Below are 46948 nucleotides of genomic sequence, written 5' to 3'. Positions count from 1 at the left end.
TTATAGATAAAGTAACACTAAGGTAATTAGGCTTGAAACAAGAGCGACTGACCACATAAAGCCATCAACTTTCCATTCACTCCAGCGTTCACCGTTTCCTGATAAACCACCTAGCTCAAGATGATGATGGAAAGGGGTCATTCGGAAAATACGACGGCCTTCCCCGTACTTTTTCTTAGTGAATTTAAAGTATGAAACCTGTAACATCACAGAAGCGGTCTCAATAACGTAGACAAGGCCGATAAGAAGGAGCGTCCACTCTTGACGAAGGGCAATCGAAATAGCTGCTAACATCGCTCCCAGTGCTAGTGAGCCAACGTCTCCCATAAAGACCTTAGCAGGCTTTTTATTAAAGATAAAAAAGCCTAAAAGGGCACCAATCATTGACGTAATAATGAGCAAAATATCAAATTGTTTTTGAAGAAAAGCAATGACCCCATAGGCCGTTAAGCTAATCACAACTGAAATAGAAGCTAATCCATCGATACCGTCTGTAAGATTAACAGCATTTGAAAAACCAACAACCCAGAAAATGACAAAAGCAACGTAGAAAACACCTAAAGGAAGTTCCCAACCTAAAATCGTTAAACTGGTGATACCACTTGGACGCACATGGGCAAAATAGAAAAGCAAGCCGGCTATCATCTGAAGCGCCATTTTTTGCCAAGGGGTCAAGCCTTCATTGATTTGCTTAAAGATTTTCAAAAAATCATCCAAGAATCCAATAATACCATAAATTAGCACAACAGATAAAATGCCGATGGTAGCCCCAATAGGTGCTCCTTGATTGATTTGAGTCATAAGTCCAAAAACAAGACTGATAAGAAGACTTACTGTTAGAAAAACAGTTCCTCCCATAGTTGGTGTTCCAGCTTTTGCCAGATGTTGTTTAACATCCTCGTGCATTTGCTGTCCACCAATTTTTTTCATCTGATAATAGCGAATAAAGAAGGGCATAGCGTTAATCGTGAAAACAAAGCTCACAATACCAACTATTAAACTGACTAACATGTTAATCTCCCAATGTAATTTTGATATTTTTCTTTTTTCTAAACGGTGTACCGACATCCGTATTTTGTTTGACAACTCTTCCTGAACCTTTGATGGTAATGCTCAAGTCATTCCATTTGGCAAACGCCTGGACATTTCGTTTACTCCAGCCATACATATCTGGCATTTCATCGACTTTACCAGCTTGCACCAGGATTTGTTGATTAGCCTTTAGTTTTGTACCTTTTGTGACAGATATTTTACTCACTTTAGCACCATCACCTACTAAGATAGGATGAACCAGGTTTTTACGTAGGGTTTCCACAGCTGTTGCACTAGATTCTCCGATAAAATCTGGCATTTTATAAGTTGTCTCACTGCGTTCTTCCTTGTCAGCAACTGATGTGAGCAACTGATCTTGCATGGTCATAGCTTCTTGAAGGACTGGGTTAAAAATCGTTCGCCACTCCAAATCTTTCCAACTGCCAGGCTGTTGAACCGTAACATACATCGTAAAAATAGGTTTTTCAGCAGGAACCATGGCTACAACAGAATAGATGTAATCACGCTCTCCAGTCAGATAACCTGAACCATCTTCTTTGGCAATCTCAGCTGTCCCTGATTTTACAGCGATAGATTCATTGCCAACCTGGATAATAGGTTCACCCAGCCAATTTGCATAAAGTGTCCCGTAATAAGGAGTCGTTCCAACTGCAACCATGTGCTCACGCGTTTCTTCAGCTGCTTTTTTACTAACTGGTTTTCCCACAATCTCAGGTTTAGCCACTCGACTGGTACTATCATTATGATCTACTACTTGGCTAATAAATTGTGGCTCTAACATCTCACCGTCATTAGAAACCCCACTAAAGGCTCGCAACATTTGAGACTGTGTCACTGAAATCCCCTGACCAAAGGCACTGGTTGAGGTATTAACACTATTATTAGAAATGACACCAGCTGATTCAGCTCCCATTCCAAAATAAGTTGGTTCTCCAAACCTAAATTTTGTCAAATAGTCACGCCACTTGGCATTTCCCATTTTTTGCTCCAAGAGTGTCATACCGACGTTACTAGAATAAGCAAATCCTTGAGCAAAGGTCATGGTCTGGATTCTGGCTGTACCATTATTGACAGACCAGTCATTAACGATAATACCTGATAAATCAAGTCCTGAGTTGGTGAAATATTCATTAGCTTTGAATTTTTTATCATCAATAGCTGAAGCTAGGGTCATGACTTTCATCGTTGATCCTGGCTCATAATTGGTCTGATAAAGCATGTTTTGCCAAGAGAAATTTTTCTCCTCAAGCCCTTCAAGGGTATCAGAATTAAAACTTGGTCTCTGAGTTGTCGCTAAAATTTCACCAGTTTGTGAATTGACAATTGTTGCACTTGCAAACTTACCTTTAACTTCTGCTTGGAAGGCATCCATCTGCGTTTCAAGATAGGTTTGAAGTGGGGCTGATAAGGTCGTGTAGACATCACGGCCATCAACTGCTTTTTTGACTACGCTTTGAGTTCCTAAGAGAATATTACCATTGCGATCTTTTTCGTACTCAACCAGACCATCTTTCCCCGAAAGAACATCATTTAAAGATGCCTCTACCCCAGTCACACCTGATAGGAGTGTAGAACCATCCTCTTCTGTATGACGTTGCGCCAGGCCGATGAATTGAGAAGCAAAAACACCGTTGGGATACATCCGACTAGTACTAGTATCGAAAGAAATCCCCTTAATTTTCGCTTTTTCAACAGCCTCCTTGAGGGCACTCATCTTGCTATAGCTAAGATTAGAGCCTTTCGTCCCAAAGGATACTTGCGTAAGCTTCTTTTGCTTCAGCTGGCTAATGACGTATTTTTTCTCCATCCCCAGCAATTCACTAAAAATATCAGCAACTTTGTCAAATTGAGAAGCTTGTACATATAATTTCTCTTGATCAGTATTAACATAGGTCTTATCAATAATGGCATAGACGCTATAAGTTGTCGAATTCTCAGCAATGACGTTACCATTACGATCAAAAATACTGCCCCGTCTTGCTTGAAGTGTTGTTCTAGTGTTATAGACAGCTTTGGCACCTTCTGATAAGTTTACGCCAAATTTACGATCTGAACCAACAATGACGGCAAAATTAATGACAAAGACAAAAAAGATGAACACCGTAAGGATCATCAGATTTTGACCAGCATAACGCCTATTCTCTTCTGGGTATTCTTTTCTAATCTTGACCACATAATCAAGAAAGAGTTTTCGAAGTTTACTCATTTCTACTCCACATTTTGAATATTGTCATTTTGAATGCTTAATCCAGCTTTTTTGGCAATTTCAGAAATACGATCATAACGGCTCAGTTCATTGACCTCTTGCTTAGCGTCATTGAGATCCGTTTGAGCACCGTTTATTTCGACATTCCAATGATTGATTTCTTGTTGCACCTGCATATTACGACTTTGCAGATAAATAATGCTAATTGCCATGACAATTGCTGTTATCACAATGGCACCATAAAAAGCCTTTTCAATACGGGTAAAGGTACGGATCCTTTTTTGAAGAGCTTCTGTGAGCGCTTCGCGTTTGGTTTCGTTCGACATCGTTATTTCCTAACTTTCTTTGCCACTCGTAACTTGGCTGAGTGAGCACGATTATTAGCTTCTAATTCTTCTTGACTTGGTAAAATCGGTTTCCGATTAACCAGCTCCATCTTAGGTTGTAAGTCATCTGGAATAAATGGCAAGCCTTTTGGAACTTCTACCGTTGAAGCCTCTTTGAAGAGTTGTTTGGTTAAGCGATCCTCCAAAGAATGGAAGGTAATCACAGAAATGCGTCCATCGACAGCTAATAACTCCATAGCTGCTTGGATAGAATCATCTGCTGCACCTAATTCATCATTGACCTCAATCCTAATGGCTTGGAAAATCTGTTTTGCTGGGTGTCCTTTTTTCTTGAGTTCTTTAGCAGGTTTAGCTGATTTAATAAGCTCTGCTAATTCGGTTGTTGTCTCAATCGGCTTGACTTGACGGGCTTGCTCAATCTTACGGGCAATCTGTTTAGAGAATTTATCCTCACCATACTTAAAGAAAATACGGACCAGGTCATGGTAATCGTAAATATTGATAACATCGTAAGCTGTTAGCTCAGCTTGACGATTCATACGCATGTCAAGAGGAGCATCCTGCTTATAGGAAAAGCCGCGGTCGCGCTCATCTAGTTGCGGGCTAGAGACGCCCAAATCATACAAAATCCCATCAATCTCAGTCACACCTAGTTGTTCTAGATTCGACTTCAAATGACGGAAATTATCTTTGATGAAGGTCACCATTCCCTTGTCAATATAATCTTTTAGTTTTAATTGAGCATTATCAATAGCTGTCTGATCCTGATCAAAACAGTAGAGGTGCCCCTTTTCGGATAGTTGGGATAATAAATAAGACGAATGGCCTGCGCCACCAAGGGTCGCATCCACGTATATTCCGTCTGGCTTAATGTCAAGCATATCAACGGTTTCGTGCAAAAGCACCGTTACATGATGAAAGTCGTTAGTCATAACTTTTATTATATCATAAATGATTCTTGCTTGCCTTAAATGTGCAAAAGACAAGAGTAGCTTACCTCTTGGAGCAAGCAGTCCAGGTAAAAACTGGCTTTTCTTAAACTAGGCTATCTAGCAAGTCTCGAGCCTTTTCTTTTAGCTGTGTCACCTGCTCAGAAATCGTCTCTATCTCCTCACAAACCCGCCAATCTTTGACGATATTATCAGCCCAAATATCCCATAATCGATCATACTTTGTGTTTGAGACATAAGGAATTAAGCTAAATGGACTATCTTCCATAACATCGTGACTAATGTTGATCAACTGATTTAAGGCTTCTAGTTTCTGATTGAGCTTAGTGATTTTATCCCTTTTGACACTACTCATAAAAAAGTTGCCACCAAACAAATCAACTAAACTCCAATCTTTGAGGCTATCAATATCTCGTTGGCACTCTCCGATGGCGGTCAACAGAGTATCTAAAGCTTTCTTTACTTCGGTGTTTTGATCATTCATAAAAATACCTCGGAAGTGATTATTCTCTGATTTGCCCTTGACCATTAATATAAAATTTGGTTGAGGTTAAGGCTTCCAAGCCCATTGGACCACGCGCATGCATTTTCTGCGTTGAAATACCGATTTCAGCACCCAGTCCAAAGACATAACCGTCTGTAAATCGAGTTGAAGCGTTAACATAGACGGCTGCTGCGTCGATGCTGTCTTGGAATGTTTCCGCTCTACTAATATTCTGGGTCACAATCGCCTCTGAGTGATGAGTAGTGTAACTGTTTATCCAATCTAGAGCTTCTTCAAAATGATCAACTACCTTGACCGACATGATATAATCCAGAAACTCGGTCGCAAAGTCTTCATCTGTCGCTTCAATAGAATTTGCCAAATAAGGCATCGCAGCTTTATCAGCACGGAATTCAACCGACTGTTTACCAGAAAGTTCAGCTTCTAACTTAGGTAAGAAATCTGCTGCGACCTCGCTGTGAACCACGAGATTTTCTGCAGCATTACAGACACTTGGTCTGGAGGTTTTAGCATTGATAACAATGTTAGTTGCCATGTCTAAATCCGCAAACTTATCCACGTAAATATGAACATTGCCAACACCAGTTTCAATAACTGGCACCTTAGCTTTTTCTTTAACCGTTTGAATCAAGCTGGCACCGCCACGTGGGATTAAGATATCAACATAAGCAGTCGCTGCCATCAATTCTTCTGCTACGGCATGGGAGGTATCTTCGACTAACTGAACAACATCTGGATTGTAACCCGCATGCTCAATAATTTGACGAGCCACCTTTATAAGAGCAGTGTTGGAGTGAATAGCATCCTTTCCGCCTCGAAGGATAATAGCATTATTGGTCTTGAAGGCTAAACTAAAGGCATCAATGGAAACGTTAGGGCGACTCTCAAAAATCATGGCAATCACCCCAAGAGGCACTCGTTTTTGAATAATTTTCAAGCCATCTAAGTTCGTATAACCTCGCACGACTTGACCAATCGGATCGGCCAAATCTGCTACTTGCCGCACCCCTTCTGCAATCGCCTCAATACGATCCTGCGTCAGACGTAAACGATCAACCATGACCTCTGAGATACCGTGCTCAGAAGCAGCTGCGACATCTTTAGCATTGGCTTCCAAGATCATTGCTGATGATTTGACCAGAGCATCAGACAAAGCTAGAAGCAACTGATTCTTTTCAGCTGTTGATAACTTTATTAAATCACGACTAGCCACTTTAGCTTGTTTTCCAAGTCTTTCGATTATTGACATAAGCATTTCCTACTTTTCTTGTTTAAAAAGGGTACCGATGACCTGACCATCCAATACTCTGAGAATATCTCTTGGATTTTCCCCGTTCATTAAGACCATGGCACCACGATGTTCAAACATCATTTGGGCTGACTGGATTTTACTGAGCATCCCTCCTGTCCCAAACTTAGACCCCGCTCCACCAGCTGATTTTAGAATATCTTCAGTAATCTCAGCGACATGTGTTCGCAAAACGGCATCGTCATATATGGTTGGATTCTTATCAAAAAGTCCATCGATGTCTGATAGCATAATCAAGAGATCTGCTTGGACAATCTTAGCCACGATAGCCGACAAACGGTCATTGTCACCAAATTTAGTCGTGTGGTCCATCTCATCAACGCTAACAGCATCATTTTCATTAACAATGGGAACAATCCCTAAATTCAAGAGACTCTCAAAGGCGTTGGTAACATTTTCTAGACTCTCAGGAAATTCCACCACATCACGGGTCAACAAAATTTGAGAAACTTTTGTTTGATAATGAGAGAAAATCTGAGCATAGAGACTCATCATAGCTACTTGACCCACACTTGAGACGGCTTGTTGCTTTGCTAATTCATGAGGTCTTTTGTCCATATCTAAAAGGTTTAAACCAAAACCCATAGCGCCCGAAGAAACCAAAACAACCTCTAGCCCTTTATTCTGTAAACTTGCAATGACAAAAGCCAACTGATCTATCTTTTCTAAATTGATATTACCATCTGGTAGAACCAGGGAGCTGGTTCCGATTTTTATAACCAGACGTTTCACCTTACTAAATTCACGTTTCATAAGCAGATTATACTAAATTTTTTAAAGAAATGACATGACTAAGGACAATAAAAAGCGAAAATCAAAGATTCTCGCTCTTAGTCATTAACAGATTCGGTACTTTGCTCAAGAATATCTCCTGTATTAGCATCAATAGTGTAGGAATATTCTGTACCATCTTTAACAAATTCAATGTCGTAGCTTGGTGTAACATCATCAACATCTTCTTCTATGATAAGATTTTTCACTTCTTTTTCAGATAAACTAGCACTTTCCAATGCCTTTTTCTTAGCTTCATCTTGGCTTAATTTAACTGATTGTGAAGAACTGTTCCCTAGGTCATCAGCTTTTTCCGTGCTTTCTTCTACAATATCCCCTGTATTCGCATCAATAGAGTAGTTGTACTCTGTTTGATCCTTAACAAAATCAATCTCGTAAGTTGGCGTGGCATCGTCAAAATCTTGTTTCACCTGAAGATTGCTCACTTCTTTTTCTGTTACACCAGCCGCTTCAAAAGCTTTTTTCTTAGCTTCTTTTTCAGAAAGCTTGACAGATGTATTATCTTTTTTAGCAACTTGGTTGGTCGTGTTTTGCTGTTTTTCAACCTTGTCATCATCATCTATATCACACGCTGCTAATGCAAGAACAGACAAAGCAGTCACAGCAAGTAAACTTATCTTTTTAAATGGCATAGGAGCCTCCTTTATTTTAAGCGAATTTATTTAGTCCAAAATGAGTGTATGTATAGAGGGATAGTCAACCTATCTAAAGCGGATTATTAGATCTGTCAACAGCTTGCTGCCAACAAAATCTGAAGCAAAGTTGATCATTCCTCTGTAACCCATATCACTATTGTATTCGGTTATAGATTTCAAAGCAACTAAAAAGCCTCACCTTTGTGAGACTTTTGTAACTCTTAAAGAGCCTTGTATAAATCAAGGGCATTATCAACTGTGAAGCCGTACTCTTCAAAGATTTTATTTCCTGGCGCAGATGTTCCCCATGTATCGATAGTGAGGGTTGCACCATTCAAACCGGTGTAACGTTCCCAACCAAAACTTGCTGCTGCTTCAATCGCAAGACGTTTTGTTACTGAACTTGGAAGAACTTCTTCTTTGTATTCAGCTGGTTGAGCATCAAAAAGGTTTTGTGATGGCATTGATACCACACGAACGTGAGTGCCTTCTTCAGCTAACGCTACTTGCGTATCAAGGGCAAGTTTCACTTCTGAACCTGTGGCAATGATAATACCGTCAAGATCACCTTTTGCTTCTGAAAGAATGTAGGCTCCTTTATTCAGACCCTCTTCAGCTAGTTCAGAAGTTCCCTCAAGAACTGGTAAGTTTTGACGAGTCAAAACTAACATGGTTGGTGTTTTCGTTTCACTAAGGGCACGCTTCCATGCTGCATTAACCTCGTTACCGTCAGCTGGACGAATAACGTTTAAGTTTGGCATAGAACGCACACTTGCCAATTGCTCGATTGGCTCATGAGTTGGCCCATCTTCTCCAACAGCTACAGAATCATGTGTCATGACGTAAACAGTTGGTAATTCTTGTAAAGCAGCCATACGAACAGCTGGGAGGAGATAATTTGAGAAGACGAAGAAGGTTCCGCCATAAACACGGCTACCACCATGTAGGGCGATACCATTCATAGCTGCTGCCATGGCAAACTCACGAACACCAAACCAGATGTTACGACCTTGGTAGTTATCGGCTTGATAATCCGTTTCAGCCTTAACCATCGTGTTGTTTGAAGCAGAAAGGTCTGCGGAACCGCCCCAGAAATATGACACTTGCTCAGAAATTTGTTGAATAGCTGCTTGACTGGTTACACGGCTAGCTGAGCTTTCACCAACTTGGTGAGCTTCAAGTTCTACTTCGACTGGTTTCAATGCAAAAGCTTCTTTATAATCAGCTGCTAATTCTGGGTACTCAGCTTCATATTTAGCAAAAAGTTCATTCCATTCTGTTTCTGCTTTTTCACCACGCGCTTGTAAGCCTGCTGCAAAACGTTCTGACACTTCTTCAGGTACTGTAAAGGCAGGATAATCATAGCTATAGGCAGCTTTAGCGTGAACAATGCCTTCATCACCAAGAGGCGCTCCATGAACAGCAGATGTCCCTTGGTTCTTAGCACCGTAACCAATGATGGTTTTGATTTCGATAATGGTTGGTTTTTCTGATTCTGCTTTGGCTTCTTCAATTGCTTTAGCAATGCCTTCTAAATCATTACCATCCTCAACCAAAAGATGCTGCCATCCATATGCTTCGAACCGACCTTTGACATCTTCTGTAAAGGCTTTTGAGGTTGGCCCATCTAGTGAAATGTCATTTGAATCGTAAAGGAGAACCAATTTACCTAATTTCAAGTGTCCTGCCAAGCTAGCTGCTTCTTGAGAGACACCTTCCATCAAGTCTCCGTCACCATTAAGCGCGAAGGTATAGTGGTCAACGATATTAAAATCAGGTTTGTTGTATTTAGCGGCTAGGTGCGCTTCTGCCATCGCCATACCGACAGCGTTAGCAATCCCTTGTCCCAGTGGCCCAGTTGTCGCTTCAACACCATCTGTGTAATTAACTTCTGGGTGTCCTGGCGTTTTAGAACCAAATTGACGGAAGTTTTTGATGTCTTCCATAGAAACATCGTAACCTGACAAGTGAAGTAAGCTGTAAATCAAGGCACTACCATGACCTGCTGATAAGACAAAGCGGTCGCGGTTAGTCCATGAACGACTTGTTTTTGGATTAACATTCAAAAATTGATTCCAAAGAACGTAAGCCATTGGCGCTGCTCCCATCGGTAGTCCTGGGTGCCCAGAGTTGGCTTTTTGGATCATATCCATTGAAAGTGAGCGGATGGTGTTTACCGCGAGTTGATCAACTGCATCAAAAGTCATAATTCCTCCTTTATAACAAGAAATGGTCTCCCATTTCACAAAAATTGGTATGTAATCGTTTTTAATTATACCATAAAATTGAACTTATATAACTCATTAACTAATATTATTACCACAAAATGCCTGAATACTTTCAGACATTTGTTCTTTTTATTGTTTAAATGCTTCCCAATCTTTCAAGAATGTCGCAATACCTGCATCTGTCAATGGATGTTTTGTCATTTTATCAAACAGAGCATCTGGAATAGTAGCAATATGAGCCCCTAAACCTGCTACTTTTTCGACATGAGTAGCATTACGAATACTTGCGGCAATAATTTCTGTTTCAAACCCATATAAATCAATGATATGTCTCAATTCTAAAATCAGTTGATAGGCATCTGTCCCAATATCTTCCAAGCGTCCAATAAATGGACTAATGAAAGTCGCACCAGCTTTCATTGCCATTAGACCTTGGGAAACGGTAAAAATGAGGGTCACATTCGTCTTAATCCCTTCTTGAGACAATATATTAACAGCCTTAAGACCTTCTGATGTCATCGGAATCTTGACCACGACATTGTCAGCCCATTTGGCAATAGCTCTAGCTTCTTCAACCATATCCTCTGCTTTTAGACCTGTCACTTCTGCTGAAACAGGACCATCAACGATGCTACAGATTTCTTTAATGACTTCTTCAAAATCGCGCCCCTCTTTGGAGATGATGGTTGGATTGGTCGTTACGCCATCAACAACACCCAGACTGTTGATTTCCTTGATTGCTTCTACATTAGCTGTATCTAAGAAAAATTTCATGAGAACTCCTTTAATTTTATAAATTTGCATTTGAGATATGACTCTTTGAATGCCACTCGTTTTGAATTGTAATCGTTTTCTGTTTCAAAGTCAATGTTTTAACTACTTTTTCATTATTTTCTTATTTTTTCTGAAATTTCCTTTGTTTTTTTGTAAAACAAAGGGGAAAATTGCAAAAAACTTAAATTTAAACAAGTAGAATCTATACTTTTTAGTCATTTGAAATATTTTAGCTAGTTTATTCGACTTTTTTTCCAGTCATTTCAAAATAATCTTGTGTCATAATATCCCATGATTCTTCTATATTTTCAGAAAGACCAAATAAACCACTACGACCGATAACATAAATATCAGGTCCAGCTTCATCAATACGCTTAAATGTTTTTCGACTTGAAGAACCATCCATTTCAACAACATATTGATAACCGTTCTCTTCTCTCAAAGTCTTAAGTTCAACAATTTTATCGAGCATATTTTCCAAGAATCGTTGCCCTGCAAAACCAGGATCTACTGTCATAATAGTAATCTTATCAACTAATTCAATGTAAGGAAGGATCGTTTCAACAGGTGTTTCAGGATTTAATACAACCCCCGTTTTTAAACCAGCTTCATGAATTTTATCAAATAAGCGGAACGCTAAACCATTTAGAACTTCAGCATGGATACAAATCCACTCTGCACGGACATTGATTAATTGATCAACCCAAAAGGTCGGATCAGTAACCATAAGATGTGCTGATATGGGAATTGTTGATATTTTTCTGACTGCTTCAATAAACCATGGAGATAAGGTAATATTAGGAACAAAATGACCATCCATAATATCAATATGATATGAACCAACATGATCATTCAAAAACGTAATTTGTTCTGTGAATTTATCCAAATCCATTGTCATTAGAGACGGTGAAAATTCTACATTTGACATCCTGTTTCTCCTTATAAAATTTCGATATCATCAAAGTCAATATCTTCTTCATCTTCAACATTGGCAACAGCAAGTTCATCTTCTTCTGTAACATTTTTCTTAAGTATGGCATAAACAATTCCTGTTACAAGAACATTAGCTAACAGTGCACAAATACCTGCTAGTGGCTTAGTCATTGTAGGAAGCATTAATACTCCACCAAACGGCACACTCGAATCTGCTCCCATCGCCATAGATACTGATCCCCCAACTGCTCCACCGATAGCCGTAGCCACCAAGCCAGGTACTAGATTATTCATAACAATTGGAATAACTCCCTCAACAATATTAACAACTCCCATTGGAACAGCAGATTTTAAGGTTTCAATTTCACTTTTTGTATAAATATTTTTCTTTAATAACTTGGCTACTAAATAAGCAAAACCAAATCCTACGGGTGTTGCTGTATTAACCAATTGTAAAGCTGTTAAGGGTTCTTTCACCCCTTCGGCTTGAAGCGTCAAAACAAAAGCATATACGGTTTTATTAAGTGGGCCACCAAAGTCCACTGCACTTAGAACACCAACAACAGCTCCCATAACACCATTTGAAGCATCTCCTAAACTTTGTAAGAAGCCTGTTAACCATGCAGTGAATGCAGCAATAGGACCACCAATGACATAAATCATAATCATACCACTGATAAATGATGATAAGAATGGGACTATTAGAGTCGGCATAAGACCCTTAGCCCAAGACGGAACTTTACATTTTTTTAATATAGCTAGTGCTAAATACCCAGCAATATACCCTCCTAAAATACCACCAATAAAGCCTGCACCAATAGCATTGGCAACAAGCCCTACAACAAAACCTGGAGCAATACCTGGTTTACCCGCAATAGAGAAGGCAATCCCTGTTGCAATAACAACTGGTAGAAGGCCTAAAGCCTTACCTCCCATAGTTGCTAGAGTATCCCAAAATGTAAATTCACCAGCTACAAGTGTCTCAGGAACACTTCCTCCCATAGCAAGTCCAATAGCCACAAGGAAGCCTGCACCACAAACAATAGGAATTAAATAAGAAATAGCAGTTAAAAGATGGCCTTTTAAATTAAGTTGTTTCATCATGTCTTTACCTCCTGTAATGACTTTATCTTGTGCTAATCTCAACAGCTTTAGCAATTAATTTATTTGGTGATTTAATAGCAACTTCAGTTGGAACTTTTACTACTTTTTTCCCTTCAAACCGTTCCATACCTGAAATCTTGACATCAATGGCTAAGATAACAACATCAGCTTCATTGATTTGTTTCTGGGTAAGTTCATTTTCTATCCCAATAGTTCCTTGCGTTTCGATATGTGCCTCATATCCTGCAGCCTTAGCTGCATTTTCAAGTTTTTCTTGTGCAATATAAGTGTGTGCAATTCCGACAGTACATGCTGCAACTCCTACAATTTTCATAGATTTCTCCTTTATTTAAATGCGTTGATAACATCATCAACAGTTTGTGAATTTACTAAACGATTAACAACTTCATCATTACCTAATTTTCTAGCAAAAAGCGACAGTAGCTTTAGATGTTCTTGACCTCCCTCGGTATCATTGCCTACAGCAAATAAGATAATAACTTTAGCACCTTTGTTATCAAGACTCTCCCAAGGAATTTCTTGGTGATTAATACCAATAGCTACTCCTACCTTATCCACAAAAATACTTTTGCCATGTGGAATAGCTACAAAATTACCAATACCTGTCTGACCTTCGGCTTCACGATCGTAAACATCTTTTAAAAAACCTTCAGAATCATTAACATAACCGTTTGCTTTTAAACTTTTTATTAAAGTTTTTAACATATCCTCTTTATTCGCTACCTTTAAATCGGTAAGGACTAATTTAGGATCGATTGCATCAACTACTTGCATAATTTACTCCTTAGTATTCCTTAATATTTTAGTTAACTCTTCAAAATCTTTCTTTTTTAAATCCTCTACGAATGAATCATCTGATAGCATCCGCATCAATCTTTTAATCTCATTCATATTTTGTCCTGTTTTATAGAAAAGCGCCACAATAACATCAACCTTTTTCACCTTCAAAGACCAATTTATAATGCCTTCCATAGGTCTAACAATAATAATCTTCGTCTGCGAAAGTTCTTCTAACTCAAAGTGTGGTAAAATAACCCCTTCTGCAATTTCAATACTTCCTTGAGATTCTCTTTTTTCTAGTTGAGTAAAAAAAACTTCCTGAGTCACACTACCTTTTAAATTGCTAGCATCATATAAAAACTCTAAAATATTTTGTTTATCTGTTAGGGATGTACCTAGATATAAGTCTATCTGCTCATTTTTCATAACTAATATCCCTTATATAATTTCTAATACGATTTTTATCATCTTCACTCAATAAGGCACTAACCACTATTGACTTATAAACCTTTGTTTCAGGATAATCAACTGTTGAAATCAATAACTCTAGACTTGGAAAATGTTTTATAAGATCTTCTGGTTTTTGGTAGTTGGTCACTCCCAATATTTCTAAATCAGAAAAATTGTTTTCTATTTTTGATTTCAATAATTCAGAAGTTCCTATACCAGTTGTACACATTATCACTACCTTTACTCTTTTCCTTTGTATCTCCTTAAACCTAGCAAAATACAAGGTTAAAAAACCAATCTCATCAGCATTAATACTTGATAAGCCATAATCCTGACTGACCATTTTCGAAATCCTTACTAATTCATCAAATATAGCTTTGTAATTCTCCTTGATGTCACAAAGCATACTATTTTTTATTCTTATCTTATTGTCCATTCTTCTTAACAAAGGATTAATATGATTGGCTAAATCTACAAAAAGTGGTGAATCCTCTTTAACATTAGATAAATTTAGTAAGGTAAATTCCTCGAAGAAGCGTGTTGTTATTGTGTGCACCCTTTTAGAAAATTTGGGGGAACCGGATACAAATTTCTGACTTTGGAATCGCGAAGAGACAAGATAACGATACAGATATTCTATCTCAACAGTAGGGATGTCACGATATATATATGTTTCAATTGCTGCAATGACCCGACAGCTTTCCTCATATAGGTCTTTTTCATCAATTTCAATAGCTGAATTTTCTTCATTAGGTAAGTGTTTCAAAATTCTAGACTTCAAAATTCTATGGACCATAATATAGAGATGAGAAAAAATATTGACATTATATGGGTAGGGAATTTTGGCATTGAGATTTCTTTCGACTTTCTTTAGTTCATCCTGTAGAAACTGTGCTAATGTCGAATCAATGCTCGTATCATTAATCATTCCCAGTCTATCAAGATCAATCGTGCTAAAACTTGGTATCAAGTCAGCAATAGCTTGTCTAATGTCAAACTCATGTCCTCTGATAAGAAGTTCCCCTTTTCGAGATAACATTTCTAAATGATACGGAGCAATTTGCCTCTGCAATAACTGTTTATCTTTCAGTATTTGGGCTTCGCTGACATAAAATTCTTGTCCTAGAACAATTGTCGAAATGCTATTTGGGGAAATCATTAGTAACCGCTCCAAAATATTTTCACGTCGTTTTTCCGCAGACATGTATTCATTCTCAATAAAATTTATGGAGCCATTTTTTAAGTGTTCATTTAAACAATAACCTTTACCTTTTTCTGATACTATAAGTACTTCAGGAAAATAGATCTCATTTAATTCACGAACCATTCGATAGATTGTCTTTTCAGAAATCCCTAATTCACCTGATAACTCTCTAGCTGTCACAAATTGATTTTTTACAGTCAAGGTTTTAATTAGCTGATTCAGTCTATCCTTTTTTTTCATATCAACCTCCCTTACTGATATATAAATTGTAATCGTTTTCTGCAATTGTTTGTGATAATAGTTTGTCCATTACAAGGGACATTTTACAACATTATCCGTAAAAAAGTAGAGGCATATTAACAAATACCTCTACTTTTTCTATGTCATAATACCACTTAATTTTTTTACTAATCCAGAATAATCTACTTGTGAAAAATCGGATACATCAATTTCAAAAAGTTTACCTAATTCAAAATGGTTATATCCTCGACTTTTAATAATATCGTAAAATTCATCCCTTGATATTAAATCGTCAGCCTTCAGTCTATCAGATAATGTATCTCCTTTATGATAATGCGTCATTATATGACTTAGATGCCTTGACGGATCAATATCTCGTCGCATTCTCCTGTTCCATAAGATACCAAAATCAGCAACTAATCTTATAGTAATAATCCTGTAGTCATAAATTTTAGCTAATCTCTCTATTCTATCTTTCTGCTTATCTGAGAATGGATACTCCGTTAGTACTATTTCTTTACCAACGTGCATATAAGCATCTAATGCTTGGTAATACAATTTCCAAACTAAGACCTCAAGTTTACTTTTTTCATTTAAATTATCAAACCCTACACTGTCAGCTAAATTTTCCTTAAATTCATCTGGTGAGATTTTGTAAAGTCCGGGAAATTGTTTTTCAATTATCCCAACTAAATAACTTTTTCCAGTTGCCGGTGGTCCAGCTAACAAAATTAAATATTTGTTCATTATTACTCCAAATTTGATTTTTCTCCTAAATTCATAAACAGAGCAATTTTATGTTTTACTATCTCTTTCACCTTTTCATTAGCTGGGATAATATTATGTCTTAGAGATTTATTAACAGCTGTTTCGGCAAAACACTCTTTTGCTTCTTGAGTCCAATTAACTAATAGTTCAGTACCAACATTAAATTTACGGATACCATTATTAATAAGTTCTGGATAGTCTTCTTCTTTAACTCCTGTTCCACCATGAATAACTAGCGGAACATCAACCACACTGTGAATTTCTTTTAATAGTGGAACTTGTACATCCGTTTTTGACTTGAATTGTCCATGATTAGTACCAATTCCAACAGCTAATGCATCCACTTCTGTTTCTCTAACAAATACAACCGCATCTTCAGCTCTAGTGTAAACTTTATCCTCTTCAGAAACCGAAATCCCTTCTTCAGTACCTCCTATAGTTCCTAACTCACCTTCGACAGAAACACCTCTTGTATGAGCATACTCAACAACAAGTTTCGTTTTTGCAATATTTTCTTTAAATGGAAGATTCGACCCATCAAACATAATACTTGAATACCCTGCATCAATTGCATCTTTGATTGCATCAAAATCTCTAGCATGATCTAAATGAAGCGCTACATCGACCATAAGCTCATTTGCCAGTTGTTTTACTACTGCCACAATTACTGAATATCCAATATATTTAGCAGTATCTACGCTAGTCTGAATGACAATGGGTGCGCCTAATTCTTTAGCACCTCTAATCATACCAGGTAACATTTCTAAGTTATGCATATTAAATGCACCGACAGTCATATTTAATTTTTCAGCTTGATTAGTTAAGTCTTTTAATGTTTTATACATCTTTTTCCCCTTATCGTGTTAAAGTAGCTTTTTTGGCAATATTTCGCATCTCATCCATTTTTCTCATGTAGTAATCAATGGCATCGTCATCTCTATTTTTAGCAGCTTTAGCTCTCTTACTGTTATATAATGTCATTAGTTTTTTATAACCATCACCCATTGAAAGCTCATTATCTAAACTCTCTTCTAAAAATTTAATACTTGAATCATCGTCTCCTAATCTACTATATAAGAGACCAATCCTTTCAAGAATGATAGCCTTTTCATGATTATCCCTAGCATTAAATAAGAGATTTTTCTCTTCATCGATTTGCAATAGAATCTTGGACTGCTCTTCTTCAGTTATTAGTATAAATTCCTCTTTCGATTGATTATTAGAAATATAATCATCTTTTTTCTTTTTTAGAAAACCAAACATTATTTCTCCTTCTCTAGCTAAATGCTTTAAAAATAGGATTTAAGAGCCAAGCATATAATAAGGCCGCTGCCACAGTATCGACATCAGTCGCCGTTGCATTCACAAAGCCTAATTGATTAAATGCTGTAACTAATAGTGCTGGAAGAAGTGTAATAAAGAAACCATGTGCAATACCACCAATAATTGCACCACGTCTTCCACCTACTGCATTACCAAAAATACCTGCCGTACCTCCTGCAAAGAAATTCGTTAACATACCTGGGAGAATCATTGCCAAACCAAATACTGGTAAGATAAACATTGCTAAGACAGTTCCAATTGTTGTTGTGATAAATCCTAAAATAACTGCATTAGGGGAATATGGAAAAAATACTGGACAGTCCAGAGCTGGAATAGCATCTGGAACCAATTTCATTGCAATACCTCTAAACGCTGGAACAATTTCACCTAAGAGAAGACGAACGCCTGCTAAAAGAATGTAAACACCAACTACAAATTGAATAGCTTGTAAAAACGCATACATCAAATAGTTTTGACTTCCAACCTCTACAGCGCTAGGACCTGCAAAAAATGCAACAATTAAATACATTGGTACCATTACGACCATAACTGATAGATAGGTATCTTGAAGAAAATCAAAAGCTTTAGGGAGTTCAATATCTTCTATAGATTTTTTATTTTCTCCACGTTCACCAAATACTTTAGCAACTCCAGCTTCAAATAGGTATCCGATTGTACAGAAGTGCCCTAAAGCAATATCATTTGAGCCTGTTACTTTTCTAATAATAGGTTGAGCGATTGCTGGCATTGCAACTGTGAAGAGACCACCAATAAAACCTCCAACAACAACTAACCAGAATCCTCTTAACCCTGCAAAATAACCGAAAACAGTAGTCATTGTAGCCATCCATAATAGAGCTTGGCCAGTTAGGAATATGTATTTCCATCTTGAGAATCGAGCAAAAATAATATTAAAAATAAAGATAGCTAAGAATGTTAACGCTATTGAACTTCCTAAACCTAATTCGTTCATTGCTTGACCATTAATCGCTTCAATTGAGGGAACAATACCTTGGGTATGGAAGCCTTTTTGGAAGATTTCTCCAAAGTATGTTAAGCTACCCACAATAACACTGGAACCTGCAGATAATACTTGAAAACCTAGCAGAGTTTTTAATGTTCCCGAAATTACTTGTCCTACAGATTTTTTCTGTAAAATCAATCCAAGCATCGCAATTAAAGAAATAGTAATTGAGGCTTGAGTTAAAATGTTATTAATAATAAAATTGACAACTCCCATGATGTCATTCCTCCTCGTCAGATTAAGTATGGGGATTTGTTTACATAAATTAATCGATAATTTGTCTGTCCTTCAATATTGGAATTAATTTTTCTTCAATTTCTTTAGAAGAAACAATATTTTTCAAATAAATAATAGAAGTTTTGTCCTCATCTATTGTAAATTGTTTAAATTGTTTTTCGAAATTCTGGGCAGTAATAATGATATCTGGACTTGAAGATGCAGCAGTTGAAATATCTACATGGTCTAATTTAGCATCAACTCTGTATTTATTTAAGACATCTTCTGCTGCCATTTGAGCTGCAAAACTACTTCCAAGACCAGCACCACATACAAATAAAATATTAGCTTTTTTTGACATTTACTTTTCCTCCTTGACATCACTGAATAAAATTTCGTTAACTTCTTCAACACTATTAGCGTGTGATAATTTTTCAACTTTATCGGTACTTCTAATTAGATTTACTAAATCCTTCATAATCCCTAAATGAGAGAATGAATCAATTGCAGATAAGCAAAAAATAACTTTAACTTGCTGGTTTTCTTCTTCACCAAATTCTACTGGATCTTTAAAAATTCCCAGACTAAGTCCTAATTCATTACAACCATCTTCTGGTCTAGCATGAGCTAAAGCCAAATGAGGACCGATGACTATGTAAGGACCAAATTCTTTTACACTATTAGTCATAGCATCAATATAATCACTTGTAATAATGTTTTTTTCCACTAACGGATTAGCTACTTTTTCAATTGCCTCCTCCCAATTAAATTTTTCTTCTGTAATAATAATATTGTCCATTTTTAAGATATCTCTTATCACAGGCTGAACCTCCCTCAAATTAACTTGATATCCATTTGACGAAAAAATATCCTTCAGATTATTATAAACATCAGAATCAATTGTCCTTGATTTTTCAACTTCTTTCAAAATTTCTTGAAAAAGTTTTGTATTATCTTGACTCTTGGAAATCCTCTTTCTAAGATGGATATTTTTATTTAAAAAATCAGTAATCTCAATTTTAGTTTTATCTTGAATGATTGGATCTAAAATCATCAACGGTTTATTATAGTAGTCAATATTCACTGTTGAAAAGACCAAATCAATATCAAGTTTATCAATAAACTCAATCTCTCTACTACTCAAAGTAGCTAAAACTTCAACATCAAAATATTCTTTTAAATTCTCAGATAATAATTTACTCGTTGCAACTCCTTGGTTACAAACTACTACTGCTCTGAAATAGTAATCTTCTTGTTGTCTTAACTCGCTTAAAACCGTAGAAAAATGAATTGTAATAAAAGCAATTTCATCTTCCGAAATCTGGCTCTCCAGCAATATTTCTAAATTCTTACAGAACATTTCAACAGCCTCATAGATTGGAACGTACGTTTCCTTTATTTTGTCTTTTAGAGGATTAATAAGTTGGACACCATTTTTTATTCTAATAAGCATGTTAGAAATATGAAAATAAAGATTTTCTTGTAAATATTTTTCTTTTTTTCCAAATGGAATTCCCACTTGCAGTGAAACATAATTTATCAGTTGTAAGATGAATAATTGAATTTGCCCCCAATTAGGAGTGACCACACTATTTGTATGTTTAATAGAGTCCAACACAGAAGAAATATAGTTTCTTTCTTCTAAATTGACATCAAGTTGATAATTTTCAATAATATCATCAATAAAGGTCATGACTGCCGAAGAACTACTATCATGTGTACTATAACTTTTTGATAAAAAATTCCCTTGTTGCATCCTCATAACCCATATAACGGTATATGTAAGCATGCTTGCTCTATAAATATTTTCATCATTATCAAAAATACGTTTTGAAAATAGTCTATCAACTTGATTTAAATCATCTGCTAAAAAGTAATTTGACATGATAAAATCTGTATTATTCTGTATAGAATTTGGATATTTTTCAAAATAAGCTAAACATAATTTGTAGGTATATGACCTAATTGTTAACTCATCACCCATAATTTTTAATCCATTTTTAGGATGACTAACAATCTTCAAATTAACTTCATCTAACAATTGTCTTAATATTTTTATATCATCATCAATTGTCGATTTTGAAACCTTGTACTCCTCACGTTTTTTATTCAAAAAAACCTTATCTTTTGAAAAAATAATTGATAAAAATAACTCTTTTAACCTCTCATCACGAGTTAAAAAATTTTCTTTAAATTCTATTTTTAGTTTATCTAATATAATCACTCTATCGCGTTTATCAGTATTTAATATAACGCCTTTCGACCTAATATTTTCAATCAATGGAAACCCATATTTAAGTAAAAAATTATCATTAATTTCATCAATATCATTTTTTATAGTTCTTTCAGAAACTTTATATTCTTTACTTATTTGCTTTGTAGAAATTGGTAACGATGAATTCAAAAGTCGTTCTAATAATTTTATTGCTCTTGTTTTCAAATCATTCATCCTTTCTATGATTTCATTTTATCACGAAAACGCTTACAAAAAAGCTTATTCTTTTTCTTATTTATTTTGAAAAAAAATAAGCTTAAATTACAAACTCACGTATATCCCCTTTTTTTATTTATTTTAGTTTATTAAAAAGACTTTTTTCGATATATTTTTGTCCTTTTTAACAGACAAAAATATCCAAACCCATAAAGGATTTGGAGGTATAACTTTTTTATGATCTACTTACATCATCACTTTAAAGATTAACACAGCTAATAAGCCACCGACGATTGGGCCGAGAATTGGAATCCATGAATAGCCCCAGTCTGAATCGCCTTTTTGTTTGATAGGAAGTAGGGCATGTAGGAGGCGCGGTCCGAAATCGCGGGCTGGGTTGATCGCATAACCAGTTGTACCACCGAGTGATAGACCAACACTGATAACCAACATGCCAACACCAATTGTTGCTAAACCTGGAGGCATTTTATAGGTCCCAATTGCCAAAATAGCCAAGACCAAAATCAAGGTTCCCAAAACTTCTGATAAGAAATTTGAAAAGGTATTTGGAAGAGCTGGTCCTGTCGCAAAGGTTCCTAAAATATCAGCTTGATTATCTGCTTCATCATAGTGCGGTTTGAATTGAAGATAAACCAAGAGTGACCCTAGCATGGCACCTAGAATTTGTACCAGGCTATAAATCAAGGCTGTTCCCCAAGAAATATCTCCTTTGAGTGCAAAAGCTAGACTGACAGCAGGGTTAAGATGGGCTGGAGCAACCATTCCTGAGATAAAGGCTGCCATTGCAACTGCGAGACCCCATCCCATGGTAATCACAATCCATCCTGAAGCATGGTTTTTCGTTTTAGGAAGAACAACACCTGCTACGACACCATTACCAAGTAACACCAAGATGGCAGTTCCAATAAATTCACCAAAAATATCCATAATGTTTCCTTTCACTATTTTTGATCACGTGCATTAGCTTTTTAAGATTGCTAAATCATTTTCTTCAAGAAGCTCTTGGAAAGCCCTTGTCTGTTCTGCTCTTTCCTCTGCTGTCCATTCTAAATGTTTGGCCATTTCTGCTATCACAGGTTCTACCAAAGCATCCAGCTCATCGCGTTTGAAGAGCATATGGTTGGTTCGACGCAAGAAGAAATCAGCTGGGCTCAAAGCCATTTCAAAATCCATGGCATAATGAAGGGAAAGGGTTTCTTTCAAATCAAGACCCGGTGCTGCTTCAACACTTCTTGCGAGGTTATAGACTTTAGGAACATTTGATCCATAGAGATTTGCTAGGTAACGAGCATCGTCCATTTCAAGACCACTGAGGGTACCCAGTTGGGCGTAAGTTTCAATTTCAGAATCGACCTTAGCAGGATTGAGTTCACCACCAGAAACAGGATAGGTCTTAGAGTTAATCAAGCGGAACTTGCGACCAAATTCTTCATCAAGAACATGCAAGACTTTCTTAAGAGCTCCTTCAGCCATTTTACGGTAGTCAGTAATTTTACCGCCAGCCAAGGTAAAGAGTCCATTATCGTCACGATCAAAGCTACTACCACGTGAAACGGCAGATGGATTGAGCTCTTTTTCCGAAGACATGGTTTCCATATGTCCTAAAACTTCTTCAACGTCATGGCGTGATTTTTCTTGGTTAAGGTAGGCTTTAACTGAATCAATCAAAGCGTCAAAGCTTTCATCTTTGAGTTTACCAGAATTGCCACCATTATAATCCGAAGCATTATTGCCTGCTAAGAGTGGACGAAGTCCTGCCCAGCTGCTTTCGATATCATCGACGGTGATGTTAGCTTGAGGGAAACGATGATTGATAACTCCAGTCAAATAATCCACATCTTCCTGTGTTACCCTTGGGTGTTCAAAATCCCCTTGATAGTCGGTATCTGTCGTACCAAAGTAAGTTTTATCCTCACGCGGAAGGACGAAAACCATACGGCCATCATTGAGGCCAGTATCAACATAGACCGGTTGAGAAACATTGAGGCGCTGACGATCTACCACTAGGTGAACCCCCTTAGTTGGACGCATTTGATGGATAGGATTTTCGCTATTACCAAAATTTCGAATGGTATCAGACCACGGTCCTGTCGCATTGATAACCACACGGGATTTAATCTCAAATCTTTCCCCGGTAAGAAGGTCAGTTGCTATCACCCCAACCACTTTTTCCTTATCATCTCGTAAAAAATCCTCTGCCTTAACATGGCTGGCAATAAGGGCACCATCGCGATTAGCACGCTTGATATTTTCAATCACCAAACGGGCATCGTTATTTCTAAAATCAAGATAAACACCACCACCGAGGAGACCATCGGCTTGCAAGTCAGGCTCACGTTCCAAGACTTCTTGCTTACTCAAAACCTTGTTGGCAAATGGCGAATCCGGGCCAATCTCAGCTAAGGAATCATAAAGATTCATGGCAACCTTGAGACCAAACATATTGAAAGTTGTGCCCTCTTCGTCATAAACCAGCAAAAGCATTGGGTCTGGCTTAGGAATATGAGGGGCAATGCGTTGAACAACTGCACGCTCAGAAACCGTATCAGCTACCACTTCAACATCAAACTGTTTGAGATAGCGAAGACCACCGTGAACTAGCTTAGTCGAACGACTACTTGTCCCTTCCGCAAAATCCTGCATTTCAATCAAGCCAGTATCGAGTCCACTAGCTGCAGCTTGCAAGGCCAGACCTGCTCCCGTGATACCACCACCAATAATCAGTAGATCCAAGGTTCTATCTTGCATTTTTTGAAGAGATAATTGTCTTGTTGCTTGTGAAAATTCCATATACTGCTCCTATTCTTCACCGTCAGCAGCGTAGACTTGCGTTGCTTTAACGGCACGTTTCCAGCCTTTATAAAGTTTTTCCTTGCGTGATTCATTCATAGTTGCTTGGAAGAGTTGTCCCGTTTCATTGAGTTCTTTGATAGCCTCCATATCTTCCCAGTAGCCTACTGCCAATCCTGCTAAGAAAGCTGCTCCAAGAGCTGTTGTTTCCAGATTCTTAGCTCGGGCGATATCAATACCAAGAATATCAGCCTGAAACTGCATGAGGAAATTGTTCATTGCGGCACCACCATCCACACGAAGTTCAGGAATAGCAATACCTGTATCCAATTGCATGGTATCAATCACATCACGAACTTGATAAGCAATAGATTGTAAGGTAGCTTTGACAAAGTCTTCCTTACTGCTACCACGTGTTAAGCCAAAGACAGCTCCCCTAGCGTTAGAGTCCCAGTAAGGAGCGCCAAGTCCTGTAAAGGCTGGTACCACATAAATCTCATCGTCATCTTTGGATTTCAGAGCTAGTTCTTCAGATTCTGGTGAATTTTCAATCATTCGAAGACCGTCACGAAGCCACTGGATAGCTGAACCAGCAATAAAGATTGATCCTTCTAAGGCATAGTAAACCTTACCATTAATACCATATCCAATTGTTGTGAGCAGGTTGTTTTTAGACAACTGCATCTCTTCGCCAGTATGCATAATGATGAAAGAACCTGTACCATAGGTATTTTTAATCTTACCTTTTTCAAAAGCTAGCTGACCAAAGAGAGCCGCTTGTTGGTCTCCAGCCATTCCTGAGATAGGTACTTTACCACCATAGAAATGAAAGGAAGCTGTATGTCCATAAATTTCTGAGTTAGATTTAACTTCTGGCAACATAGCTTTAGGAATATTCAGTAAACTTAGAATCTCATCATCCCATTTGAGATCTTTGATATTATAAAGCATGGTTCTAGCAGCATTAGAATAATCCGTCACATGGGCTGCACCGTCTGTTAATTTCCAAACTAACCAAGTATCAATCGTTCCAAAGAGTAACTCGCCCTTTTCAGCACGTTCTTGAGCACCAGGAACCTTATCTAGGATCCAACGGACTTTAGTCGCCGAGAAATAAGCATCAATAACAAGACCCGTTTTCTCATGAATCATTTCGGTATGACCATCTTTTTTCAGCTGATCAGCTAGTGGTGCTGTTTGGCGAGATTGCCAAACAATAGCATTATAAATCGGGAGTCCTGTTTCCTTATCCCAAACGACTGTTGTCTCACGCTGATTGGTAATCCCAATAGCCTCGATTTGCTCAGGTTTAATCCCTGATTCGATGAAAGACCCTGCGATAACAGATTGTACTGAATTCCAGATTTGGTTGGCATCATGCTCTACCCAGCCAGCTTGCGGGAAAATCTGTGGAAATTCTTTCTGACTGCTACTAACTTTCTTTCCTTTCTTGTCAAAGATAATGGCACGAGAGCTGGTCGTCCCTTGGTCGATGGCCATAATGTATTTTTCTTCCGACATATTTTTCCTCCTGATGACGCTTATTTGGTAAGCGCTTACTTTTATTACTGTTTAACTATACCAAAACTGATAATATTTTGCATTAGTTTTCATTATTTTTCTTAAAGAACTTTTTTTCACAATCTTCCTTATGAGAATGACATAGATTTCACATGCCTTTTGTCGCAATGACTCTCAATACTTTGTGAAAAAGATGGTATCTGTTTTTTAGAATATCAAAACTTTTCTTAGAAAATAAATAATGAGGATGAAAAGTACTTACAATAAAAAATAGAGGCTGGGACAAAAGTCCTAACCTCTCAATTCATTTTAGATTATCAAGCAAGACGCAGTGGTTGAGTGGGCTTTAATTCACTGATTCTATCAGCTTTTACAGCCCTACTCAACTGTGCGGAGATGGGAGTGAGACGGTCTGGGGATAGACCGTTTCAGCCCGAATCTAAAAATAAAAGAGTGAGGGGAATCGAATTCTGACGAATTACCGATTTTTGTCCCACTCTCTACTTCTGTTCTTATTAAGATTCAGGGTCATCTAGGCTACGCCCATGCAAGCCTTTTTCACGTTGAATTTGACGAAGTTTTTCTGGAGTTACATCCTTACCATCTTCGTCTACCAGTTTAATCCCTTCGATGTGGTGACGCAATGATTTACGATAACCATCTATATATTCGCGGCGAAGCTGCTCTTGCTCTACTTTTTCTTCACCTGTCAGACCAACTGTCTTTTTCTTTTTAGCTAATTCGTTGATGCGGTTAATTTTTACTTGATCCAAATTTCCAATACTAAGACCGATAAGAAAACTTTCAGAATTTAGAAAACTAGCAACGGCTGCTTGTTTCCGAGACAGTTCATCTAAACCTTGCGTTTCCGATCGTATTCAAAGCCATAATCATTGACAACAAAACCTATGTCATTCAGTCCTTAAACACTCTATACTTCTGTTGTGTGAAGGTAACCAAAGCAAGGCTTCAAGGGACAGTCAAAATAATAGCTTGATAGGTTAATCTCAGTCTTCCTTTCTCTATTTTTCTATTAATGGCTTAATCATGCTGACATTATTTACTGTTCAACTGATTGAAAATAGCTACATAGCTTGCTTTATCAGCTAGATTTTTCAAGATGGCTAGACGATTGGCTTTGAGTGCCTCATCCTCTACCATAACCATAGTATTGTCAAAGAAGTCTGTGATGACTGGTGCTAAACCAAAGAGAGCTTCCACATTAGCAAGCATGTCATGATTCATTTCTAAAGCTTCAACGGCTTCATAGAGAGCTTTTTCTGGTTCATTCTCAAAGAGGCTTGCATCAACAGCGTTCCCTTCTGCTTTTTCAGCCAGATTGAAGACACGTGATAAGCTTTCAACAGCTTCTTTGTAATCTGCTTCTTTTGATTTTTGGAAAATAGCCGAGCTGGCAGCTAATTGTTCAGTCACCACATAGTTGGTACTCTCAAGAACAGCTGTGCGAATGTCTTTTGGAATAGCTTTGTTCATCATTTTATCCACACGGGCACGGATAAAGCTCATGACGTCGGCTTTATTATCATAAGGCAAGCTATCAAATGATAAGGCATACAAATCATTGATCAATTCATCTAATGGCATTTCCCAACCGAAAGCATCCAAGATACGAACAATACCTGCAGTCGCACGACGAAGAGCATACGGATCGTTGGAACCTGAAGGGATGAGCCCTACAGAGAAGAATGAGAGAAGTGTATCTAACTTATCAGAAAGAGCTAGTACCGCACCAACCTTAGTCTCTGGCAAGTCACCGTCAGCTGAACTTGGCAGATAGTGTTCACGAATAGCTGTCGCAACAGCAGCGTCTTCACCGGCAAGAAGGGCATATTTTTCACCCATAAGACCTTGCAATTCATCAAACTCACCAACCATACCGGTCAACAAGTCAAATTTATAGATTTGAGCAGCACGAGTGACTGCCTTGCTTTCATCGGCTGAAAGTCCTGCTTTTTGAGTTAAGTATTGAGCGATGACACCGCTACGTTCCATATGTTCTGCCAAAGAACCGATTTTTTCATGGAAGGTGACATCAGCTAACTTAGCCACTAAATCTTCAATCTTGAGTTTTTGGTCTTCACGCCAGAAGAATTCCCCATCTTCCAGACGTGCTACAAGAACTTTTTCATTCCCTTTAACCACGTTTTCGATGTGTTGAGCGTTACCGTTACGAACAGAGATAAAGTTAGGTTTTAAGCTGCCATCTTGGTCACGCACCACAAAATAACGTTGGTGGTTTTTCATTGACGTTACCAAAACTTCTTCAGGAATCTCAAGGTACTTGGCATCAAAGGCACCCATGAAAGCTGTTGGGTATTCGACCAAGTTCAGGACTTCATTAAGAAGATCTCGATCGATTTCCACTTGAACATTCTCCGCATCTTCAATAGCTTTGATTTGCTCAACAATCATGTCCTCACGCTCTTTGGCATCGGCGATAACAAATTGCGCACGCAAGTTATCTTCATAAGAAGTCGCTGAAGCAATCTCCGTTTCTTGACCAAGGAAACGGTGTCCACGACTGACACGACCAGACTGAATATCTAGGAAGTCCATCTCCAAAGCCTTGTCATCCAAGAGAACAGTCAAGGTATGTACTGGACGAATGTATTCAAAGCTATTTTTAGCCCAGTGCATGTTAACTGGGAAGGTCATTTGATTAAGCACTTGAGGAATATCAGCTAAAACCTCTTCTGCTGGTTTACCAGCTTCGTTTTTGGTGACATAGAGGTATTCAACACCTTTGACTTCACGGAATTCAATATCATCCGTCGTCAACCCTTTTCCACGCACAAAACCTTGAGCCGCTTTGGTGTAATTTCCCTCTTCATCAAGAGCAATTTTCTTAGAAGGACCTTTAAAATCCTCTGTCAAGTCCGTTTGTTGGTCAGCAAGACCTGTCACACGCGCCGCCAAACGACGAGGTGTTGAGAAAGTTTTGATGTCTTCATAAGAGAGACGGTTATCCTTAAAGAAAGCAGCTAAGCGCTCTCCAAGTTGTTGTTCACTAGGTGTGACAACATAGGCTGGAAGTTCCTCCAGACCAAGTTCGATTAATAGATTTTTTACCATAATTAAAATACCAAGGGTCTTTAGCGGACACTGTTAAAATTGAAAATCACTCAGGTGCTTGCACCTAGGAATGCTTTATTTTTTGACATAGTCCTAGCCCGTATTTAGTTCCTTTCTCCGAAATTATTCTTCTACCTACTTATTCCGCATCTTCAGCCAAGAGTTTGGCACGCGTTTCTTCATCAAGAAGTGGGAAGCCAAGTTTTTTACGCTCAGCCACAAAAGTTTTAGCAACAACACGCGCTAAGTTACGGATGCGGGCAATGTAACCAGCACGTTCTGTAACCGAAACCGCTCCACGCGCATCTAGCAAGTTAAAGGTATGAGAACATTTTAAAACGTAGTCATAAGCTGGATGAACAAGGCCTTCTTCCAAGGCACGACCAGCCTCTTTTTCAAATTTCTCAAAGTTTTCCAAGAGCATATCTTGGTTTGAGATTTCAAAGGAATATTTAGAATGCTCATACTCAGGCTGTAAGAAAATTTCACCATATTTGACTCCTGGTGCCCACTCAATATCATACACCGAGTCAACTTCTTGGATGTAGGATGCTAAACGCTCTAAACCGTAGGTCACTTCGGCCGTTACTGGTGATGTTGCTAAACCACCAACTTGTTGGAAATAAGTAAACTGAGTGATTTCCATCCCATCAAGCCACACTTCCCAACCCAGACCAGCTGATCCAGTTGATGGATTTTCCCAGTTATCTTCAACAAAGCGGATATCATGTTCCAAAGGATTGATACCCAATTTCTCTAAAGACTCAAGGTAAAGTTCTTGGATATTTGATGGTGATGGTTTCATGACCACTTGGAATTGGTGGTGTTGGTAGAGGCGATTAGGATTTTCCCCATAACGACCATCTGCTGGACGACGTGAAGGCTCTACATAAGCCGCATTCCATGGCTCAGGACCAATGGCGCGAAGGAAAGTGTAAGGACTCATAGTACCAGCACCTTTTTCATTATCGTAAGCCTGCATCAGCATACAGCCCTGATCATTCCAATATTGTTGTAAAGTCAAGATAATTTCTTGGAAAGTTAATTTTTTTGTTGACATAAATTTCTCCATTTTCAATTTTTTCTTGCGACGTGAGCATCAGTAGCCGATATTGCTGCTGAAAGCGAGCTAGTGCATAGGCTAGGCAAGTCGCTTCTCAGCGATCGCCCTTTGTCAGTTCGACTGACAAGGAGTTACTGACAATGCCTAGGCGAAACGTTAGTTTTTTAGACATATTGTCCTCCATTATATCAATTTCTTGCGACAGGAGTCGTATGTCGCCGATATCGCGACAAACGACGAGTTAGTGCAGTGTCTAGCTCAGTGGTCCTAGCGATGAGCGTGTGGCAATTCGACCATCAGGAGAAAATTGCCACTGACACTGTGAAAAGGTATGATTTTCTAGCTAATTCTAGATTAGAACTCTTTTTCCAAAAAGTTATTATCTATCAACCAATCTAATAAAGGCTGTGAGTGATGGGTTTGCAACCATTGATGATAGAGGGAAAACACTTCTTTTTCCGATCCTAAATTGGAGACAAGTTGATCAATCGTTAGAAAACTTCTCCAGTACTCATAAAAAATACTGGCATAGTTCCCCTCATAAGTTTCTTTCCCAAAATCATTAAGTGAATGCCAACCATATTTTTTCTGATACAAATCAACCAGTGCCTCATTACAGTTTTTTTCAGCTTGAAATTCATCAGCTGTCAAAAAGTATTGACGACTAAGGTACTCAACCATACCTTCTTCAAACCAAATAAAGCTGTGATAATCATCAAAGTCATCTTCAAAGAGTTCCGACCAATGCGCTAACTCATGACCAATAATTTGAAGGAGATGGTTTTCCGATAAGCGACTGTAATGAGCTTTTATAGCACTAGTATCCTCATTAGGATAATCGTCTAGCTGCGCTAGATAAATCTGCTTCCAGATATCTATTTCAGGAGTCATCACAAGTCTAGTGTCATTAGTATAAGCAGGTATCGTAATATCACGAACAATGGATGTTGCTCCTGCAAGATTTGAGAATACTAGCATTTGCGGTAACTCTTCAAGAGCATAATGTGTTCTCAAAAATACTTCGAAATCTGCTAATTGGGATTGGTGCTTTTGATAAAAATCCTGATAATTTTTTAGCTCCTCTTGGCTAGCCACTAGGTAATGAACTTCCATAATTTTCCTCACTCATCATAAAAAACCACGTTTCTCCACTCCCATGTCTGACTGACATAGGGGCGTTAAAACGCGGTTCCACCCTAATTTATGACTTCATTTGTTTTTTAATTGTTGACAAAAGTTCCAATTAATCTCTTCTACCATTCGGCTTTCACCATCCCGAACTCGCTTAAGGTAAAACTGAGAGTAACCCTCTTTCTGCTGTTATTATAGCAAACGAGGTCAACCTTGTCTAATCTTTTTACAAAATACCTAAGTGTTTGGCATGAAAAGCCATATGTTCCTCAACAAAGCTAGCGATAAAATAGTAAGAATGGTCATAACCTTCATGAAGGTTGAGTTGAACATCAATCTTATTTTCTGATGCAGCTTTGCTAAAGGATTCTGGTTGCAACTGCTCTTGATAGAAACCATCAGCCAAGCCTTGATCAATCAAAATCGGACGAGCCTTGTCAACTTGACTTAGTAAAAGAGTGCTGTCATACGCACCCCAAGCTGCTTGGTCAGTTCCAAGATAAGCCGTAAAAGCTTTTTGACCCCAAGGCACCTGACTAGGATTAACGATTGGGGAAAAGGCAGAAATCGATTGGTATTGCTCATAATTTTTCAAACCAATTTGAAGTGCCCCATGACCACCCATACTATGCCCAAAAATCGAACGCTTATCAGTCACAGGAAAATTTTCCTCAATCAGCACAGGCAATTCTTCCACCACATAATCGTACATGCGATAATGTTCAGCCCAAGGTTGCTCTGTCGCATTGAGATAAAAACCAGCCCCCTGTCCCAGATCATAAGCTTTATCATCAGCAACACCTTTCCCTCGAGGAGAGGTATCAGGCATGACCAGAGCCATACCATACTTAGCAGCATATTGTTGCGCTCCTGATTTGGTCGAAAAGTTTTCATCCGTGCAGGTCAATCCTGATAAGAAATAAAGAACAGGAACTTTTTCCTCTTTTTCCACTTGAGGGGGAAGATAAATGGCAAAGGTCATTTCGGTGCCAGTTGACGTTGATTGATGACTAAAGCGTTTATGCCAACCACCAAACATTTTATTTTTAGAAAGTTCTTTCATAGCAACCTCTTAGTAATGAATAACCGTACGGATTGATTTGCCTTCGTGCATAAGGTCAAAGGCTTCATTGATTTGTTCTAGTGGCATGGTGTGTGTGATAAAGTCAGAAAGGGCAAACTCGCCATCCATGTAATCTTTAACAATACCAGGGAGTTGCGTTTTACCTTTGACACCACCAAAGGCAGACCCACGCCAAACACGACCAGTAACCAATTGGAAAGGACGGGTGTTGATTTCAGCACCTTGTGGCGCTACACCGATAATGATACTTTCACCCCATCCTTTGTGACAGCATTCCAAGGCAGCACGCATCACCTCAACATTACCGATACATTCAAAGGAATAATCTACCCCACCGTCAGTCATTTCAATAATCACTTCCTGGATTGGCTTATCGAAATCAGCTGGGTTGACAAAATCTGTTGCCCCAAGCTCTTTAGCTTTGTCGAATTTCTCCGGATTCGTATCAATAGCAATAATACGACTTGCTTTGGCCATACGAGCACCAATAATAGCAGCAAGTCCGATACCACCAAGACCAAAAATCGCTACGGTAGAGCCTTCTTCAACCTTAGCCGTATTTTTCACCGCACCCATACCAGTTGTCACACCGCAACCTAGTAAGCAAACTTCTTCCAATGGCGCATCCTCTTGAATTTTTACCAAGGAATGTTCTGAAACAACTGTATGTTCAGCAAAGGTTGATGTTCCCATGTAGTGGTAGATAGGTTGACCGTCTTTAAAGAAACGAACTGTTCCGTCAGGCATAACGCCACGGCCCTGCGTCTCACGAACTGATGAACAGAGGTTTGTTTTGCCAGACAAACAGAATTTACATTTCCCACATTCTGCTGTGTAAAGTGGAATAACATGGTCGCCGATTTCAAAACCTTCGACCCCTTCACCGATGGCTTCAACGATTCCAGCACCTTCATGGCCTAAGACACATGGGAAAACTCCCTCAGAGTCTTTACCAGATAAAGTGTAGGCATCTGTATGACAGACACCTGTTGCTGTGATACGGACCATGACTTCGCCTTTTTGTGGCATCATGAGGTCTAACTCTTCGATTTTCAAGGGTTCATTTGGTGCCCAAGCAACTGCCGCACGCGTTTTGATAAATTCCATAATATCCTCCAAAAACTTCTTTTTAAATATCTCAGAGTAGTCTATCACAACTAGATTTTTAGAGCAATTAATATAGACTTTTATAATAATCTTTCTATTACTTGTTAAAATCCTATTTTTATTCTTTTAGCGATAGGTATTAGAAAGACTACAAAATACTTTTTTAGAATTGACTATAAAAAGCTGGGTTTCCCCAGCTTATAAGCTATATTTCAAAGACTTTCTGTCCATCCAAGTAAGTCGCGACCAATTCTAAATCATCATCTAAGACGATAAAGTCAGCTGCGTAGCCTTCTGTTAATTGACCACAGACATGATCAATTCCGACGGATTTTGCTGGTACATAAGAAGCCATTTTAATCGCTTCTTCTGGTGTCGCAATCCCCCAAGCAACCACATTTTTAATACCGTCTTTGAGTTTCAGAATAGAACCAGCCAGATTGCCACTGTCTTTCAAACGAGCTGTCCCATTTTCAACAACAACTGGGAATTCACCTAATGTATAATCCCCATCAGGCTGACCGCCTGCTCGCATACAGTCTGTAATCAAAGCTACATGGTCATGTCCTTTCTCACGCATGAGAATTTCACTAGCTACCGGTGACACGTGGTACCCGTCTGTAATGAGCTCAGCATAGGTATCAGGAATATTATAAACAGCACCAACCATCCCTGGTTCACGGTGTGTCAAGCCCCTCATCCCATTGTATGCATGAACCCAGACGGAGGCACCAGCATCTACTGCTGCTTTCGCCTTCTCGTAAGTGGCATTGGAATGTCCCAAAGCAACGGTTACTCCCTGCTGAGTCACAGTTGACACAAACTCTTCAACCCCTTGTCGTTCTGGGGCTAAAGCAATTTTCTTAATCTTTCCTTGAGCCGCTTTTTGCCACTTGGCAAATTCTTCTAAGCTAGGGTCGAACATATAGTCTGGGTTTTGGGCACCTTTGTACTCTTCTGTGAAATAAGGACCTTCAAAGTAGATGCCTTGAATTTTAGCTCCCTTAACCTTCTCAGCAACACTAGCAACAGTTGCTGCTGCCTTTTCTAAAGATTCAGATGATGAAGTCAAAGTAGTCGGTAAGAAGGATGTCACTCCTGTTGATAAAAGGCCTTCACTCATGACATGAATCCCTTCAGGAGAAGCATCCATCACATCCCAACCAGCATAACCATGAATGTGGGTATCTACCAACCCAGGAGCTATTTGCTTACCACTGTAGTCTAAAATGTCGCCATCAGTCGGCTTCTCATTCTGCCATCGGCCAAAATGACCATCCAAGAGAGCAAGGTAGCCACCTTCTTTAACGCCATCCACAAAATAAAATCGATCAGCTTTTAAATATTGGGTCATATCTTTCTCGCTTTCGTCCTTTTTCTCCTATTATACGCTCTTAAATTATTTTTTCAACTGGTATATACCAAAAGAGCCTATTAATTTTTAAAAAAAAGACCCTAAGGTCTTTTCTATTAAATAACATCTTCGATAACCTTCTCCACTAAATTAATACCATGATCTGAAATACGAGTGTAATGAGACAAGATATCAACATAGCTAATACCCGCTTGAGCTGAACATTCTCCACGATTCAGACGCTTGGTATGAACACGGCGGTATTGACGTTCCAATTTTGCAATCTCTTTGTGGCGTTCCAAAAGTTCTCCAGCGAGAACCTTATCATGGTCAACAATGACACGAATACTATCTAAAACCAAACGGTGCGTCATGGTATACATTTTCTTGAGCTCAGCCTGTGCTTCCTCCGAGAAAATAACATTCTTAGACAATATTTCTGTCGTTAATTGCGCCAATTCATTAGCATGGTCAGCGATACGTTCTAGATCACGAGAAGAATCTAGAGAACTGGCGAGCACTTCATTTTCACTCTCATTGAGAGCCTCATTTGAGATATCAATGAGATAGATCGTCAATTCTTCATCAATCGTGTTGACAGCATTTTCGTATTTCTCTACTTTAGTAGCATACTTGCTATCTGATGAAGAGATGTAAGCATATGAGGCTTCTAAAGCTTGAACAGCGTAGGAAGCAAGATGAACCAATTCACGTTTAGCATTTCCAAGAGCGATAGATGGTGCCGATGTGATAAGGCCGCGATCAAGATAAAGAGCTTCATATTTAACTACTTCATCCTCACCTGGAATGATTTTCGTTACAATATAAGCTAAGGCACCAATAAACGGAAATTGAGTTACTGTATTAGTAATGTTAAAGGTACCATGGGCAAAGGCAATCGTCATCTCTTTTGTTAACCCTAAGTTCCCTTGGAACCATTCGACCAAGTGTGTAAAAGGTGCCAAAAGAATTAAACAGATAACAGTACCAATAACATTGAACATTACATGAGCTCCAGCCACACGTTTAGCCGCAATGTTTGACCCTAAAGCTGCCAAAACGGCTGTAATGGTCGTCCCGATATTATCTCCAAAAAGAATTGGTAAAGCTCCCTGTAAATCAACTAAACCACCAGCATAAAGACTTTGTAAAATCCCTATTGTAGCTGATGACGATTGAATAAGAACCGTCAAAACTGTTCCAATAAAAACACCTTGAATAGGGCTATCACTTAAGCCAACCATATAATCTCTAAAGGCTTGAATATCCTTCAAAGGTGCCATTGCATCTCCCATGAGATTTAAAGCGAAGAAGAGACCACCTAGACCGAAAAGAATTTTTCCTAAATTGTTAAATTTACGATTTCTCACAAATAAGAATAATACCGCACCAACAAACAAAATAGGCAGTCCATAGTCGCCTAACTTAAAACCAATCAGGACAGAGGTCACGGTCGTTCCGATATTGGCACCCATCACGATACCAATAGCTTGTCTAAGTCCCAAGAGACCTGCAGATACCAAGCCAACGGCAATCGCAGTTACTCCTGAACTAGACTGAATGAGACCAGTAATAACAATCCCAATCAGCACTCCTAAAAACGGATTACTAGTGTATTTGTCAATATAATAACGTAATTTATCTCCCGCAGCCTGCTGTAAACCGTCTCCCATATATTTGATACTGAAAAGGAAGAGGCCCAGACCACCTAGAAAAGTAAAGACAATCTCTTGCCAGTTGATAGACATATGTTTATCCCCAAACTTTTTTATTTTGTCTACTAGACAACACTTCTATTTTAATAGAATATGATAAAGGGCACAAGGATTTTTTTTAGAAATCTTTCCTTTCGATTTGCAGGAAATTTCTCAAGGTAAGTTCCATTTCGTAAATTAAAGTGGAAGTTAGCCTAAAATGGATTTTTATGGTGGAATTAAGTCTGAGACGTTTGAGTTTGATAGGAGTTCTTATCATGACTAAATACAAACACCTTAATCTCTTAGACCGTAACGATATTCAATTAGGTTTAGATAGTGGTAAAACCTTTAAAGCTATCGGCGAGACCATCCTAAAAGACCCTACAACGGTTTCTAAAAAAGTCAAACGTAACAGACAAATTAGAGCTTCTACTAGTGATGGACTGCCTTGTCCTCTTCTTGATAAAGCACCTCACCTTTTGTCTGTAATGGTTGTCCTAAGCGAAGACAAAACTGTGGCTACAAGAAAATCTTTTACCTCGCCAAACAAGATCAAAAGCAATATGAACAGACACTCGTCGAGTCTCGTGAAGGAACACCTCTTAATGCCGAGAGGTTCTGGGAGATGGAGAAAGTGATCTCAGATGACGTGAAAAAGGGACAACACATTTACCATATCCTTAAAACACATGATCTTGACGTCAGTTCCTCAACCGTCTACCGTCACATCAGAAAAGGTGATCTCTCCGTATCGTCTATTGACCTCGCGAGAGCTGTAAAGTTTAAACCAAGACGAAAAGCACAACTACCTTCAATTCCTAAAGTATTGAAAGAAGGGAGGACTTATTAAGACTTCCAAAGTTATATTCTCAAGAACAATTTAAACTCTTGGTTAGAGATGGATACTGTCATCGGTAAGATTGGCGGAAAGTCCTACTGACCTTTATAACCTCTCTTTCTGTAACTTCATCTTTGCACGGCTTTTGGATAATAAGACAGCCACAGAAGTCGCTAAACACATTCAAGCTATCAAACAGGACTGTTACGAGGCTAATATGGACTTCTTTGACCGTTTCCCTATCATCATCACAGACAACGGTGGTGAGTTTGCTAGAGTAGACGTTATTGAGATTGATGTCAGGGGCCAATCTAAGCTTTTTTTCGGTGATCCTAATCGCTCTGCTCAGAAAGGACGGATTGAGAAGAATCACACGCTGATTCGGGATATTCTGCCCAAAGGAACCTCTTTTGATCAGCTCACTCAGGAAGACATCAATCTCGTCTGTTCGCACGTTAACAGCGTTAAGAGAGCTTCTCTGAATGGTAAATCGGCTTACGATCTCTTCGCTTTCACTTACGGCCAGGAACTGCCTAAACTGCTCGGTATTTCGCAAACCCCAGTAGAAGACGTCTGTCAATCACCACAACTACTAGAACATAACAACTAATAACTAACTTTTAAAAATCCCCTCATCTGAAATGCTTTCAGATGAGGGGATTTTGTGTACCCTTTTTCAGGAAAAATAAGGCTCAGAAAACTATAAAATCGACCATTATAAAAACCAGTGGAACTTACCCTGACACGGATTTCCACTGGTTTTAGCGGTTTTTATTAGACTAAGTTCCACCCTTAGGTACGGTGGAACTTACTTTGAAAATTTACCCTTTCGATTTGCATTTTAAAGAATGTGATTTATAATAGTTAGAGAATAAGTTGATGCAAAGGATACCACATGTTTAAATCAAAAAGCGAATTTCTCTTTCTTATTTTATCTATCGTATTGCTTGTCATTACTGGTACTGTCTACACCATGACAAGCCGTTCACGACAAGAACAAGAAGTTACCCAAGTCAGCCATTCTAGCTCCTCGGAAGCTACTAAGCTCAAAGAAGCTGCAGAGAAAGCAATCAAGGCATTAGAAGAAAACCCTAACCAGGATACTTTAAAAAAAGCCAAAGAAGCCGTTAATAAATTGCCAAATGGCGATTTAAAAAAGCAGCTACAAGAGCAAATCAATACTATCGAAGCAAACTTGACACAAGAAGAGTTAGCTGAAACTGCTGTTACAACGGCTGAAAGCACCTTGTTAGCAGCGGATATTGAAACGGCTCAAGCAGATGTTAATCAACTAAAGGATGGTGATAAAAAAACAGCTCTACAAAAACGTATTGATGACCTCCGAGCCGCTTTGAATATTCAAGCCTCTGTTGTGGAACCCACACCTCCTGCTGAACCTACACAGGCTACTGAAACCGTAGAGTACGTCGAAGTTTTAGAACCAACTTATCAACCGGAGGCTTATGCCCCAGCTGTTGAAGCCCCAGAGTCAAACAGTGCTATTCCTACAGATACACCATAACTCGACACACTCAATTGATATCGCTTATCAACTAGATATCCCCCTAAAAGTCATCTAAAAACGAGCAAAGAGGAATACCCCTTATGGGATCTTCCTCTTTGCTCGTTTTTTTAGTTTCTATTTAGTCATCTCTTTGTTACCCATTGCTGATTCTTGATGACAAGACTGACGATTTCTCCTCAATGAAAAATGATCTGGGACAGGATCAAGACCTCTTTTAGACAGTGGATGACACCGCGCTATTCTAGCCAAGCCCATAATGACTCCTTTTAGGCCATGCTTATCAACAGCCTCAATCATGTATTGGGAACAAGTCGGTCTAAAGCGACAAGAACTCGGTGTTAAAGGTGACAGGTATTTTTGATACCAACGAACTGATGCTATCAATAAGTGTTTCATTTGGTTTTATTGACAGCCATATTATGGAGCTGACTCACTTCTTTTTTATTCAATCGGCGAGATTCTCCTGGACGAAGACCTGTTAAATCAAGTGTCCCAAAGCGTGTCCTTGATAATTTATCAACGAGTAACCCAACTGATTCAAACATCTTTTTGACCTGATGATTACGCCCTTCATGGATAATCAACTCAACAACAGAACGATTTTTATCAGCTTCAACTTTGATAATATTGTAGCGAGCTGGCTTGGTCTTCTTGCCATCAATCACAACACCACGAGTTAAGGGACGGAGATTCTCCTTGGTCGCAATTCCTTTCACGCGCGCTACATAAACCTTATCAATCTCATTACGAGGATGAATCATCTTATCCGTGAAATCACCATCATTTGTCAATAACAGTAATCCAGAAGTATCCCAGTCTAAACGACCTACAGGATAAATTCTTTCCTTAACTTGTGGTAACAAATCAACAACCGTCTGACGACCTCTTTCATCTGACACACTTGAAATCACCCCACGTGGTTTATTTAAGAGATAGTAAACTTTTTCTTCATTATAAATCGGACTACCTTCGACTTCAACTAGGTCACCTGATTTAACCGTTGTTGCCAACTCGGTGACCGTCTTTCCATTAATCGTAACCAAACCTTTTTTGATTAATTCTTCCGCCTTACGACGGCTTGCCACACCTGCGTGGGCAATATATTTGTTAATTCTCATCTTATTTTCCTTATTCTTCTAGAGAGGGAACATCCGCAAACAATGCCACCTCTTCTTCTTTGATGTCAATAGCTGAGACGTCAACCAGTTCATCGAGACTATTGATCCCCATGTAATCTAAAAAGTAATCTGTTGTCGCATATAGATTTGGGCGTCCAAGAACTTCCTTCTTTCCAACCTCTGAAACCAAGCCAAAGGCCTGCAGTTTGCCGATAGCCCCACTTGAATTAACCCCACGAATCTCATCAACCTCAATACGAGTAATGGGCTGCTTGTAGGCAATTATAGATAGCGTCTCAAGACTTGCTCGAGACAAGCTCTGGTTAACAGGAGTATGAGCATATGACTTCAGGAGTTCTGCATAATGCTCTTTAGTAACCAATTTATAAGTATTAGCTGACTCTAAAATGGTTAGGGCAGAATTCTGATCATCTTCATATTTCTCAACTAATTTTTCCATAGACTGTTGTATGCCTGATGGTGGTAGTTCTAATAGTTCTGCTAATTGACGGATGGATAATCCCTCCTCTCCAGCTACAAAAAGAAGGGCTTCAATTTGTGATAAGGTTGTCATGTTGCCTCCCTTTTCAAGGTAACGTCTGAGAAATTAGCCTCTTGCTGAACACGCACGACTTGCCGTTTAACTAATTCTAAAATCGCTAAAAAGATCGTAATCATCTGCTCCTTACTCTCAACTTCTTGAAATAATTGTCGCATAGACTTAGACTTTCCTACTTCAAGTTGGTCTTCAACAAAAACCATCATATCTTCAATACGATAATCGTCTGCTGCGATAGTGGTATGTTCCTGGTTGAATGCTACTTGCTTTTGAGCCATAATCTTAGAAAAAGCAAGATAGAGATCCAAGGTCGTCTTATCTTCTTTTAAGGTCACATCTTCAGACACAATTTCTGTCTTAGCTTTAGAAAATAACTTGGCACGCTCTTGGTGCTGTTGATCTAGCTCTTGCGAGATGACCTTGAAACGCTTGTATTCTTCGATTTGCGAGAGGAGTTCCATTTCAAGATCCTCTTCAAGAGGACTTTCTTCTACTATTTTTGGTAACAGTTTACGGCTCTTGATTAGCATGAGCTGGCTAGCCATGACCATATACTCACCAGCCACTTCCAACTTCATAGCCTGAAGTGTTGCTAAATAGGCCAAATATTGCTCGATAACCTCGACTAAAGGCACATCATAAATATCCACTTCATACTTTGACACCAAGTGCAAAAGTAAATCAAGAGGACCTTCAAAATCTTTTAATTTTATATCCATTATTTGAAATATTTCTCAAGGGTTTGTGTTGATTTTAGCCCTAGCTGTTTCGCAATCTCTGTCGCTGATTTTCCTAAAGCTATTTGATTTAAAATATACTGATGCCGCAAGTCTTGAGCAGTTAGATGGCCTAACTCAAGACTCTCTAAATAAGCTTTCAACTGTAAAAAAAACCACTGACGGGAATAAGTCTTCCCCTTGTTATCAAAGAGATAGCCCTCGTCAGATACTTGCGGAAGTTGCTGCACAATCAGTGGTGGCAACTGCAAAATCCGAACTTGTCCTTCTTTTTCAACCTTTAAAACCTTAAACTCAATGTCAATCATATCTCCCTTAAGTTCCGCCATTTCTTTCATTGTCACGCCCATCAGAGCTAACAATGATGCGATTAAGCGACCTTGCGTATAATCCGTTTCTGCCGTCAAAAAAGTCAAATCACAGTCTTGAAAAGACTTCGATTCTGGCGAAACCTGTTTCACCCTTTTCAAACGGTGATAGCGATCAAGATGACCTGCTTCGTAGAGATAGAGTAAAAATTGATTGACCGAGGACTGTTTACGCTTCTGGGCACTAACTTTTAAGGATTTCAAAAATTCTTGATAATAAAGTAAACTGGCATCATTGATGTGACTTTCTACTAAGTCCAAAAACTGCCTTAAATCATAAGAATAGGATTGTTGAGAGGCAGCTGAGATGTTTTTTTCAGCTAAAAATGCGGTAATGGTCTCTTTAGTTATCATGTTTTTCTTTTGGTATGATGTCATAATCCTCTGTAAAATCATGCAGTAAGGCATTAACAGCCTTTAGGATTGATTTCCTTGTAATAATCCCCATAAAATGCTGATCTTTATCTAAAACTGGCAAGAACGGATTATCCACAAGCTTATGCATGATTTCAGTCAGGGAAGCATCTAATAAAATTGTTTCGACTTTATCATTGACCGCTACAGCCACATCTGTTTGCGAGAGTTCCCAATCTGCTAAATTGTGTTCCCCTTGGTAGTGCATTATGTCAGAAATCGACACCGTTCCACAATAATGTTTCTCTTTTGTGATAACAGGAATACGCGAATAACCATTACTCGTCATCAAAAGAAGCACATGGTCCATATTATGCGTATCAACTACAATAGCTAAGTCCTTTGATGGAATCAAGTAATGCTCCGTATAGTTTAATAAAAAATCTTCAAACGCTTTTGCAATCATCTTGTAAATTCCTGTGATAACCCTGGGTAAACTTGGTGATGGAGATCTAAAAAATCAACGGTAACAGTGCTGCTTGATACGACAATCTTGGCATAGAGTTTTTCGTTGATATCACCGCGTGGCTGCAAAACAGAACCTGGATTGATGAAAACAATGCCTTCTTCCTGCCAAGCTGCGGCACGATGCAAATGACCATAAAGGCAAATATCTGCTTGGGCTTGCTGAGCGAAGTAAATCAAACGATCCCACATGAAGTTAATATGGTATAGGTGTCCGTGCGTCTGAGCTACTGTCAAACCAGATAACTTAACAACATTATCATCTGCATAGCCAGAATCATAGTCGCAGTTTCCTTTGACAACATGTATCCCTTGCCAAACAGAATCATCAGATGGCAATTCAGAATCGCCATTGTGAAAAATAGCATCTACTTTTCCCTGATAATGAGCTTTTATCTCTTCAACGACTGTTTTATCTCCATGAGAATCACTCATGACAATTAGTGTTTGTTCTGCCATGTTGGAAATTCCTCCATCAATTTTTTCATCGCTAAACCGCGGTGAGAAATAGCATTTTTTTCTTCCGGACTAAGCTGCGCAGCTGTTCGACCAGTCTCCCCAACAAGAAAAAGCGGATCATAACCAAAGCCATCTTCTCCTTTGAGTTCAAAGGCAATATAGCCTGGCCAGTCGGCTGCAACAACAAGACTTTCCTTATCTGGTGCAGCTACTACCAAGGTCGAATGAAATTGTGCACTACGATCTTCTTGCTCAAGAACCATAGCCAACTCATGCAAGAGTTTGGCATTGTTTTTCGCATCCGTTGGTTCTGGTGCTGAAAAACGAGCTGACCAAACGCCTGGCAAACCACCCAAAGCATCTACTTTCAAGCCTGAGTCGTCTGCTAAGACCATACGCCCAGTTAATTTTGAAATGGTCTCAGCTTTTAGACGGGCATTCTCTTCGAAAGTCATGCCGGTCTCTTCGACTTCAGGAAGGTCAGGGTAGTCATTGAGACTTTCCACTTCGATCCCTAAAGAAGCAAACATCTTACGGAACTCCTTGACCTTGCCCTCATTATGCGTAGCAATGAGTAACTTATCACCAAAGTCTGACATGCCTGTCCCAAAAAAGTGATCCACTTCAATACCACCATCAGGGAGATGAACAGTCAAGAGTTGGTCTTTTTCGATAATAAGAATAGCTTCTTTATGTTGCTTAGCTTTTAGTTGACGATTTAGATTTTCATTGACCATTTTTAGGATAAAGTCTATGAGTTTAAAGTGTGATACACACTTAACGACTGTTAACCGATAGCCTCTTGGATGATTCCATTCTTCTTCAGAAAAAACATCTATGCCAACGGCTTTATCTATAACACGATTAATTTCCTCTAATGGACCGTCAATCTGGTGCTCATTGCCAAGCCAAGCAATTGAGTTATGCCCAACCATTTCTCCAATAAACCAGTTTTGGTCATCTTTATATTCATAAATCTGTTGCGTCATTCAAAGCCTCCTCTAAGTTAACATGCTCCACACGGATGTTTTGCCCTAACCAACTTTCCGCAATTTCTTGAAAACTAGCAACACCAGCTGTTGTATAGAAACAATGCTGTTGCTGTTTTGCCTCTCGATTACGATTGATTACAAAATAATTAAGTAAAACCGAGATATCACGAACCGTCTCCGCCCCGCTGTCAATCAGCTTTACTTCTGATCCCATGACATTTTGAATAATGGGACGTAGCAAGGGATAGTGAGTACAGCCCAAAATTAAAGTGTCTACCTGCCCAACCAAAGGTTCTAATGTCTCGTAGACAATCTTTTTAGCAATACTTGACCCTATTTCATTGGATTCAACCAAGGGAACAAACTTGGGACAAGCCATAGAAGTAACTTCTATTTGCGGATCCAAAAGTTGAACTTTTTGCTGGTAAATATCTGATGTCACAGTCATCGGAGTCGCTATCACACCCACTTTTTTACTTTGTGTTGTCTTAATCGCTGCGCTTGATCCTGGCAGAATAACCCCTAAAACAGGAATATCCAATGCCGCCTTGATTTCTTCCCAAGCTACAGCTGTCGCTGTATTGCATGCAATGACAATCATTTTGACGTTTTTCGTCAAGAGAAAATTCACCAGTTGCCAGGTATACTCTCTAATCTGATCTGCAGGTCGTGGCCCATAAGGTGCTCTAGCTGAGTCACCTATGTAGATAATATCTTCGTGAGGAAGCTGCCGCATCAATTCCCTAACGACTGTCAAGCCTCCGACACCTGAATCTAAAAAACCAATGGGACGATTATCCATAGTCTCTTCTTTCTAAAAAGGGTTGAGAACTCTGCTCCCAACCCCTCTTAATCTTATTTATTCTTTTTAGCAGCGGCTGCTTTTGATTGTTTAACGATATTACGGTAAGTTTGTTGTACTTTCGCTTCGTTTGGTTTTTGACCCATTTGGCTCATCATCTCGCGGATGGCATCTGGTGTCAAACGTGGGTATTGACCGATTTCTTTTTCGATTTGTTTACGGGCAATGAAAATACCACCAAATACACCTGCGATTGCTGCTAATACAACGATTAAAATCCATAATGCTGTTGACATATTTTTGATTTCTCCTAGTCTTATTTACCGTCTTATTATAGCAGAAAAGTTATCGCTTTACAAATGTCAAAACACTTAAATAGATGCTATCAAGACCGCGATAAGTAATGCTGGTAACAAATTAGCTAGTCTGACTTTTTGTCCAAAAACAAGGTTTAACCCTACACAAAAAATCAAGACTGAGCCAACTAAGCTGATGTTAGCAAGTGCTACTTCCGTCATCATGGGTTTGATGAATTGCGCCAAAAGCGTGATAAAGGCTTGAAAACATAAAACTGGGATAGCTGAAAAACCAGCACCTTTACCTAAACTAGAGGCCATAACCAAGATGATAATAAAATCCAAGATAGCCTTTGTAATCAAAATGCTAGGATCTCTAAGAATCCCATCTTGAATAGCACCAACAATACCCATGGCACCAATGCAAACCGTCAACGAAGCAGTCACAAAAGCCGAAACAAACTGGTTGTCATTTGCATTACCAGATTTCTCTTGAAGCCAATAACCCAAACGCTCAAACTCATCTTCTATCCCTAACCATTCTCCGATTAATCCTCCGATAGTCATTGACAAGACAAGCAACATAGCCTGACCGCTGCTTAATTTCCCATCCGAGAGGCTAAGCATGCCCTCCATGGCACCAGAAATACCAATAAACATGACACTAATCCCAGCAGCCACCATGACGGTTTCTTGATGTCTTTGCTTGAGATGATGCCCAAAAAGACTACCGATAATACCAGCAGCGATAATCGCCCCTGTGTTAATAAGTGTTCCTAAACCAAACATAAAACTCCTTTATAAGAAAAAACTGGACCGCAATCCAGCCTTTTTATACTATTAATCAAAATCAAATCCCGTAATCGTCGCAAAGTAATCTTCTGGTGTCTCTGCGCGACGAATCAGACGAGCACTCCCATCTTCTTGATAGAGAATCTCTGCTGAACGCAAGCGTGCATTGTACTGATAACCCATAGAGAAGCCATGTGCACCCGTATCATGAATAACTAAGCTATCTCCAACACGTGCCTGTGATAATTCACGTTGTTTGGCAAATTTATCATTGTTCTCGCAGAGTGATCCAACGACATCAACTACTTCTACAGGACCATCAGGGTTGCTGATATTGGTGATGTGGTGATAGGAGCCATACATGGCTGGGCGTAAGAGATTAACAGCTGAAGCATCCACACCAACGTAATCACGATAGGTTTTCTTGCGATGTAAGACTTTTGTGACCAAAAGACCATGCGGTGCCAACATAAAGCGTCCAAGTTCTGTAAAGATTTTAATATCTCCAAGACCAGCAGGTGTCAAGACTTCTTCATAAACCTTACGGACACCTTCACCAATAACTGCAATATCGTTGGCTTCTTCCTCAGGGCGATAATTGACACCAATCCCACCAGATAAGTTGATAAAGCTGAGTTCTACGTCTGCTTCATCACGGATTTCCACGGCTAGGGTAAATAGCTGACGCGCCAGTTCTGGATAGTAATCATTCGTAACGGTATTTGAAGCTAAGAAGGAATGAATCCCAAATGTCTTAACGCCTTCTGCTTTCAAATCCTTAAACCCTTGAATAAGTTGGGCGCGCGTCATGCCAAATTTAGATTCTTCAGGGTTGTCCATAATGTCCGTTCCAAGTGAGAAAACACCTCCTGGATTGTAGCGAAGCGATACTGTCTCTGGTAAACCGACAGTTTCTTTGACAAAATCAATCATTTCATAAGCATCTAGATTGATCGTCGCTCCGATTTCTTTGGCATATTGGTACTCAGAGGCAGGCGTGTTGTTGGATGAGAACATGATATCCTTAAATCCCATTTGATGACTCATCAAGAGTTCTATACCCGTCGCACAATCCACACCACAATTCTCCTCTTGAAGGATTTTCAAGATAGCTGGTGTCGGAGTGGCTTTAACAGCGAAGTATTCTTTAAAACCCTTGTTCCATGAAAACGCCTTGTTTAAGGCACGCGCCTTTTCACGGATCCCCTTCTCATCATAAAGATGGAATGGCGTTGGGAATTGCTCAGTAATCTTATCCAACTCTTGACGAGAAATAAAAGGTGTTTTCATAAGAATCTCCAAATCTTCAAAATATTAGGATTATTATAGCATAAAAAACGTCCAGTGGACTTTTTTTCCCGAGCCTTGAAATTAAAAAGCGAGGTTGTCAAGTGTACTGACCCCAAAAAGTTGGACAACTCATTATTGA

The 46948-nt window shown here is 38.9% G+C and carries 46 protein-coding genes and 1 pseudogene; 2 read left to right on the top strand and 45 right to left on the bottom strand.

What is annotated here, in order from left to right; all coding sequences use genetic code 11:
- The 33 genes from mraY to ACMZ6U_RS02155 all read right to left on the bottom strand — a co-directional run bounded on the left by mraY (window position 1) and on the right by ACMZ6U_RS02155 (window position 36205).
- The gene (gene mraY, locus ACMZ6U_RS02315) at window positions 1-1011 is read right to left on the bottom strand and encodes a phospho-N-acetylmuramoyl-pentapeptide-transferase (RefSeq protein ID WP_416106036.1); all 1011 of its coding nucleotides are present in this window, start codon (window positions 1009-1011) and stop codon (window positions 1-3) included.
- Window position 1012: 1 nt separating this feature from the next.
- Window positions 1013-3259 carry a penicillin-binding protein PBP2X gene (gene pbp2X, locus ACMZ6U_RS02310; RefSeq protein WP_416106035.1) on the bottom strand — a complete coding sequence of 749 codons (2247 nt, stop codon included), beginning with the start codon at window positions 3257-3259 and terminating at the stop codon, window positions 1013-1015.
- Between the two features lie 2 nt (window positions 3260-3261).
- Window positions 3262-3585: a cell division protein FtsL gene (gene ftsL, locus ACMZ6U_RS02305; protein WP_415670296.1), complete on the bottom strand. Its 324-nt coding sequence runs from the start codon at window positions 3583-3585 to the stop codon at window positions 3262-3264.
- Window positions 3586-3587: 2 nt separating this feature from the next.
- On the bottom strand, window positions 3588-4538 hold the full coding sequence (rsmH, locus tag ACMZ6U_RS02300) for a 16S rRNA (cytosine(1402)-N(4))-methyltransferase RsmH (RefSeq protein WP_416106034.1): 951 nt from the start codon (window positions 4536-4538) through the stop codon (window positions 3588-3590).
- A 103-nt stretch (window positions 4539-4641) separates the two neighbouring features.
- Entirely contained in the window at window positions 4642-5040 is a 399-nt protein-coding gene (locus ACMZ6U_RS02295) for a hypothetical protein (RefSeq protein WP_416106033.1), read from the bottom strand.
- Between the two features lie 19 nt (window positions 5041-5059).
- Window positions 5060-6310, bottom strand: coding sequence for a glutamate-5-semialdehyde dehydrogenase (locus ACMZ6U_RS02290; RefSeq protein WP_416106032.1), 1251 nt, complete (start codon window positions 6308-6310; stop codon window positions 5060-5062).
- A gap of 9 nt (window positions 6311-6319) precedes the next feature.
- Window positions 6320-7123: a glutamate 5-kinase gene (gene proB, locus ACMZ6U_RS02285; RefSeq protein ID WP_416106031.1), complete on the bottom strand. Its 804-nt coding sequence runs from the start codon at window positions 7121-7123 to the stop codon at window positions 6320-6322.
- Between the two features lie 77 nt (window positions 7124-7200).
- Entirely contained in the window at window positions 7201-7794 is a 594-nt protein-coding gene (locus tag ACMZ6U_RS02280; RefSeq protein WP_416106030.1) for a PepSY domain-containing protein, read from the bottom strand.
- Between the two features lie 224 nt (window positions 7795-8018).
- The gene (gene tkt / locus ACMZ6U_RS02275; protein WP_416106029.1) at window positions 8019-10004 is read right to left on the bottom strand and encodes a transketolase; all 1986 of its coding nucleotides are present in this window, start codon (window positions 10002-10004) and stop codon (window positions 8019-8021) included.
- 150 nt (window positions 10005-10154) lie between these two features.
- A complete protein-coding gene (gene fsa, locus ACMZ6U_RS02270; protein ID WP_416106028.1) occupies window positions 10155-10799 on the bottom strand; it encodes a fructose-6-phosphate aldolase in 645 nt (214 codons plus the stop codon).
- A 238-nt stretch (window positions 10800-11037) separates the two neighbouring features.
- Complete coding sequence (gene alsE / locus ACMZ6U_RS02265; protein WP_416106027.1) at window positions 11038-11727, bottom strand: D-allulose 6-phosphate 3-epimerase; 690 nt, start codon at window positions 11725-11727, stop codon at window positions 11038-11040.
- A gap of 11 nt (window positions 11728-11738) precedes the next feature.
- Window positions 11739-12836, bottom strand: coding sequence for a PTS fructose transporter subunit IIC (locus ACMZ6U_RS02260; RefSeq protein ID WP_415670305.1), 1098 nt, complete (start codon window positions 12834-12836; stop codon window positions 11739-11741).
- Between the two features lie 22 nt (window positions 12837-12858).
- Window positions 12859-13170 (bottom strand): PTS fructose transporter subunit IIB, encoded by a 312-nt coding sequence (locus tag ACMZ6U_RS02255; RefSeq protein WP_415670306.1) that lies wholly within the window; start codon window positions 13168-13170, stop codon window positions 12859-12861.
- 11 nt (window positions 13171-13181) lie between these two features.
- Window positions 13182-13631 (bottom strand): fructose PTS transporter subunit IIA, encoded by a 450-nt coding sequence (locus ACMZ6U_RS02250; RefSeq protein ID WP_416106026.1) that lies wholly within the window; start codon window positions 13629-13631, stop codon window positions 13182-13184.
- Window positions 13632-13634: 3 nt separating this feature from the next.
- Window positions 13635-14063 carry a PTS sugar transporter subunit IIA gene (locus tag ACMZ6U_RS02245; RefSeq protein WP_416106025.1) on the bottom strand — a complete coding sequence of 143 codons (429 nt, stop codon included), beginning with the start codon at window positions 14061-14063 and terminating at the stop codon, window positions 13635-13637.
- Window positions 14053-15531: a BglG family transcription antiterminator gene (locus tag ACMZ6U_RS02240; RefSeq protein ID WP_416106024.1), complete on the bottom strand. Its 1479-nt coding sequence runs from the start codon at window positions 15529-15531 to the stop codon at window positions 14053-14055. Before ACMZ6U_RS02240 ends, ACMZ6U_RS02245 begins: the two co-directional genes overlap by 11 nt.
- A 138-nt stretch (window positions 15532-15669) precedes the next feature.
- Entirely contained in the window at window positions 15670-16278 is a 609-nt protein-coding gene (locus ACMZ6U_RS02235) for a kinase (protein WP_416106023.1), read from the bottom strand.
- A gap of 2 nt (window positions 16279-16280) precedes the next feature.
- A complete protein-coding gene (locus tag ACMZ6U_RS02230; RefSeq protein WP_416106022.1) occupies window positions 16281-17144 on the bottom strand; it encodes a class II fructose-bisphosphate aldolase in 864 nt (287 codons plus the stop codon).
- Window positions 17145-17154: 10 nt separating this feature from the next.
- Window positions 17155-17562 (bottom strand): tetratricopeptide repeat protein, encoded by a 408-nt coding sequence (locus ACMZ6U_RS02225; RefSeq protein ID WP_416106021.1) that lies wholly within the window; start codon window positions 17560-17562, stop codon window positions 17155-17157.
- 13 nt (window positions 17563-17575) lie between these two features.
- Window positions 17576-18862, bottom strand: a complete 1287-nt coding sequence (locus ACMZ6U_RS02220; protein WP_416106020.1) for a PTS sugar transporter subunit IIC — start codon at window positions 18860-18862, stop codon at window positions 17576-17578.
- A gap of 49 nt (window positions 18863-18911) precedes the next feature.
- Window positions 18912-19223: a PTS sugar transporter subunit IIB gene (locus tag ACMZ6U_RS02215; RefSeq protein ID WP_416106019.1), complete on the bottom strand. Its 312-nt coding sequence runs from the start codon at window positions 19221-19223 to the stop codon at window positions 18912-18914.
- Entirely contained in the window at window positions 19224-21302 is a 2079-nt protein-coding gene (locus ACMZ6U_RS02210) for a BglG family transcription antiterminator (RefSeq protein WP_416106018.1), read from the bottom strand.
- Window positions 21303-21539: 237 nt separating this feature from the next.
- On the bottom strand, window positions 21540-22241 hold the full coding sequence (locus ACMZ6U_RS02205) for an MIP/aquaporin family protein (protein ID WP_416106017.1): 702 nt from the start codon (window positions 22239-22241) through the stop codon (window positions 21540-21542).
- Between the two features lie 33 nt (window positions 22242-22274).
- Window positions 22275-24104: a type 1 glycerol-3-phosphate oxidase gene (glpO, locus tag ACMZ6U_RS02200; protein WP_416106016.1), complete on the bottom strand. Its 1830-nt coding sequence runs from the start codon at window positions 24102-24104 to the stop codon at window positions 22275-22277.
- A 9-nt stretch (window positions 24105-24113) separates the two neighbouring features.
- Complete coding sequence (glpK, locus tag ACMZ6U_RS02195; protein ID WP_416106015.1) at window positions 24114-25625, bottom strand: glycerol kinase GlpK; 1512 nt, start codon at window positions 25623-25625, stop codon at window positions 24114-24116.
- A 515-nt stretch (window positions 25626-26140) separates the two neighbouring features.
- Window positions 26141-26398 carry a DUF896 family protein gene (locus ACMZ6U_RS02190; protein ID WP_104968797.1) on the bottom strand — a complete coding sequence of 86 codons (258 nt, stop codon included), beginning with the start codon at window positions 26396-26398 and terminating at the stop codon, window positions 26141-26143.
- Between the two features lie 283 nt (window positions 26399-26681).
- Window positions 26682-28718, bottom strand: coding sequence for a glycine--tRNA ligase subunit beta (gene glyS, locus ACMZ6U_RS02185; RefSeq protein ID WP_416106014.1), 2037 nt, complete (start codon window positions 28716-28718; stop codon window positions 26682-26684).
- Window positions 28719-28857: 139 nt separating this feature from the next.
- A complete protein-coding gene (gene glyQ / locus ACMZ6U_RS02180) occupies window positions 28858-29778 on the bottom strand; it encodes a glycine--tRNA ligase subunit alpha (RefSeq protein ID WP_416106013.1) in 921 nt (306 codons plus the stop codon).
- 357 nt (window positions 29779-30135) lie between these two features.
- On the bottom strand, window positions 30136-30894 hold the full coding sequence (locus ACMZ6U_RS02175) for an elongation factor Tu (protein WP_416106012.1): 759 nt from the start codon (window positions 30892-30894) through the stop codon (window positions 30136-30138).
- A 244-nt stretch (window positions 30895-31138) separates the two neighbouring features.
- Complete coding sequence (gene fghA, locus ACMZ6U_RS02170) at window positions 31139-31975, bottom strand: S-formylglutathione hydrolase (protein WP_416106011.1); 837 nt, start codon at window positions 31973-31975, stop codon at window positions 31139-31141.
- 9 nt (window positions 31976-31984) lie between these two features.
- Entirely contained in the window at window positions 31985-33103 is a 1119-nt protein-coding gene (locus ACMZ6U_RS02165) for an S-(hydroxymethyl)glutathione dehydrogenase/class III alcohol dehydrogenase (protein ID WP_416106010.1), read from the bottom strand.
- 205 nt (window positions 33104-33308) lie between these two features.
- Window positions 33309-34457: an N-acetylglucosamine-6-phosphate deacetylase gene (nagA, locus tag ACMZ6U_RS02160; protein ID WP_416106009.1), complete on the bottom strand. Its 1149-nt coding sequence runs from the start codon at window positions 34455-34457 to the stop codon at window positions 33309-33311.
- A gap of 116 nt (window positions 34458-34573) precedes the next feature.
- Window positions 34574-36205: a Na/Pi cotransporter family protein gene (locus ACMZ6U_RS02155; RefSeq protein ID WP_416106008.1), complete on the bottom strand. Its 1632-nt coding sequence runs from the start codon at window positions 36203-36205 to the stop codon at window positions 34574-34576.
- 224 nt (window positions 36206-36429) lie between these two features.
- On the opposite strand from ACMZ6U_RS02155, the pseudogene ACMZ6U_RS02150 reads away from it, so the two are divergent.
- Both ACMZ6U_RS02150 and ACMZ6U_RS02145 read left to right on the top strand, forming a co-directional pair.
- A pseudogene (locus tag ACMZ6U_RS02150) lies at window positions 36430-37602 on the top strand (IS30 family transposase).
- Window positions 37603-37887: 285 nt separating this feature from the next.
- Entirely contained in the window at window positions 37888-38514 is a 627-nt protein-coding gene (locus ACMZ6U_RS02145; protein ID WP_416106007.1) for a hypothetical protein, read from the top strand.
- A gap of 117 nt (window positions 38515-38631) precedes the next feature.
- Here the strand turns inward: ACMZ6U_RS02145 and yidD are convergent, their stop codons facing one another.
- The 12 genes from yidD to ACMZ6U_RS02085 all read right to left on the bottom strand — a co-directional run bounded on the left by yidD (window position 38632) and on the right by ACMZ6U_RS02085 (window position 46809).
- Window positions 38632-38913, bottom strand: a complete 282-nt coding sequence (yidD, locus tag ACMZ6U_RS02140; protein WP_416106006.1) for a membrane protein insertion efficiency factor YidD — start codon at window positions 38911-38913, stop codon at window positions 38632-38634.
- Window positions 38910-39635 carry a pseudouridine synthase gene (locus ACMZ6U_RS02135; protein WP_416106005.1) on the bottom strand — a complete coding sequence of 242 codons (726 nt, stop codon included), beginning with the start codon at window positions 39633-39635 and terminating at the stop codon, window positions 38910-38912. Before ACMZ6U_RS02135 ends, yidD begins: the two co-directional genes overlap by 4 nt.
- A 10-nt stretch (window positions 39636-39645) precedes the next feature.
- Window positions 39646-40209, bottom strand: a complete 564-nt coding sequence (gene scpB / locus ACMZ6U_RS02130) for an SMC-Scp complex subunit ScpB (RefSeq protein ID WP_416106004.1) — start codon at window positions 40207-40209, stop codon at window positions 39646-39648.
- Window positions 40206-40913 carry a segregation/condensation protein A gene (locus tag ACMZ6U_RS02125; protein WP_416106003.1) on the bottom strand — a complete coding sequence of 236 codons (708 nt, stop codon included), beginning with the start codon at window positions 40911-40913 and terminating at the stop codon, window positions 40206-40208. The genes scpB and ACMZ6U_RS02125 overlap by 4 nt, the downstream gene beginning before the upstream one ends.
- Window positions 40913-41653, bottom strand: coding sequence for a site-specific tyrosine recombinase XerD (gene xerD, locus ACMZ6U_RS02120; RefSeq protein WP_416106002.1), 741 nt, complete (start codon window positions 41651-41653; stop codon window positions 40913-40915). Before xerD ends, ACMZ6U_RS02125 begins: the two co-directional genes overlap by 1 nt.
- Window positions 41643-42119: a cyclic-di-AMP-binding protein CbpB gene (cbpB, locus tag ACMZ6U_RS02115; RefSeq protein WP_416106001.1), complete on the bottom strand. Its 477-nt coding sequence runs from the start codon at window positions 42117-42119 to the stop codon at window positions 41643-41645. Before cbpB ends, xerD begins: the two co-directional genes overlap by 11 nt.
- Window positions 42116-42637 (bottom strand): metallophosphoesterase, encoded by a 522-nt coding sequence (locus tag ACMZ6U_RS02110; protein WP_104967267.1) that lies wholly within the window; start codon window positions 42635-42637, stop codon window positions 42116-42118. The genes cbpB and ACMZ6U_RS02110 overlap by 4 nt, the downstream gene beginning before the upstream one ends.
- Entirely contained in the window at window positions 42619-43626 is a 1008-nt protein-coding gene (locus ACMZ6U_RS02105; protein ID WP_416106000.1) for a nucleoside-triphosphate diphosphatase, read from the bottom strand. Before ACMZ6U_RS02105 ends, ACMZ6U_RS02110 begins: the two co-directional genes overlap by 19 nt.
- Complete coding sequence (racE, locus tag ACMZ6U_RS02100; protein WP_416105999.1) at window positions 43607-44431, bottom strand: glutamate racemase; 825 nt, start codon at window positions 44429-44431, stop codon at window positions 43607-43609. The genes ACMZ6U_RS02105 and racE overlap by 20 nt, the downstream gene beginning before the upstream one ends.
- Window positions 44432-44484: 53 nt before the next feature.
- Complete coding sequence (locus ACMZ6U_RS02095; protein ID WP_104967264.1) at window positions 44485-44727, bottom strand: YneF family protein; 243 nt, start codon at window positions 44725-44727, stop codon at window positions 44485-44487.
- Window positions 44728-44802: 75 nt separating this feature from the next.
- Window positions 44803-45516: a DUF554 domain-containing protein gene (locus tag ACMZ6U_RS02090; RefSeq protein WP_416105998.1), complete on the bottom strand. Its 714-nt coding sequence runs from the start codon at window positions 45514-45516 to the stop codon at window positions 44803-44805.
- A gap of 51 nt (window positions 45517-45567) precedes the next feature.
- Window positions 45568-46809: a diaminopimelate decarboxylase gene (locus ACMZ6U_RS02085; protein ID WP_416105997.1), complete on the bottom strand. Its 1242-nt coding sequence runs from the start codon at window positions 46807-46809 to the stop codon at window positions 45568-45570.
- Between the last annotated feature and the right edge of the window lie 139 nt (window positions 46810-46948).

It is taken from the genome of Streptococcus pluranimalium (genome assembly GCF_047785745.1).
In the GTDB taxonomy this organism is placed as follows: domain Bacteria; phylum Bacillota; class Bacilli; order Lactobacillales; family Streptococcaceae; genus Streptococcus; species Streptococcus pluranimalium_B.
The sequence above is the reverse complement of the archived record's forward strand: the minus strand, read 5'-3'. Positions and strand labels throughout refer to the sequence as shown.

Coding starts and splice junctions, on each gene's coding strand:
- ACMZ6U_RS02290 (WP_416106032.1), bottom strand. CDS start 6,310: ATGTCAATAATCGAAAGACTTGGAAAACAAGCTAAAGTGGCTAGTCGT.
- fghA (WP_416106011.1), bottom strand. CDS start 31,975: ATGAAAGAACTTTCTAAAAATAAAATGTTTGGTGGTTGGCATAAACGC.
- proB (WP_416106031.1), bottom strand. CDS start 7,123: ATGAAACGTGAATTTAGTAAGGTGAAACGTCTGGTTATAAAAATCGGA.
- ACMZ6U_RS02135 (WP_416106005.1), bottom strand. CDS start 39,635: ATGAGAATTAACAAATATATTGCCCACGCAGGTGTGGCAAGCCGTCGT.
- yidD (WP_416106006.1), bottom strand. CDS start 38,913: ATGAAACACTTATTGATAGCATCAGTTCGTTGGTATCAAAAATACCTG.
- ACMZ6U_RS02175 (WP_416106012.1), bottom strand. CDS start 30,894: ATGGAAGTTCATTACCTAGTGGCTAGCCAAGAGGAGCTAAAAAATTAT.
- ACMZ6U_RS02280 (WP_416106030.1), bottom strand. CDS start 7,794: ATGCCATTTAAAAAGATAAGTTTACTTGCTGTGACTGCTTTGTCTGTT.
- ACMZ6U_RS02245 (WP_416106025.1), bottom strand. CDS start 14,063: ATGAAAAATGAGCAGATAGACTTATATCTAGGTACATCCCTAACAGAT.
- glpO (WP_416106016.1), bottom strand. CDS start 24,104: ATGGAATTTTCACAAGCAACAAGACAATTATCTCTTCAAAAAATGCAA.
- ACMZ6U_RS02095 (WP_104967264.1), bottom strand. CDS start 44,727: ATGTCAACAGCATTATGGATTTTAATCGTTGTATTAGCAGCAATCGCA.
- pbp2X (WP_416106035.1), bottom strand. CDS start 3,259: ATGAGTAAACTTCGAAAACTCTTTCTTGATTATGTGGTCAAGATTAGA.
- cbpB (WP_416106001.1), bottom strand. CDS start 42,119: ATGATTGCAAAAGCGTTTGAAGATTTTTTATTAAACTATACGGAGCAT.
- ACMZ6U_RS02240 (WP_416106024.1), bottom strand. CDS start 15,531: ATGAAAAAAAAGGATAGACTGAATCAGCTAATTAAAACCTTGACTGTA.
- ACMZ6U_RS02260 (WP_415670305.1), bottom strand. CDS start 12,836: ATGATGAAACAACTTAATTTAAAAGGCCATCTTTTAACTGCTATTTCT.
- ACMZ6U_RS02125 (WP_416106003.1), bottom strand. CDS start 40,913: ATGGATATAAAATTAAAAGATTTTGAAGGTCCTCTTGATTTACTTTTG.
- fsa (WP_416106028.1), bottom strand. CDS start 10,799: ATGAAATTTTTCTTAGATACAGCTAATGTAGAAGCAATCAAGGAAATC.
- nagA (WP_416106009.1), bottom strand. CDS start 34,457: ATGACCCAATATTTAAAAGCTGATCGATTTTATTTTGTGGATGGCGTT.
- ACMZ6U_RS02110 (WP_104967267.1), bottom strand. CDS start 42,637: ATGGCAGAACAAACACTAATTGTCATGAGTGATTCTCATGGAGATAAA.
- ACMZ6U_RS02165 (WP_416106010.1), bottom strand. CDS start 33,103: ATGGAATTTATCAAAACGCGTGCGGCAGTTGCTTGGGCACCAAATGAA.
- ACMZ6U_RS02085 (WP_416105997.1), bottom strand. CDS start 46,809: ATGAAAACACCTTTTATTTCTCGTCAAGAGTTGGATAAGATTACTGAG.
- racE (WP_416105999.1), bottom strand. CDS start 44,431: ATGGATAATCGTCCCATTGGTTTTTTAGATTCAGGTGTCGGAGGCTTG.
- ACMZ6U_RS02295 (WP_416106033.1), bottom strand. CDS start 5,040: ATGAATGATCAAAACACCGAAGTAAAGAAAGCTTTAGATACTCTGTTG.
- alsE (WP_416106027.1), bottom strand. CDS start 11,727: ATGTCAAATGTAGAATTTTCACCGTCTCTAATGACAATGGATTTGGAT.
- ftsL (WP_415670296.1), bottom strand. CDS start 3,585: ATGTCGAACGAAACCAAACGCGAAGCGCTCACAGAAGCTCTTCAAAAA.
- ACMZ6U_RS02225 (WP_416106021.1), bottom strand. CDS start 17,562: ATGTTTGGTTTTCTAAAAAAGAAAAAAGATGATTATATTTCTAATAAT.
- xerD (WP_416106002.1), bottom strand. CDS start 41,653: ATGATAACTAAAGAGACCATTACCGCATTTTTAGCTGAAAAAAACATC.
- scpB (WP_416106004.1), bottom strand. CDS start 40,209: ATGACAACCTTATCACAAATTGAAGCCCTTCTTTTTGTAGCTGGAGAG.
- mraY (WP_416106036.1), bottom strand. CDS start 1,011: ATGTTAGTCAGTTTAATAGTTGGTATTGTGAGCTTTGTTTTCACGATT.
- ACMZ6U_RS02145 (WP_416106007.1), top strand. CDS start 37,888: ATGTTTAAATCAAAAAGCGAATTTCTCTTTCTTATTTTATCTATCGTA.
- ACMZ6U_RS02220 (WP_416106020.1), bottom strand. CDS start 18,862: ATGGGAGTTGTCAATTTTATTATTAATAACATTTTAACTCAAGCCTCA.
- tkt (WP_416106029.1), bottom strand. CDS start 10,004: ATGACTTTTGATGCAGTTGATCAACTCGCGGTAAACACCATCCGCTCA.
- rsmH (WP_416106034.1), bottom strand. CDS start 4,538: ATGACTAACGACTTTCATCATGTAACGGTGCTTTTGCACGAAACCGTT.
- ACMZ6U_RS02090 (WP_416105998.1), bottom strand. CDS start 45,516: ATGTTTGGTTTAGGAACACTTATTAACACAGGGGCGATTATCGCTGCT.
- ACMZ6U_RS02215 (WP_416106019.1), bottom strand. CDS start 19,223: ATGTCAAAAAAAGCTAATATTTTATTTGTATGTGGTGCTGGTCTTGGA.
- glpK (WP_416106015.1), bottom strand. CDS start 25,625: ATGTCGGAAGAAAAATACATTATGGCCATCGACCAAGGGACGACCAGC.
- ACMZ6U_RS02250 (WP_416106026.1), bottom strand. CDS start 13,631: ATGCAAGTAGTTGATGCAATCGATCCTAAATTAGTCCTTACCGATTTA.
- ACMZ6U_RS02105 (WP_416106000.1), bottom strand. CDS start 43,626: ATGACGCAACAGATTTATGAATATAAAGATGACCAAAACTGGTTTATT.
- glyQ (WP_416106013.1), bottom strand. CDS start 29,778: ATGTCAACAAAAAAATTAACTTTCCAAGAAATTATCTTGACTTTACAA.
- ACMZ6U_RS02235 (WP_416106023.1), bottom strand. CDS start 16,278: ATGAACAAATATTTAATTTTGTTAGCTGGACCACCGGCAACTGGAAAA.
- ACMZ6U_RS02230 (WP_416106022.1), bottom strand. CDS start 17,144: ATGTATAAAACATTAAAAGACTTAACTAATCAAGCTGAAAAATTAAAT.
- glyS (WP_416106014.1), bottom strand. CDS start 28,718: ATGGTAAAAAATCTATTAATCGAACTTGGTCTGGAGGAACTTCCAGCC.
- ACMZ6U_RS02205 (WP_416106017.1), bottom strand. CDS start 22,241: ATGGATATTTTTGGTGAATTTATTGGAACTGCCATCTTGGTGTTACTT.
- ACMZ6U_RS02155 (WP_416106008.1), bottom strand. CDS start 36,205: ATGTCTATCAACTGGCAAGAGATTGTCTTTACTTTTCTAGGTGGTCTG.
- ACMZ6U_RS02255 (WP_415670306.1), bottom strand. CDS start 13,170: ATGAAAATTGTAGGAGTTGCAGCATGTACTGTCGGAATTGCACACACT.